This is a genomic window from Candidatus Baltobacteraceae bacterium, assembly GCA_036489885.1.
Taxonomy (GTDB): Bacteria; Vulcanimicrobiota; Vulcanimicrobiia; order Vulcanimicrobiales; family Vulcanimicrobiaceae; genus JAFAMS01.
Genome location: DASXEW010000003.1, coordinates 2,007,942 through 2,063,702 on the forward strand (window position 1 = coordinate 2,007,942; position 55,761 = coordinate 2,063,702).

General features: G+C 60.3%; 57 protein-coding genes and 6 tRNA genes (2 of these 63 running past the window's edge). 40 read left to right on the top strand and 23 right to left on the bottom strand.

Features of this window, described 5'->3' with window-relative positions; genetic code table 11:
- Positions 1-295, top strand: partial view of a DNA-directed RNA polymerase subunit beta gene (gene rpoB / locus VGG22_15875; GenBank protein ID HEY1729853.1) — the 3' end only. 3,545 nt of this gene lie to the left of the window's left edge; the window shows 295 of its 3,840 coding nt (coding positions 3,546-3,840); its start codon lies beyond the left edge, outside the window; its stop codon occupies positions 293-295.
- Here the strand turns inward: rpoB and VGG22_15880 are convergent.
- A complete protein-coding gene (locus tag VGG22_15880) occupies positions 292-1,299 on the bottom strand; it encodes an ABC transporter substrate-binding protein (GenBank protein HEY1729854.1) in 1,008 nt (335 codons plus the stop codon). The genes rpoB and VGG22_15880 overlap by 4 nt on opposite strands.
- 70 nt (positions 1,300-1,369) lie before the next feature.
- Here VGG22_15880 and VGG22_15885 point away from each other — a divergent pair, with 70 nt between their 5' ends.
- The gene (locus tag VGG22_15885) at positions 1,370-2,623 is read left to right on the top strand and encodes a Xaa-Pro peptidase family protein (protein HEY1729855.1); all 1,254 of its coding nucleotides are present in this window, start codon (positions 1,370-1,372) and stop codon (positions 2,621-2,623) included.
- A 78-nt stretch (positions 2,624-2,701) separates the two neighbouring features.
- The gene (locus VGG22_15890) at positions 2,702-3,583 is read left to right on the top strand and encodes an NAD(P)-dependent oxidoreductase (GenBank protein ID HEY1729856.1); all 882 of its coding nucleotides are present in this window, start codon (positions 2,702-2,704) and stop codon (positions 3,581-3,583) included.
- 8 nt (positions 3,584-3,591) lie between these two features.
- Here the strand turns inward: VGG22_15890 and VGG22_15895 are convergent, their stop codons facing one another.
- The 3 genes from VGG22_15895 to VGG22_15905 are packed head-to-tail and all read right to left on the bottom strand — an operon-like array spanning position 3,592 to position 6,993.
- Positions 3,592-4,596 carry a potassium channel protein gene (locus tag VGG22_15895; GenBank protein ID HEY1729857.1) on the bottom strand — a complete coding sequence of 335 codons (1,005 nt, stop codon included), beginning with the start codon at positions 4,594-4,596 and terminating at the stop codon, positions 3,592-3,594.
- 7 nt (positions 4,597-4,603) lie between these two features.
- On the bottom strand, positions 4,604-5,578 hold the full coding sequence (locus VGG22_15900; protein ID HEY1729858.1) for a CHAD domain-containing protein: 975 nt from the start codon (positions 5,576-5,578) through the stop codon (positions 4,604-4,606).
- A 47-nt stretch (positions 5,579-5,625) separates the two neighbouring features.
- The gene (locus VGG22_15905) at positions 5,626-6,993 is read right to left on the bottom strand and encodes a hypothetical protein (protein HEY1729859.1); all 1,368 of its coding nucleotides are present in this window, start codon (positions 6,991-6,993) and stop codon (positions 5,626-5,628) included.
- A 26-nt stretch (positions 6,994-7,019) separates the two neighbouring features.
- Between VGG22_15905 and otnK the strand changes: the two genes are divergently transcribed.
- The 4 genes from otnK to VGG22_15925 are packed head-to-tail and all read left to right on the top strand — an operon-like array spanning position 7,020 to position 10,847.
- Entirely contained in the window at positions 7,020-8,288 is a 1,269-nt protein-coding gene (gene otnK / locus VGG22_15910; protein ID HEY1729860.1) for a 3-oxo-tetronate kinase, read from the top strand.
- A complete protein-coding gene (gene otnC / locus VGG22_15915; GenBank protein ID HEY1729861.1) occupies positions 8,285-8,917 on the top strand; it encodes a 3-oxo-tetronate 4-phosphate decarboxylase in 633 nt (210 codons plus the stop codon). Before otnK ends, otnC begins: the two co-directional genes overlap by 4 nt.
- The gene (otnI, locus tag VGG22_15920) at positions 8,914-9,699 is read left to right on the top strand and encodes a 2-oxo-tetronate isomerase (GenBank protein ID HEY1729862.1); all 786 of its coding nucleotides are present in this window, start codon (positions 8,914-8,916) and stop codon (positions 9,697-9,699) included. Before otnC ends, otnI begins: the two co-directional genes overlap by 4 nt.
- Positions 9,696-10,847 (top strand): zinc-binding dehydrogenase, encoded by a 1,152-nt coding sequence (locus tag VGG22_15925; GenBank protein ID HEY1729863.1) that lies wholly within the window; start codon positions 9,696-9,698, stop codon positions 10,845-10,847. The genes otnI and VGG22_15925 overlap by 4 nt, the downstream gene beginning before the upstream one ends.
- Here the strand turns inward: VGG22_15925 and VGG22_15930 are convergent.
- Both VGG22_15930 and VGG22_15935 read right to left on the bottom strand, forming a co-directional pair.
- Positions 10,844-11,269 carry a VOC family protein gene (locus tag VGG22_15930; protein ID HEY1729864.1) on the bottom strand — a complete coding sequence of 142 codons (426 nt, stop codon included), beginning with the start codon at positions 11,267-11,269 and terminating at the stop codon, positions 10,844-10,846. The two genes, VGG22_15925 and VGG22_15930, sit on opposite strands and share 4 nt — an antisense overlap.
- Before the next feature lie 129 nt (positions 11,270-11,398).
- Positions 11,399-11,473: transfer RNA gene (locus VGG22_15935), tRNA-Thr, on the bottom strand.
- A 348-nt stretch (positions 11,474-11,821) separates the two neighbouring features.
- Here VGG22_15935 and VGG22_15940 point away from each other — a divergent pair.
- Positions 11,822-12,007, top strand: a complete 186-nt coding sequence (locus VGG22_15940; protein ID HEY1729865.1) for a hypothetical protein — start codon at positions 11,822-11,824, stop codon at positions 12,005-12,007.
- Here the strand turns inward: VGG22_15940 and VGG22_15945 are convergent.
- A complete protein-coding gene (locus VGG22_15945; protein HEY1729866.1) occupies positions 12,004-12,393 on the bottom strand; it encodes a hypothetical protein in 390 nt (129 codons plus the stop codon). The two genes, VGG22_15940 and VGG22_15945, sit on opposite strands and share 4 nt — an antisense overlap.
- A 108-nt stretch (positions 12,394-12,501) precedes the next feature.
- On the opposite strand from VGG22_15945, the gene VGG22_15950 reads away from it, so the two are divergent.
- The gene (locus tag VGG22_15950) at positions 12,502-12,915 is read left to right on the top strand and encodes an STAS domain-containing protein (GenBank protein ID HEY1729867.1); all 414 of its coding nucleotides are present in this window, start codon (positions 12,502-12,504) and stop codon (positions 12,913-12,915) included.
- Here the strand turns inward: VGG22_15950 and VGG22_15955 are convergent, their stop codons facing one another.
- The gene (locus VGG22_15955; protein HEY1729868.1) at positions 12,916-13,863 is read right to left on the bottom strand and encodes an HD domain-containing phosphohydrolase; all 948 of its coding nucleotides are present in this window, start codon (positions 13,861-13,863) and stop codon (positions 12,916-12,918) included.
- A gap of 95 nt (positions 13,864-13,958) precedes the next feature.
- Positions 13,959-16,343, bottom strand: coding sequence for a hypothetical protein (locus VGG22_15960; GenBank protein ID HEY1729869.1), 2,385 nt, complete (start codon positions 16,341-16,343; stop codon positions 13,959-13,961).
- Between the two features lie 59 nt (positions 16,344-16,402).
- Between VGG22_15960 and VGG22_15965 the strand changes: the two genes are divergently transcribed.
- Positions 16,403-17,827 carry a tetratricopeptide repeat protein gene (locus VGG22_15965; protein ID HEY1729870.1) on the top strand — a complete coding sequence of 475 codons (1,425 nt, stop codon included), beginning with the start codon at positions 16,403-16,405 and terminating at the stop codon, positions 17,825-17,827.
- Here the strand turns inward: VGG22_15965 and VGG22_15970 are convergent.
- From VGG22_15970 to VGG22_15990, 5 genes are all read right to left on the bottom strand, one after another.
- Positions 17,824-18,144: a DUF5985 family protein gene (locus VGG22_15970; protein ID HEY1729871.1), complete on the bottom strand. Its 321-nt coding sequence runs from the start codon at positions 18,142-18,144 to the stop codon at positions 17,824-17,826. The genes VGG22_15965 and VGG22_15970 overlap by 4 nt on opposite strands.
- 2 nt (positions 18,145-18,146) lie before the next feature.
- Positions 18,147-18,404 (bottom strand): DUF5985 family protein, encoded by a 258-nt coding sequence (locus tag VGG22_15975; GenBank protein ID HEY1729872.1) that lies wholly within the window; start codon positions 18,402-18,404, stop codon positions 18,147-18,149.
- Positions 18,397-18,783 (bottom strand): helix-turn-helix domain-containing protein, encoded by a 387-nt coding sequence (locus VGG22_15980; protein HEY1729873.1) that lies wholly within the window; start codon positions 18,781-18,783, stop codon positions 18,397-18,399. The genes VGG22_15975 and VGG22_15980 overlap by 8 nt, the downstream gene beginning before the upstream one ends.
- Positions 18,784-18,847: 64 nt before the next feature.
- Positions 18,848-20,623: a glycosyltransferase family 2 protein gene (locus tag VGG22_15985; GenBank protein ID HEY1729874.1), complete on the bottom strand. Its 1,776-nt coding sequence runs from the start codon at positions 20,621-20,623 to the stop codon at positions 18,848-18,850.
- Complete coding sequence (locus VGG22_15990; protein ID HEY1729875.1) at positions 20,620-21,537, bottom strand: hypothetical protein; 918 nt, start codon at positions 21,535-21,537, stop codon at positions 20,620-20,622. Before VGG22_15990 ends, VGG22_15985 begins: the two co-directional genes overlap by 4 nt.
- A 180-nt stretch (positions 21,538-21,717) precedes the next feature.
- Between VGG22_15990 and VGG22_15995 the strand changes: the two genes are divergently transcribed.
- The 9 genes from VGG22_15995 (at position 21,718) to VGG22_16035 (ending at position 26,896) form a co-directional block, all read left to right on the top strand.
- Positions 21,718-21,805 (top strand) — tRNA-Tyr (locus VGG22_15995).
- A 6-nt stretch (positions 21,806-21,811) separates the two neighbouring features.
- A tRNA-Gly gene (locus VGG22_16000) sits at positions 21,812-21,885 on the top strand.
- 11 nt (positions 21,886-21,896) lie between these two features.
- On the top strand, positions 21,897-22,763 hold the full coding sequence (locus VGG22_16005) for a branched-chain amino acid ABC transporter permease (GenBank protein HEY1729876.1): 867 nt from the start codon (positions 21,897-21,899) through the stop codon (positions 22,761-22,763).
- A complete protein-coding gene (locus VGG22_16010) occupies positions 22,760-23,674 on the top strand; it encodes a branched-chain amino acid ABC transporter permease (protein HEY1729877.1) in 915 nt (304 codons plus the stop codon). Before VGG22_16005 ends, VGG22_16010 begins: the two co-directional genes overlap by 4 nt.
- Positions 23,667-24,404 carry an ABC transporter ATP-binding protein gene (locus VGG22_16015; GenBank protein HEY1729878.1) on the top strand — a complete coding sequence of 246 codons (738 nt, stop codon included), beginning with the start codon at positions 23,667-23,669 and terminating at the stop codon, positions 24,402-24,404. The genes VGG22_16010 and VGG22_16015 overlap by 8 nt, the downstream gene beginning before the upstream one ends.
- On the top strand, positions 24,404-25,117 hold the full coding sequence (locus tag VGG22_16020) for an ABC transporter ATP-binding protein (GenBank protein HEY1729879.1): 714 nt from the start codon (positions 24,404-24,406) through the stop codon (positions 25,115-25,117). The genes VGG22_16015 and VGG22_16020 overlap by 1 nt, the downstream gene beginning before the upstream one ends.
- Before the next feature lie 21 nt (positions 25,118-25,138).
- Complete coding sequence (locus tag VGG22_16025) at positions 25,139-26,332, top strand: amino acid ABC transporter substrate-binding protein (protein HEY1729880.1); 1,194 nt, start codon at positions 25,139-25,141, stop codon at positions 26,330-26,332.
- Positions 26,329-26,757 (top strand): RidA family protein, encoded by a 429-nt coding sequence (locus VGG22_16030; protein HEY1729881.1) that lies wholly within the window; start codon positions 26,329-26,331, stop codon positions 26,755-26,757. The genes VGG22_16025 and VGG22_16030 overlap by 4 nt, the downstream gene beginning before the upstream one ends.
- Before the next feature lie 64 nt (positions 26,758-26,821).
- Positions 26,822-26,896, top strand: a tRNA-Thr gene (locus VGG22_16035).
- Between the two features lie 391 nt (positions 26,897-27,287).
- On the opposite strand, the gene VGG22_16040 is transcribed toward VGG22_16035, so the two are convergent.
- Positions 27,288-28,667, bottom strand: a complete 1,380-nt coding sequence (locus tag VGG22_16040) for a tetratricopeptide repeat protein (protein ID HEY1729882.1) — start codon at positions 28,665-28,667, stop codon at positions 27,288-27,290.
- A gap of 208 nt (positions 28,668-28,875) precedes the next feature.
- Here VGG22_16040 and VGG22_16045 point away from each other — a divergent pair, with 208 nt between their 5' ends.
- A complete protein-coding gene (locus tag VGG22_16045; protein ID HEY1729883.1) occupies positions 28,876-30,096 on the top strand; it encodes a divalent metal cation transporter in 1,221 nt (406 codons plus the stop codon).
- On the opposite strand, the gene VGG22_16050 is transcribed toward VGG22_16045, so the two are convergent.
- Positions 30,093-30,731 carry a phosphoribosyltransferase family protein gene (locus VGG22_16050; GenBank protein ID HEY1729884.1) on the bottom strand — a complete coding sequence of 213 codons (639 nt, stop codon included), beginning with the start codon at positions 30,729-30,731 and terminating at the stop codon, positions 30,093-30,095. The two genes, VGG22_16045 and VGG22_16050, sit on opposite strands and share 4 nt — an antisense overlap.
- A 55-nt stretch (positions 30,732-30,786) precedes the next feature.
- Between VGG22_16050 and VGG22_16055 the strand changes: the two genes are divergently transcribed.
- From VGG22_16055 to VGG22_16085, 7 genes are all read left to right on the top strand, one after another.
- Positions 30,787-30,999 (top strand): hypothetical protein, encoded by a 213-nt coding sequence (locus tag VGG22_16055; protein HEY1729885.1) that lies wholly within the window; start codon positions 30,787-30,789, stop codon positions 30,997-30,999.
- 71 nt (positions 31,000-31,070) lie between these two features.
- A complete protein-coding gene (locus VGG22_16060) occupies positions 31,071-31,826 on the top strand; it encodes a hypothetical protein (protein HEY1729886.1) in 756 nt (251 codons plus the stop codon).
- Positions 31,823-33,040: a fumarylacetoacetase gene (gene fahA / locus VGG22_16065; protein ID HEY1729887.1), complete on the top strand. Its 1,218-nt coding sequence runs from the start codon at positions 31,823-31,825 to the stop codon at positions 33,038-33,040. The genes VGG22_16060 and fahA overlap by 4 nt, the downstream gene beginning before the upstream one ends.
- 65 nt (positions 33,041-33,105) lie before the next feature.
- Complete coding sequence (locus tag VGG22_16070; GenBank protein HEY1729888.1) at positions 33,106-34,629, top strand: ABC transporter substrate-binding protein; 1,524 nt, start codon at positions 33,106-33,108, stop codon at positions 34,627-34,629.
- A 17-nt stretch (positions 34,630-34,646) separates the two neighbouring features.
- Positions 34,647-35,564 carry an ABC transporter permease gene (locus VGG22_16075; protein HEY1729889.1) on the top strand — a complete coding sequence of 306 codons (918 nt, stop codon included), beginning with the start codon at positions 34,647-34,649 and terminating at the stop codon, positions 35,562-35,564.
- The gene (locus VGG22_16080; protein HEY1729890.1) at positions 35,561-36,478 is read left to right on the top strand and encodes an ABC transporter permease; all 918 of its coding nucleotides are present in this window, start codon (positions 35,561-35,563) and stop codon (positions 36,476-36,478) included. Before VGG22_16075 ends, VGG22_16080 begins: the two co-directional genes overlap by 4 nt.
- A gap of 102 nt (positions 36,479-36,580) precedes the next feature.
- Positions 36,581-37,867: a copper amine oxidase N-terminal domain-containing protein gene (locus tag VGG22_16085; GenBank protein ID HEY1729891.1), complete on the top strand. Its 1,287-nt coding sequence runs from the start codon at positions 36,581-36,583 to the stop codon at positions 37,865-37,867.
- Position 37,868: 1 nt separating this feature from the next.
- Here the strand turns inward: VGG22_16085 and VGG22_16090 are convergent, their stop codons facing one another.
- Positions 37,869-39,383, bottom strand: coding sequence for a hypothetical protein (locus VGG22_16090; protein ID HEY1729892.1), 1,515 nt, complete (start codon positions 39,381-39,383; stop codon positions 37,869-37,871).
- Between the two features lie 22 nt (positions 39,384-39,405).
- On the opposite strand from VGG22_16090, the gene VGG22_16095 reads away from it, so the two are divergent.
- Positions 39,406-39,479: transfer RNA gene (locus VGG22_16095), tRNA-Arg, on the top strand.
- Between the two features lie 10 nt (positions 39,480-39,489).
- Here the strand turns inward: VGG22_16095 and VGG22_16100 are convergent.
- Both VGG22_16100 and VGG22_16105 read right to left on the bottom strand, forming a co-directional pair.
- A complete protein-coding gene (locus VGG22_16100) occupies positions 39,490-40,962 on the bottom strand; it encodes an NHL repeat-containing protein (GenBank protein HEY1729893.1) in 1,473 nt (490 codons plus the stop codon).
- A 71-nt stretch (positions 40,963-41,033) separates the two neighbouring features.
- Positions 41,034-42,095, bottom strand: coding sequence for an Ldh family oxidoreductase (locus VGG22_16105; GenBank protein HEY1729894.1), 1,062 nt, complete (start codon positions 42,093-42,095; stop codon positions 41,034-41,036).
- Between the two features lie 140 nt (positions 42,096-42,235).
- Here VGG22_16105 and rpmG point away from each other — a divergent pair, with 140 nt between their 5' ends.
- Together rpmG and VGG22_16115 are read left to right on the top strand one after the other, a co-directional pair.
- Positions 42,236-42,400 (top strand): 50S ribosomal protein L33, encoded by a 165-nt coding sequence (rpmG, locus tag VGG22_16110; GenBank protein ID HEY1729895.1) that lies wholly within the window; start codon positions 42,236-42,238, stop codon positions 42,398-42,400.
- Positions 42,401-42,409: 9 nt separating this feature from the next.
- A tRNA-Trp gene (locus VGG22_16115) sits at positions 42,410-42,485 on the top strand.
- 45 nt (positions 42,486-42,530) lie between these two features.
- Here VGG22_16115 and VGG22_16120 read toward each other — a convergent pair.
- Positions 42,531-42,935: an ATP-binding protein gene (locus VGG22_16120; protein HEY1729896.1), complete on the bottom strand. Its 405-nt coding sequence runs from the start codon at positions 42,933-42,935 to the stop codon at positions 42,531-42,533.
- Between the two features lie 187 nt (positions 42,936-43,122).
- Between VGG22_16120 and secE the strand changes: the two genes are divergently transcribed.
- The 3 genes from secE (at position 43,123) to VGG22_16135 (ending at position 45,842) form a co-directional block, all read left to right on the top strand.
- Positions 43,123-43,365, top strand: coding sequence for a preprotein translocase subunit SecE (gene secE / locus VGG22_16125; GenBank protein ID HEY1729897.1), 243 nt, complete (start codon positions 43,123-43,125; stop codon positions 43,363-43,365).
- 220 nt (positions 43,366-43,585) lie between these two features.
- The gene (nusG, locus tag VGG22_16130) at positions 43,586-44,101 is read left to right on the top strand and encodes a transcription termination/antitermination protein NusG (protein ID HEY1729898.1); all 516 of its coding nucleotides are present in this window, start codon (positions 43,586-43,588) and stop codon (positions 44,099-44,101) included.
- A 61-nt stretch (positions 44,102-44,162) separates the two neighbouring features.
- Entirely contained in the window at positions 44,163-45,842 is a 1,680-nt protein-coding gene (locus VGG22_16135) for a DUF885 domain-containing protein (GenBank protein HEY1729899.1), read from the top strand.
- Here VGG22_16135 and rocD read toward each other — a convergent pair.
- Positions 45,839-47,059, bottom strand: coding sequence for an ornithine--oxo-acid transaminase (rocD, locus tag VGG22_16140; GenBank protein HEY1729900.1), 1,221 nt, complete (start codon positions 47,057-47,059; stop codon positions 45,839-45,841). The genes VGG22_16135 and rocD overlap by 4 nt on opposite strands.
- Positions 47,060-47,195: 136 nt before the next feature.
- Between rocD and rplK the strand changes: the two genes are divergently transcribed.
- The 4 genes from rplK to VGG22_16160 all read left to right on the top strand — a co-directional run bounded on the left by rplK (position 47,196) and on the right by VGG22_16160 (position 50,325).
- A complete protein-coding gene (gene rplK, locus VGG22_16145; GenBank protein HEY1729901.1) occupies positions 47,196-47,621 on the top strand; it encodes a 50S ribosomal protein L11 in 426 nt (141 codons plus the stop codon).
- Positions 47,621-48,331, top strand: coding sequence for a 50S ribosomal protein L1 (gene rplA / locus VGG22_16150; GenBank protein HEY1729902.1), 711 nt, complete (start codon positions 47,621-47,623; stop codon positions 48,329-48,331). The genes rplK and rplA overlap by 1 nt, the downstream gene beginning before the upstream one ends.
- 10 nt (positions 48,332-48,341) lie before the next feature.
- Positions 48,342-49,118, top strand: a complete 777-nt coding sequence (locus VGG22_16155) for a SulP family inorganic anion transporter (protein HEY1729903.1) — start codon at positions 48,342-48,344, stop codon at positions 49,116-49,118.
- Between the two features lie 130 nt (positions 49,119-49,248).
- Positions 49,249-50,325, top strand: a complete 1,077-nt coding sequence (locus VGG22_16160; protein ID HEY1729904.1) for a cyclic nucleotide-binding domain-containing protein — start codon at positions 49,249-49,251, stop codon at positions 50,323-50,325.
- Here the strand turns inward: VGG22_16160 and VGG22_16165 are convergent.
- Both VGG22_16165 and VGG22_16170 read right to left on the bottom strand, forming a co-directional pair.
- Positions 50,316-50,843, bottom strand: coding sequence for a hypothetical protein (locus tag VGG22_16165; protein ID HEY1729905.1), 528 nt, complete (start codon positions 50,841-50,843; stop codon positions 50,316-50,318). The genes VGG22_16160 and VGG22_16165 overlap by 10 nt on opposite strands.
- Positions 50,844-50,845: 2 nt before the next feature.
- The gene (locus VGG22_16170) at positions 50,846-51,106 is read right to left on the bottom strand and encodes a hypothetical protein (GenBank protein HEY1729906.1); all 261 of its coding nucleotides are present in this window, start codon (positions 51,104-51,106) and stop codon (positions 50,846-50,848) included.
- A gap of 85 nt (positions 51,107-51,191) precedes the next feature.
- Between VGG22_16170 and VGG22_16175 the strand changes: the two genes are divergently transcribed.
- The 3 genes in view from VGG22_16175 to VGG22_16185 are tightly spaced (at most 55 nt apart) and all read left to right on the top strand, a layout consistent with a single transcriptional unit that may run on beyond the window.
- Complete coding sequence (locus VGG22_16175; protein HEY1729907.1) at positions 51,192-53,186, top strand: S9 family peptidase; 1,995 nt, start codon at positions 51,192-51,194, stop codon at positions 53,184-53,186.
- 35 nt (positions 53,187-53,221) lie between these two features.
- The gene (locus VGG22_16180; GenBank protein ID HEY1729908.1) at positions 53,222-55,546 is read left to right on the top strand and encodes an ATP-binding protein; all 2,325 of its coding nucleotides are present in this window, start codon (positions 53,222-53,224) and stop codon (positions 55,544-55,546) included.
- Positions 55,547-55,601: 55 nt separating this feature from the next.
- Positions 55,602-55,761: the 5' end (the start) of an HD domain-containing phosphohydrolase gene (locus VGG22_16185; protein ID HEY1729909.1), read on the top strand. Its footprint extends 890 nt past the window's final position; only the first 160 of its 1,050 coding nucleotides appear in the window; its start codon is at positions 55,602-55,604; its stop codon lies beyond the right edge, outside the window.

The window sequence follows — 55,761 nt, forward strand, 5'->3', positions numbered from 1 at the left end:
ACCCGACGAGGAAGAAGAGGAAGAGGAAGAGCCGGACGACACGGCTGCACTCGTTGAAGCTCCGCGTACGGCGCGTGCCTCAGAACCCGACGAGGAACTTGCCGCGAGCGCCAACGGCCGAGCGCCGGTAACCGAAGACGCGGAACTCTTGGGCGACGCCGAGGAAGAGCCGGTCGAGGTCGTAGACGAGGAACTCGAAGAAGGCTACACAGTCGAAGAAGAAGACGAAGAGGTCACCGAGGAAGAGGAAGAGGACGACTCACCGCTGGGTGCCTCGACCGACGAAGACTACTAGTGTAGCGCTCGTCGCCAATAACTCTCATCGATGTACTTCATCGGATCTTTGAGAGTCTTCTTGGGCTCCCCATATCTGCTTCGCAAATCGAGGACCGTCCGAACGCCGCGGATATCAATCGCGCCGTTCGGAACGATCCCGTTTGCGCGGTCGATGATCTCGCTGTAGACGAGCGGCGCCACCTCGGGCGGAATGTTTCCTTGCTTGGTGAGGATCCCGATCGTCTCGTTCTTGTTGCGTCCGTCATAGAGCCAACGTAGCGCCGCAAGATAACCGCGAATGTAACGGACGAGCACATCGCCGTTTTGTGCAATCCACGAACGGCGCGCGACGCCGGTGTAGGCCTGATAATGTCCGACGATGTCAAGGGCCGTTCCGAGCTTGTGACATCCCTTCGCATCGGCTTCGAGATCGAACGGCGCGGTGAGGATTGCCGCGCTATATTGCGCACCGGTCGTAAGGGCTGCGAATCGCTTCGGCGTCCCGCCGGCGGCCGCGAGCTGGTAGTCCCCTTCATTCAACCCGGCGAGCTCGAGCATCCGGCGCAAGACGAACGTGAAACCGGTTTGCACCGCATCGACCGCGAGCGTGGTGCCTTTGAGATCGGCATAGCTGCGGATGTCGGGGCGTGACCAGAGCGTGAGCAGCCCGCTGTCACCACCCATAAACGCGACGAAGTCGGCCGGATTCTTCAGATCCGTGGCTCCCTGGCCTTCATCGTAGGCGATGACGTTGTCCATCGCGGTGACCGCAATGTCGAAGTCGCCGGCGCTGAGATGCTGGAACATGTAGACAGAGCTCGGCGTGATCTCGGTCGTCACGTTAAGGTTTGCTTTGGCGAAGAACCCCTTGGCGATTCCGCACCAAACCGGCAGATTCGATGCGACGCCAAAGAAGATTACGCGCACGTTGGCCGGCGCGGTTTGCGCGAACGCGGCGCCGGGGGAGAGCGCCAGACCGCCGAGTGCGGCGGTTGATTCGATAAAGCGTCGTCGTGATGTCATGCTGCAACTTTCCGGCTTTCAAGGAGGGCGCCCTTGCGTAGCAGTAGGGGGTCGTAGGAGATAACTGATCATGACATCGCTTCGTTCCGATGCTCCGATCCCCGCGCCCGGCACGATGGCCGTCGACTTCGAGGAGCGCGTCGATTTCAATCGGCTGCGCGAATACCGGTTGGCGCGGGCCCGCGAGGCGCTGAACAAGTCTGATCTCGGCGCGCTGTTGCTGTTCGATCTCAATAACATCCGCTACGTAACCAGCACGGCGATCGGCGAGTGGACTCGGGACAAGATGACGCGTTACGCGCTCCTGACGCGGACGGGCGAGCCGATGGTTTGGGACTTTGGCTCGGCGGCTAAGCATCATCGGCTGTATTGCAACTGGTTGGAAGACGCGAACATCCGCGCCGGGCTCAACGGCCTGCGTGGCGCAATTCAACCCGAAGCCGGTCTGTTCGAGCGCTGCGCAAAAGAAATCGCCTCGCTGTTGCGAGACGCCGGCGTGGCGAACATGCCCCTTGGGATCGATATCATCGAGCCGCCGCTCTGGTTCGAGCTCGAGAAGCAAAAGATCGAGATTCGCGACGGACAGCAAGTGATGCACGACGCACGCGAGATCAAATCATACGACGAAATATTGCTGTTGAGCACGTCGGCCGCGCTCGTCGACGCAACGTACCAGGATATTGCCGAGGCGCTCAAACCCGGGATCCGCGAGAACCAGATCGTCGCGCTTGCAACGAAGAAGCTCTACGACCTTGGTGCAGACGACGTCGAATCGATCAACGCGGTATCGGGTGAGCGCTGCAATCCGCATCCGCACAATTTTACGGATCGTCTCATTCGCCCGGGCGATCAGGCCTTCTTCGATATCATGAGCGCCTTCAATGGTTATCGCACATGCTACTACCGCACGTTCAATGTCGGACGGGCGACGCAGAGCCAGCGCGACGCGTACAAGCGGGCGCGAGAGTGGATCGATGCGTCGATCGACATGATTCGGCCCGGCGTTACGACCGATCAAGTCGCCAAAGTGTGGCCGAAGGCGGAAGATTTCGGGTTCCCAAGCGAGATGGAGGCCTTCGGTTTGCAGTTCGGACACGGCGTTGGATTGGCGCTGCACGAGCGTCCCGTGATCAGTCGCTTGAATTCACTCGATTACCCGATGGAGATTCGTGAAGGTATGGTGTTTGCGCTCGAAACGTACTGCCCCGCATCCGACGGTTTTTCTGCCGCGCGAATCGAGGAAGAAATTGTCGTAACCGCAACCGGGCGCAGTGTGATAACGCGTTTTCCGGCCGAAGAGCTCTTCATCGCGAACGAGTACTAGGGTGGTGAGTATTAGGGTGATGGACCGAGCGCAGGAGCGCGTGGGGGGTGCGGAGCCCGGGGCGGAGCACCTTTCAAAATGATAGGAGTAATAGGGCTCGGTGAAATGGGCGGCGGCATGATGAAACGGCTGCTGCTCGCCGGCGCAAAACCCGCCGGCTACAACCGGACGAAATCAAAGGCCCAGGCGTTCATCGATCAAGGGATGGCGTTTGCCGATTCTCCGCATGCACTCGTCGAGATGTGCGACATCGTGGTCAGCATCGTCACAAACAACGAAGCTCTGGTATCGATCGCAAGCGGACCCAGGGGTATTCTCTCGGCGCTGGGTCCGGGGAAAATCTGGATCGAGATGAGCACCGTCGCGCCGCACATCATTCAGGCGCTCGGTGACCGGGCTTCAAAGACCGGTGGTACGTTGCTCGACGGCGCGGTGCTCGGAAGCCCACTTACGATCGAGCAGGGCAAACTCGTCATCTTGCTCGCGGGCGACAGCGCCGCGTGTGAGAGAGTCAAACCGGACCTGCTGAAGATCGGCCCAATGGTACGGCGAATCGGTGAGATCGGTCACGCCAAGGTCATGAAGGTAGCGGTCAATCTCAACTTGCCGGTTCAGATCCTTGCGCTCAGCGAAGGTCTGTTACTTGCCGAGAAGAGCGGGATTTCGCGCGAGGTTGCGCTCGAAGTGATGCTCGGCGGCGTCATCGCGTCGCCGATGCTGCATTACCGCGCGCCATTCATCCTGAACATGCCGGATAAGGCGTGGTTTGATTGCGCTATGATGCAGAAAGACGTGAACCTTGCGCTCGAGCTCGCGGAAGAAGTCGGCGTTCCTTTGCCGACTGCAGCGGTGGCAAATCAAATGCTGACGTCGGCACGCGCGCAAGGTCTGGGCGAGTATGATTTCGCCGTGCTATTTTTCGCACTGGCCCACGCCGCCGGCGTCAACGCCTCTCCCTGACCCCGCGGTTAGCGGGCTCGGCCTAAGGCATCCTCGAGCGCTCGAATCGAGCTGCTGGGGCCTGCGACGACAAGCTCGTCGCCGGCACGCAGGGCGGTATCGTGTGGCGGGCGGAATTGCATTGCGTCGTCGCGTTTGAGCGCAAGAATGATCGTTTCGCTGATTGCAAAGAGGGCTTTGATCGGCTGCCCAATTAGTCGCGAACCGTCGCGGACGACGAAGTCTTCAAGTGAAAGCGCCTTGCTTTCCGCGTCGAGAACGGTGTCCAAGAACTCGATCGCGGTTGGTCGCATGGCAAGTTGCGCCATGCGCTTACCGCCGATGCCGTAGGGCGAAATGATATTGTTCGCGCCCGCGAGTTTGAGTTTGGCGAGTGAATCCTGGGCGTTCGCGCGAGCGATGATGTAGACGTCGGGACGCAACATACGGGCCGAGAGCGCGACGTAGACATTTTCTGCATCCTGATCGGTCGCGATCACGAGCCCGCGTGCACGCTCGATACCGGCCGCTTTGAGCGTCTCGACGTCGGCCGGGTTACCGTGCACGACCGCATAGCCTTGTTTGGCGGCATTATCCAAGGATGCCGGGTTGGTATCGAGGATGACTACCGTTCGTTGCGCTGCCACGAGATCGCGCGCAATCGATTGTCCGACGCGGCCGAACCCGCACAGAATATAATGATCGTTCATTGCACGTACGCGCGCGCGGATGCGCTGCTCACCAACTGCCGCAAAAAGATGTCCTTCGAGCAAATAGCCGGCCACCGACAAGAACACGTAGCCGGTGACGCCGACGCCGAACACGATGACCCCGAGGGTCCACAAACGTCCCGCAGTCGAGAGATCGTGTGACGAGTCGCCGACGGTCGATATCGTTGCAATCGTCATATAGAGCGCGTCGAACGGTGACCATCCTTGGATGATCATGTACCCGAGCCAGCTGACGACGATGACGACGGCGAACAGTGTGACCGAGACTAAGAGCCGTCGTGCGGATGCCGAGGCGGGGTTCATCCATGCATCAGGTCGCGAACCACTCCTCGCGCAGCGCTTTCCGCCGCAGTGTTTGCCAGTCACGGCGCGCGCGTTCTCCGTCGACGGCCTCGAGTGCAAGAAGCTCGCCGATGAGGACGTTCGCGCGGTCGTGCACGACCAAGCTTCGGAGCCGCTCTTCGATCAGCGTGCCGTCGCTGATCGCGCCCAGCGCTTCCTGCAGGCGCTCCATGCGACGCGCCATGCGGCGTGCCGGCTTTCCGAGAACATAGGCGCACGCTTCGGCAACGTAGCGTCCGTTGCGAACTGCGATGCGAGCGTGGTGCAGCTCGCTCGGAGAACTTTCTTTTACGGCTCCGCACACGGCTTTGCGCACGCGTTTCGCCGCTTTGCGCAAGCTCTCCGAACCAAGTGATTCGGCGTTGGATTCCGCGTCGGATGCAAATACGGGCACCGTTGCCGCCGTCTCGAGCACGTCAAGAAGGCTTCGGTAACGTGAATCATCGAGCGTCGCGAGAAGACGCTTGCGCGCCGCCTCGCCGGCGGCTTCGAGCGGATCGAGCACGGCCTCTGCATAGGGGCGTTCAGTCGCGGGAATCGCATCGACACGCGAACGCAGCGCATGAACCGTCACGTCGATGTCGCGGACGGTGGCAAGCTCACTCGCAAACCAGCGCAGCTCTTCCCGCAAGGTATCTACCCACAAGCGATCGAGAAACGGACGGAAACCGCGAAGCATCGCCCGGAGCCTGCGAACGGTCGAGCGCGCGTGGTGTACGTCTTCTGGATCTGCGCGCAATCGAATGAGGACTTCGTAATGCAGCAGATCGAGTACGCGCCGCGCCAGCGCTGATCCAACCAGGGTGACGCCCGGTGCATCTTCGGGGACGCCCTGAGTCTCGTCGGGCGTCGTTAGCGCAAGGGCACGCTCATATCTCCCGGCAGTAACGGCGGCAGGAGAACCATTGGTGAGAAACGGTTCTGTACCCAGATGACTCGCCATCCCGCTCAGCCTTTGCCGTGGCCCGCTCGCTCGTCCTTGTGGAAAACCTATGCCGGGACCGCTTCCGAACCGAAGAGGCTGTTTTGCTCTCGCCGCAGCTTCCACACAATCGAGCTTTCGTCGAACTCGACGTCGCCTTCGCTGATCGGATGGTCGATGGGGACGTCGTGTTTCAGTTTGAGTCCAGTCGCCAGGCCCATCGGCACGAGCCGTTCCCCTTGGGCGCGACGTGCGGTCGTAAGGAGCCCGTAGGTCGCGTAACCACCCTCACCATCGATGATCTCACCGGCGCGCATTGCTTTGCGCGTCGCGCAGACCGTCTCACCGATCGGTCCGTGCACCGGAGCGCCGGTCGCTTCGCTGCGTAAAGCGACGTTTGCAATCGAGATGCCGATCTCGAGCCCGATGAGGTGATATGGACGCCAGAGCGCCGTGTACTTCCCGGTTGGGTCCGTGTACATGCCGTATTCGGTGAAGCAGCGCTGCGAGTACGTCGACTCGGACGTGAAGCACACGAAGACGCCGAAGCGGATATGATCGGGGACGATCTTGCCTTCGTCGTAAAGGTAAGTGACGACGTCGAGAATACCATCGCGTTCGAGGACGCCGCCTTCACTGATCGGGCGCATCTTCGCGGCCAGCTCGCTCGTCCCAATCGGCGCAAACGTAAGGCCGTTCTGCGGAACTCCGATCCCCGTCGCATTCGCGATCGAGTTCATCTCGATCGCCGACTTCGTCCCGTCGAGGAACGAATTGAACATCTTCGGATTAAAGCCGCCGAGCCGGATCTGCTCTTCGGTGAATCCGAAGTGCTGCAGCGCGGTGTCCGGCGTGCTGTAACGCCACTTCGGAAGATACTGCGTCCCTTTGCCGGCGGCCGTGACCGTGAAGCCGCAGGTGCGAGCCCAATCGATCATCTCGCAAATGATCGCGGGTTGATCCCCGTATGCAAGCGAGTAGATGACGCCGTGCTTTTGTGCGTGACGATAGAGCATTGGGCCGACGACAACATCGGCTTCGACGGTTACCATTACAACGTGGTGCCCGGCATCCATTGCCGCGATCGCGTGATGCGTCGCCGCTTCGACGTGCCCGGTAACCTCGAGTACGACATCGACGTCGCACTGCGCCGCGATCTCGCCGTCTGGAACGATGGCTGTTTTTCCGTTTCGCGCGACGTCGTTTGCAGCGCCGACGGAACCGGCCGCGACGAAACGATCGGCTTCCCAATTCGCACGTGCCGCAGCTGCGCGTGCGCGTTCGATATCGAGATCGGCGAGAGCACAGAGCTGAACGCCCGGCATGAGGCGCAACTGCGCGAGAATCATCGTTCCGAATTTGCCGGCGCCGATTTGCGCAACACGAATCGGGCGGCCTTGTTCCGCTCGGGCGGCAAGCATGCGTGAGAGGCTCATTCGTGGTTCTACAGAAGCGCGACGGCGTGGCCCTGCTCTTGGGTGCGATCGCTGACGATTTTACCGGCGCTACCGATCTCGCGAATACGCTCGTGCGCGGCGGCATGCGAACCATTCAAACGATCGGCGTCCCCGCGGCTAGTGCGGCGCTCGACGAGGCCGATGCAATCGTCGTCGCGCTGAAGAGCCGCTCTATTGAAGCCGAAGAGGCGGTGCGACTTTCACTCGAAGCTCTCGCAGCGCTGCAAGCGCGCGGCGCGACCAAATTTATCTTCAAGTATTGCTCGACGTTCGATTCGACGGACCACGGGAACATTGGCCCGGTGGCCGATGCACTGCTCGACCAGCTTGGATCGGATATGACGATCTTTTGTCCGGCGTTTCCGGAAAACGGCCGGCGTGTCTTTAACGGGTACTTGTTCGTTAACGACGTGCTGCTCTCGGAGTCAGGGATGGAAAAGCATCCGATCACCCCGATGACGGATCCGAACCTGTTGCGTGTGCTGGGGCGTCAGACGAAGCATAAGGTCGGCAAGATCGATCTGGCGCGCGTGCGCCGCGGCGAGGCTGCTATTCGCACCGCGATAATGGAAGCGCGCGCACACGGCGTCCGTCATCTCGTCGTCGACGCCGCCGGTGACGAAGATTTGCACGCGATCGGCCTCGGTACGGAGGAGTTGCGGCTCATCACGGGTGGTTCAGGGATCGCGCTCGGTCTGCCATCGTTGTTCGTTCGGCTCGGAATGCTGGAACGCGGTCCCGGCGTCGATGCATTGCCGCACGTCGACGGACCCGCGGTCGTGCTCTCCGGCTCGTGCTCGCGCGCGACGCTCGCACAGGTTGAGTACATGCGCGCGCGGCGGCCAACATTCTCGATCGATACGACGGCATTGGATCGGGCCGACGGGCTGGTTGAGAGCGCGCTCACCTGGGCAGGCGACCATTTACATGAAGCGCCGATTCTCATCAGCGCCAGCGCGCCGCCCGACCAGGTTGCGCAGACGCAGGCACGTTTCGGGAAAGAGAAGGCGGGCGAGCGGATCGAGCACGTCTTCGGGACGATTGCACACGAATTGCGTGCGCGCGGAGTTCGGCGATTCGTCGTGGCGGGGGGCGAGACGTCGGGCGCAGTCGTGCGCGAACTTGGTGTGAGCGCCCTTCGTATCGGCCGCCAAATCGATCCCGGCGTGCCGTGGACCGAGACTGTCGGTTCGCCGGCTATCGCCCTGGCGCTGAAGTCCGGGAACTTCGGGAGCGAGGATTTCTTCTTGCGCGCAATCGAGCTAGCACCGTGACGCACAACTCGGAGCGCGAAGCACTTTGCAAAGCCGGCGCGCATCTTTCGGCGCGTGGTCTTTCACCCGGAACTTCGGGCAATATAAGCCTGCGCGTCGATGACGGCTGGATCGTGAGTCCGACGAACGCCGCGCTCGGGAGTCTCGAGCCCGAATCTCTCGCGCTCATCGATGCGACCGGTGCGCATACGGGCGGCGCTGCACCGACCAAAGAGAAGTTTCTGCATGCTGCCGTCTATGCGGCCCGCAGCGACTTCGGTGCGATCGTCCATCTGCACTCGACGCACGCGGTCGCATACGCGTGTCTGCGAGATCTCGATGCAAGTGACGCGTTTCCGCCGATTACGCCGTATACGGTCACGCGACTCGGACGAGTGGCGGTCGTCCCCTATGCGCGTCCGGGAGATCCGCGGCTTGGTGAGCTCGTGGGCGGAGCCGCGCATCGGCACCATGCAATCTTGCTGGCCAATCACGGACCTGTCGTTGCTGCAACGTCGCTTGAGGCGGCAGTTGCGGCCATCGAGGAGCTCGAGGAGAGTGCGAAGTTGTATTTCTTGCTGCACGGACATAAGACGCAGTTCTTGACGGACGAACAGGTCGACGAGCTACGGAGCGTATTTGCGTCGTGATCAAGCTCGCCGCAAATCTCTCCATGATGTTCAACGAGGTTCCGTTTCTCGAACGATTCTCGGCTGCGGGCGCCTGCGGTTTCAAAGGTGTGGAGTTCCTGTTTCCGTACGAGCATCCGCCGCGCGACCTAGCGGAGGCGCTCGATGACGCGAAGCTCACGCAGGCGTTATTCAATCTTCCGCCGGGTGATTGGGCGTCGGGCGAACGGGGCATGGCTGCGATCCCTGGTCGCGAGCGCGAGTTTGCGGAATCAATCGACGTAGCTATCGAATATGCCGCTGCGCTGCGCTGCCAGCGAGTGCACGTCATGGCCGGACTGCTGCCCGCGGATGCATCGATCGAAGACTGCGAGCGTGTCTATGAATCGAATCTTCGTTTGGCTGCTTCACGGCTTGCACAACGACGCCTCGAAGGTGTTATCGAACCGATCAATCATCGCGATATCCCGAATTATTTCCTGAACACCACGCGGCAAGCGATCGCCGTGATCGAACGCGTTGGAGCGCCAAACCTCAAACTGCAGCTGGACCTGTATCACGCTCAAATTACCGAGGGCGATCTCGTGCATCACGTGCGCGATCTGGCCGGACGTTACACGCACGTTCAAATCGCGGGAAATCCGGACCGTAACGAACCCGACGTGGGTGAGGTCAACTACCTGTACGTGCTCGAGCAGCTCGACGCATCGGGCTATGCGGGCTGGGTCGGCTGTGAGTATCGCCCGAAGAACGGGACGCGCGAAGGGCTTGGGTGGGCCCGGCCGTATGGAATTACGGTATGAAGACACGTGTTGCGATCCTCAGCGACTTTCAACGGCCGCGGCCCTATGCTACGAGCCGTCCGCTTTCGATCGAAGAGATCGAGCTCGAGGATCCGTCGTACGGAGAAGCACTCGTTCGTATCGAGAGCGCGGGCGTTTGTCACTCGGATCTCTCGACGATCGACGGAATTCTCACGAAGCCGCTTCCGATCGTGCTGGGTCACGAAGCCGCGGGCGTGGTGGAGAAAATCGGACCGGGGGTCACGACCGTACAACCCGGCGACAAAGTTGTGTTCTCGTTCGTTCCGACGTGCGGGAAATGCACGCCATGCGCGATCGGACGACCGGCGCTGTGCGAGCCGGGCAACAAGGCGAACGCGGCTGCCGATCTGCTTCGCGGGACGCGTCGATATAAGCGTAACGGTGAGATGATCGGTCACCATCTGGGCGTGAGCGGGTTCGCAGAATATACGGTCGCGGCGGAAGAGTCACTGGTGAAGATTCCAAGCGATGTGCCGGGTGAGATCGCCGCGGTATTTGGCTGCGCTGCATTGACTGGGCTTGGCGCCGTGATTTACACTGCGCACGTCGTGCCGGGTAGCAGCGTCGCCATCTTCGGCGGCGGCGGCGTCGGCCTGATGACGCTGCTCGGTGCGGTGCTCGTGAGCGCACATCCCGTCATTGTTGTGGATCCGGTCGAGAAGAAGCGCAAGAAGGCACTCGAGCTCGGCGCTGATTCAGTCGTCGATCCGGCGGACGGCGACGTGGCAAAACAGATTCAGAAGATTACCGGAAGCGACGGCGCGCAGTTCGTTTTCGAAGTCTCCGGGACGACGAAGGGCTTCGAGCAGGCCGTGCAGTCGACGTCGCGCGGCGGAACGATGGTCGCAATCGGCATTCCCCGCGGGTCGGAACAAGCCGGAATTTCACCGGCGCAGCTCGTTTACGGCGACCGCACGTTGCGCGGTGCGTTCATGAGCTCGGCGGTCCCGCGTCGCGATATTCCGCGCTACGTTGCGCTTTGGAAAGCCGGAAAATTACCGGTCGACAAGCTCATCACCGGCACGATCGGCCTCGACGGTCTCAACGAAGCAATGGACGCACTCGCCAGCGGCGAGGCACTGCGCACGATGGTGTGCCCGCACGTGATGGCGGGCGTGAAGGCCTAGTCTTTCGCGCCGGTTCCGTTGAACACGATGCCGGCTTTTTGAACTTCCTCGTAAGGTAACAACCAAACAATCGATTCATCGTGTAAATCGACGACTTGCACGCGGTTTCCGAACGGGTCGATGAAATCGCAGCGGAAGGGCGGGATCAGCTTGATCCCGTATTTTCCAACCAGCTTCTGACGGATTTCCCCAAGCTGCTCCTCATCGCGAACCATGAGTCCGAAGTGACGACTACGCGAGGGCGTGACTTTGTCGACTTCAAACATCGCCAAGAACTGGTGTTCACCGAGCTTGAAGAACGCGTCGCCTTCGCCGCCGTCGAGCTTTTCGAGATTGAAGACGTCTTGATAAAAATCGACGCCCTTCTTGATGTTATCGACCTCGATCGCGATGTGGTTGCAACCGTAAACTTTGACAGCCATATTCGCCCAGACACCTACCCATCTCGGCGGGATGCGGTTGGCTGGAATTCGTCGCCGTCAAGGTCTTCGTCTCGTACGTCGTCGTTGTTTTCCATTGCGATCTCATATGATGGTGTATTCACAAAATGCTGGAGCCGATGCCCGGAATCGAACCGAGGTGACACGATTACAAATCGTGCGCTCTACCAACTGAGCTACATCGGCAAGGTTAGGGAGAGTTGAGTTTCTGACTCGACCAACGGGGTCGGAGCCTTCTGGGGTTTCTTTCGGTGCCCTGCCGTCGAAAGCAGCGATTTTCTCAATGGGTTCGCTCGGCCTCAGAGTCTTTCGGCGCGTCCGCGGCCTTTATTAAGACCCCGATATGTTGACGTTAACGAGTGGCAGTTCAAGTGCGACCACGGATATTGGGGTGCCCAACTCGTCGAGCCGTATGTCGACGAAGAGATCAGCTGGGCGATCAAGGCGCACCAGGCGCTGCGTTTCTTTCCCGACTACGAGCCCGACGAATATATCAAGCACGAATACGACACCGCGCGAAATCACAAATGGCACATGACTGCGCGAATGATAACCGTCCACGATATCTATTCATTCGATCCCAACGCGAAAGTCAGTTGGGAGCCGTTCGTCGACATTCTCGGCCGAAATGTTCGCCAGCCTGAAGAAGGTCTCGACAACGACAGCAGTCCGTCCGCGCACATGTGGCGCACGATCCGTCGCCCGACAAAGTATATCTAGGCGGAAGACTCCGTAGCCTTACGCATCACCGGCAGAACGGCGGTGACGCAATCGCCTTTGCCGTCCGGATCGGGTGCGACGTCGAGTGCGCCGTTGAGCGCGCTTGCGAGCATAAGCCGCCAGCCCTCGCTCGGTGCGACGCCGACCGGTTCTATCGTCGGAACCATGTCCAGGACTTCAATTAAGGCTGCGCCATCCGCGCGCCACGTGATCTCGAGGGTCGCTTTGCTCGGGGCACATCGCGAGATGTTGCCGAGCAGCTCGTCGAGATAGGCCTCGACGAGAATCATATCGGCTGCCTCGCTCTCGCTCTCCAAATACTCGAGAATCTTGTGCTTCACCGCGCTTGCGCCGAAGCTGAGGCCTTCCCATTCGACAACCAGCATTGCGGCTTCTTACCCTGCCTGGGGAGCAAGTAAACGCAATCATGTGACAATCGTCATATTCGAAACCAGTTCACGAAAAAAAATCAAGCGAGGAAGCGTCGGCGTGCAGTGATTGGAGGCGCTGGTGTCCAACCGGAGTATGTTTTGTCGGAAACGTACGCGACGCTGACCTTCACCGGCGGCCTCGACATATCGAGATATCCCGAAATAGTCGAGACCTTTAGAAGCTCCCGCGACGAAGGCTCGTGCGTCATCGTCGATTTGAGTAGCGCTACGTGGATCGACTCGGTCTTCATGACGGAATTGCTGGTATTCTATCGCAAGGCCGTGAAAAATGACCGCACGATGGTTATCGTGGCGACGGGCAACGTCGAGAAAATGCTTGCGATTGCCGGCATCAATCGCCGGATTCGCGTCGTCGCGAATCTGGACGATGCACGAAAATCGCCCGCGCGCGCGGCGTGGGAAAAGCAGCATCCAAATGCGCGTCTCGTTCGAGACGGCGACGGCGCGGAGTGCTAGCTAGCTCGCGATAAGGTCGATCAGTGCGCGGACGACGTCGGGATCGAATTGCGTCCCGGCGTGCCGTTGCAATTCTGTGGCCGCGTGCGCCGGCGAAAACGGCGTACGATACGGACGGCGGCCGATCATGGCGTTGAACGAGTCGGCAACGCTGACGATGCGTACGCTGACCGGAATGTTCGTGCGCTCGAGTCCATCCGGGTAGCCCGTGCCGTCATAACGCTCGTGGTGCAAGCGCACCATTCCGCCGAAATCGGCGAGCTTCGGTTGGCCCTTGATGATCTCGTGCCCGGTGATGACGTGCTGGCGTACAACCGACGTCTCCGCATCGGTCAGCGGGCGCGGCGCGCGCAACAACTCGGTCGGGCACTGCGACTTGCCGATGTCGTGAATCAAGCCACCGCGCGCCACGAACGTGCCTTCGGAACGTGTGAACGACATACGGTTGGCGATCCGCGCGCACCAAGCCGATACGGCGCGGCAATGTTCGGCAGTTTTTTCGTCGGCGTTTTGAATGCGGCCGAGCATGTCGGCGAGCAATACGTCGAGCTCATCGACCGTATCGTGGCGGAAGCCCGCATCAACTTGGCGCGGTTTGTTCGCGACTTGGGCGAGCGCGGCTTCAAGTTCGTCGAATTCGCTCAACCCAAGCGACGTACGAATCGCCGGTACCGCGGATGTAATGAGGCGCCGAATCGCCGGGGCTTGGGGCCGCTCGGAACAAGCAACGTCCGCCCACGATAGCAATGGCGTCCACGTGGCGTCGGTCAGCGCTTCGGCGACCCGATCGACGAACATATCGGCGATAACGTCAAGCGCGACCGTCTGTTCTTCGGTGGGCGCCGCGCGCAGCAGGATTGCCTCGCGCAGGCAATTTCTCTCCCGAAGGACCCGCTGGGCGAGACCCTTGTTGGACGCAAAATTGGGCCGCGATTGTAAGGCTTGCATGACAATCACTAGGGTCGACCGGGCTCCCAAGCTAGCATAGGCATATCACCTCGGCAAGGGACCTTGCATCACTTTCCGTGCCCAGCCTCGGGCACCTACATGGCCAGAGGCGGAACCCGCGCCGGCGGCTGGGCCGGCAGGGCCTCGAGCATGGCCGCAACGCCGCCCATCTCGTGCCGGCGGAGATCCTCGAGCGCGGCCAATACCCCGGCGTGGTCCCGCTTCTGGGCCCAGTGGACGTGGAGCAGCTCGGCACAGTGCACGAGCGCCCGGATTGCCAGGCCGAGGCCTCCCAAGCGAGGGTCACGTCGTACTTCTTCCCAGGCAACGTCGTCTCCGAACATCGAGAGCACGACTAAGATGTACGCCAGGGCCTGAGCGGCATATTTGCCCGGCGCGGCCCCGGCACTCTCGCGGCGCGCCTCGGCGAGCGCCGTGCGGGCTTCCTCGATCATTCCGGCCGCGGCGCTGTACAGGCCGATCTCGGCCCATCGCAAGGCTCGGCGATCCGGCGAATCCTGATCGGGCGCCGTATTCGCGAGCAATCGTCCGGCGTGCGCGAAGTCGCCGGTCCAGGTCGAGCGCAGCGCTTGGCCCGGCAAAAGCGCCTTCGTTGCCTCGTCGGTCATTTGCAAGACGTCGGCGGTATTCAAGGAGCGTTCGATCGTCGACATCATCGCGCCGGCGCCGCGCTCGGCTTCGATGTAGTACGCCGCGATCAGCGCCCACTCACGGATATGCGTGTCGCCGCACTTGAGCGCGAACGACGCGACATTCTCGACATACTCGAGGGCTTTGCGTGGATTCGCCTCGTGTACGTGGGCGATCTCGTACAAGATGCTGTAGGCGCGCGCGGCAACGTCATATAGTCCTGCGGGTCCTGCGATCTCGACAACCGCGGACGCAAAGGTGTGCGCATCTTTGATGTCGCCGATGCGCAAGGCGACGAATGCGGCCTGATGGTACGCACGCGCTCGCTGCGAATCGGTGAGCGAGGGCGCGAGTTTCGGCAGTGCCGAGATAACGAGCGTGCGCGCTTCGTCGTTCCGGCCGACTTGCACGTAGGCCGTCGCGAGCGTGCAACACAGAAGCGGATGAACATCATGCCCGCTCGCAAGCGCCGAGACGATCGCAGGTTCGAGCAAGTCTATGCTGTCCATGCGGCCGCGTCGCAATAAGTCGAGGCTGTAGCGGTAAATGAGCCGCAAGCGCAAGCGTTCGTCGTCGAGCTCGTGCAGAGCTAGGCGATACCACGCCTCGGCCGTATCGTAACGAGCAGCTTGGGAATCGATGACGGCGCGCAATCCGAGAATCGCCGGGCTTGCATGTTGCTCGTCTTCGGGCAGCATACGGATTACCGACTCGACCGCATCCGTTTCGCCCGTTTCGATTAGGCCGAGGCCGTATTTTGAAAGCAAACGCGTGAGCGCACTGGTTGTTGCCGCGCGTCCATGATATTCCATCGCTTCAGGGATGCGATCGAGCCGCTCGTAAGCGACTGCCGCGCGAATGAGCGCATCACGCTCGACGCTCTCGCCTTGTTCGGACAGCACGCGTAAGAGAAAATCACGAAAAAGACTATCGTAGCGGTAGACGCCTTCGCCAAGCTCCTCGATGTAGGGGCCATCCCAACCGGGCGCGTCCGCGAGTCCTTGAAAGTGCCAATCGGATGCGCGCAGCACGTTACGTTCGAGGATCCTGAAGACCGAGGTTTCGAGCAGGAATCGCTGCGCTGGCTGGCTTTGGGATTCGAAAACGAGACGCGCGAGCGCGTCATAGATTTCGGCTTTGCTTGCGGAGATCTCGAGAGCCGGGAGCGTCTCGGCTTGCATGAGCGCAAGCGCCGCCGCTGACGGCCATCCGTCCGACGTGCGCAAAGCCGCGTCGAAACCGCGGGGCGACAACGTTAGACCAACCGATTGCGCAAGCTGAGCGACTTCGCCCGAGGTGAATCGCAGTTCGGATTCGTCGATCGGCCAATCCATTTCGCGCTGCGCAAGCCACGACGACGGCGAAAAGGCCTTGGACGAACGGGTTGCGATGATCCACTTGACTGCGCGTGGTGACGCGTCGATCGCGTGTGAGAGAAAATCGCCGACGTCATCCGAGCCTGCGTGGTGCAGGTCGTCGATTGCAATGCGCACGTTCGTGTTGCGCAAATGCTCTCCAAGCCACGTAGCGAGCTCGCCGAATGGAGCTTGTGATTGCATCGAACGTTCGTAAGCCATCGTGAACGAGAGATGCGCACCCGGAACGAACGGCTCGAGCGCCGAGCTGAGTCCGCGCAGAAAGCCCAGGAGCGACGTTGTGTCGGGATCGACGCGATAGAAGGCGCACGGTTCTTGCTCGCCGTCGAGAAACTGCTTAAGGGCGACGCTCTTCCCAAATCCGGCGTCGGCGAGCAACAGCAAAACACGATTCGTCTTAGAACGGCGAATACGCTCGACGACGCGCTCGCGATGGATGCGCCAGCGGTGCATGATCTCAGAATTCGCAGCTTGGCAGCGTCTTACCCGGCAGGGTCCGAAGAAGGGCTGAAATGACGGAAAGTGCCGGAATGACGGCTCGCCAAGCGGCGTACGTCGATATCGAGCGGTTTCTGGAAGCGCCTCGCGAGCTCTTTGCTCCGAAGCACCAGCGCGCGTGTCTTCTCAGCATGCTCGGGCGGCGTGAAGAAGCGCAGACGGCGTTCATGGAACTGCTCGCCGAGGACCCAACGAACTTTGGCGTCCTCAACGACTTCGGTATGTTTTTGTTTTCGGGAGGCTTGCGAAGGCCGGCGCTCACCGCGCTCGCCGAAGCGGTCAAGTGGCATCCCGAGGATGCCGTCGGTCACACGAACCTTGCAAGTCTCTATTTAACCGAAGGCGACCTGGCACAGGCACGCGCGCACTTCGAACAAGCTCTCGCGATCGATCCGAATCCAAAAGCGTACGAAGGCCTTAGCCTTGTACTCGAGCGTCTCGGCGATATCGCGGGCGCGCGCGCACACCGGCCGACAGTCGTGCGAGAGCCGAGTGCAATCCAAGCATTTTTACATAACGGCGACCCGGTCAAAGTCTTACTGGTCGAATCGGTGATCGGCGGAAATCTCTACGCGCACGATTTGCTGCGGACGCCGGCGTTCGATGTCCGCCAAGTCTTCCTCGAATATCTTGAACCAAATGTCCCGTATCCCGAGCACGACGTCGTCTGGAACGCGATCGGCGATGCTGAACGGTGCGCTGCGCTGCTGGACTTGGCGCCTGCCGTCTTTGGGCGAACCGATCGTCCGGTGTTGAACCGTCCCCAAGCGGTTCGGACGACGAGCCGCACGCACAATGCCGAGCGGCTCTCATCGATCGCGGACGTCATCACGCCACACGTTCTCAAAGTACCTCGGGAACGTCTTGCACATATCGATGGACTACGTTATCCGATTTTATTGCGGTCACCGGGATTTCACACCGGTGAGTATTTCGTGCGAGTTGAGTCGGCCGGCGAACTTGCGGCTGCAGCGGCGAGCTTGCCGGGACGCGAGCTGTTGTTGATCGAGTTTCTCGACGTCCGGAATTCCGACGGCAAGGTGCGCAAGTATCGTGTCGTTATCGTGGATGGAAAACTCTATCCGCTCCATGCTGCGGTCGCGGAACAGTGGAAGGTGCATTACTTCACCGCCGACATGGCCGAGAATGCCGGACATCGTGCCGAGGATGCAGCCTTCGTCGAAAGCCTCGAAGCTACGATTGGAACTCGCGCGCTTCGCGCTTTGGAGAAGATTCGCGAGGCGCTCGATCTCGACTACGGCGGGATCGACTTTGCGATTGACTCTAACGGTCGCGTCGTCGTGTTCGAGGCGAACGCAACCATGATCGTCCCGGAGCCTGAAGATGACGAACGCTGGCGTTATCGCCTACCGCCGGTCCAGCGCATCTATGACGCGGTTCGTTCGATGCTGGTCAAGCGAGCGCGCTTTACGGCTTAGAGCGCGGCTCGACGCCGCTGATAAGTCTCGAGATCGGCCGGTGCCTCCAACGGAGGACGCGCGCGGCTGCTTCGGTTTTTATCCCAAATCGCCGCAAGAATTAAGAGCGACGTCACCAAGCGTGGGACATAAATAGCCGGATGGTTGACCTCGGGCGAGTTCGTGATTCCCAACGCGACCTGCGTGATCCCAAAGATGATGAACGCGGCCGCGAAGTATAGGAAGAAACGATCCCGTGTGCGGACGAAAGAGCGCAAAAACGCGATTGCGGCGACGAACGTAAGCGCAGCGACCACGCCCGACAGCAACGCATACATCGTCAGCCTGCCTCCCAGATCAGTCCATAGCAGAGCACACCGAGACTGACCACGACAGGTACGAGACGCCACGAAGAGAGATCGGTCTGCGGTAGTAGCAAGAGATCGACGTAGAGCAGAACGTTGTTGAACGTCAATCCGGCAAATGCGAGTCCGCTCCAAAGCAGTAACCGCACGCGCGAGCGAACGTATCCACGTAAGAGGAGGACGGTGCACGCGGTGCTCGTCAGGATGCCGATGATGTAGACGGTCTCAGCCATCCGTCGAATCCTCACGGAGCCGAAACGCATCGGCGAAATGTTGCAAGGGATCGCGCTTCGCAGAGAAGATTCGATCGATGACGGCAGAGCGTCGCTCTTCGTACACGGTGCCGAGCCGCTTTACCAAAGCATCGTCATCGCTGCTTGCCGCGTAGCGAAAGGACACGCCGTCGCGTGCAACCAGGCCATGTGCGACGAGTGAAACGAGGCGGAGACCGACCGAGCGTCTCGAGCTGCGCAGGTGTTCGCTCAATTCAGCGATCGTCCAGCTTCGCTCGGCGTGCGCCAAAAGCAACAGGACCTCGACCTGCTCGACTGAGTCGATGCAGTACGCGATGAAAGACTCGATCTCGCTAGGGAAAGCCTGCGACTCGGGCACGAGGTCCCCATACCCAGCGTTCGGGCGCTCGTAAACTTTTTCGGACGTCAGACGAGGGAACGGACTATATCTCGCGGCGAGGACGAAGCGCGGCCTCCTCGGGAGTAAACTGAAAGGTCGGTATTCCGAAGATCTCGTCGGGTGAACGGTGCAAGAACACGTCGAGCATTTTTTCGCGCTCGGCCTGTATAAGGGGGCGATCGCGAAGGGGAACGGTCCTGTATACGAATGCGAGGCAATCGCGAGCAAATTCGCCGTTCAGGAGTCTTGATGAAATCCCCGCACCGTCGAGCCGGGGTCTGTATTCGTTAGTAAAATGATCAACATGCAGAAGATCCGCGTACACCGAGGATCGCATGACTTGCGCAAGGTCGGTTTCCATGTAGTACTCAGCGCTACTCCTCGCGGCTTCCGGGGCATCGTCAAAGAGGCCGATTTGTTTGAAGAACCGAGTGCGCGCCATCATGCTCATTGACGTTATGGCGACATTGATCAATACCCACGTCGGATCGTTCGGCACATTAGGGGGTATGCGATAGCCGCATTCGTAGACGGCGCCGTCGGCCTCCAACACGGCGTAGGAGTACACCGTATTGCCATGCGCGACGTCTCCTCCGCAACGCTCCAGAGCCTGAGCCAGCCGCTCGACGTGGTCGGGGAAAAGACGATCGTCATCTGCGATCGCTGTGACATATTCGCCGTCGGCAGCACGCCAGCCGGCCTTCAGTGCGTTCATGCCGCCGACATTGCTCTCGAGCTCGACGAGTTTGATACGAAGGAACGGGAATTCATCGCATAACTCCCGGAGCGACGGGCCGCCATCATTCACGAGCACGATTTGAAGATTTGGATAGCTTTGCTTCGAAAGTGAGATCAGCTGCAATCGAACTTCATCCGGCCGGTTGTACGTCGGACATACGACGGAGACGAGCGTTGCTTCGGCCGTCGGCTGGATTCCCGCTTGGAGCGGCGGCGGTAAAGCGGCCGAAAACTTTCGAATTGACGAGGGCCTGCCGGCCGCATCTTGCACCGCTCGACAGACGCTTGCGGGTTCCCAAGCCGTAAAGAATGTCGCGCGAGAGATGAATTCTTCGACGCCCGTCGTGCTGCTCGCGACGACGGGAAAACCGCGTTGGGCGAAGGCGATCGCGGCGCCCGGATCCGCAAGCGAGGCATCCACGATGCAGGAAGCATTTCGGAGCAGATCGGCGACACTGTCGTCGTCTGCCGGCAAATACTTTGCACGAACGCTCGGGAGCTCGCCCTCCGAGCAGACGATCCACGTCTCGGTCTGCAACTCCTCGAGAGAAAGGGCGAGAAAGGCCGTCTCGGTTGCGTTGAGTTCCGGCGCCCACACCACGACACGTGTCTGTCTTGTGGGAGCCCAGATCACATTGGGAAGCTCGTGGGGAACGACAAGAAGCTCGTATTCGCGCCAAAACCCTCCGGTAATCTCGTGATAGCGTAAGGCCTCGAAATGCGAGTGAAAGAGCTGCGCGGAGCCGAGGGCTACAAATTCGCGTACGAGAGCCTCAGGCCACATAAAGTCATTTTGCGGGTTGCTGTCGATCGAGGTGTCGGCAAGAGCGGTGAAAGCGGTACGACGGTTCTCAGAAGACAAGTCTCGCATGGCGATGTCGGTGGCGAGTTTCCAGACCATCGCGGCACGCGGTTCGTTCCAAAGCACGAAGTGGTAGGTGCGCTCACCGCGTTGCCTGCACTGGATCGCTGCCGGAAAGGCTTGACGTAACGCAGCGATGTCGGTAAAGACCGCGTCAAATGCTACCGTTCCGAGCCGGGCCGCAAGCGTGTCGGCCTGCCGCCCGAAGGAGTGAATCATCTGCTCATTGCCGCGTTTGTGAGGCGCGGTGGCATGACCGGGAAGGCGTGTCGCGCGCTTGCGGGCCGGCCGAGACTTTGGAGCACGCCCCAGTACACGGTGCGGTGTGCCCATGGGATGAACAGGCCCACCGGCGAGACGAATTCGGCGGCACCGGTCGTCCAGCTCGACACGACCGGAAAGCCACGCTCTGCAAAAGCGATCGCGGCAGCAGGATCGGAAAGCGAGGAATCGACGATACAAGAGGCGCGTCCCAAAAGGTCCCGGACGCGAGGATCGTCGCGATGGATGTAATTCGCGCGGACGTCCGGCGCGTCGCCGTCGGAACACACCACCCACGTCTCGGCGTGCAATTCCTCAAGTGCGAACGCGAGAAAGCTCGTTTCGGGGGCGCTTAGATAAGGCGCCCAAATCACCACGAGCGGTTCTCTTGTCGGACGCCAACTCACGTCGGGCAATTCCGCGGGAACGACGAGTAGCTCCCATTCACGAAATGGCGTGTTAAAGTTTTCTCTGAATCGCTTCACTTCGCAACGCGACCGAAAGAGCTGGACAGCGGTCATCTCTGCGAATTTGCGTACCTCTTCGCTAGGCAGCGCCAAGAGAAGACTTGCAGGCTGCCCGTTCACCAGCACATTTTGGAGATAATCAAGCCGTTGCAATGAATTGATCGATGAGTTTCGGTGATCAAGGCTCGAGGGCGCAGCGAGAAGCTTGCTCGCAATGAACCAGGTTACGGCGATTCGAGGTTCGACCCAAAGCAGCATTCCATAGAGCTGCTCTCCTCGGGCCCGGCGTTCGCGCGTTTGAACGGACGCCTCTTGAAGATGCGATATATCTGAGAGAACGGCATCAAACGGATCGCCGAGTCGCGCGCTCAGTGCGGCGCTCTCGGGGCCGAACGCGTAAATCATCTGCGCGGTTTAATTGGAAAAGTATACGGCCGTACCTGTGACCACGCTGCCTGGCTGGTCACCCTAAGGAGTCGGCCGTCGATGAGACCACAACTCGGACGCGGCCGGCCCTCACTCGAGACGGGTACGCGAGGGGTCTCGGGGAGAGAACTCAAAAGAAGGCGGCCGCCGCGTTTACGTGGGTAGGTGGTCGAGTGGTTAAAGGCACCAGACTGTAAATCTGGCACGCGAAAGCGTTACGCTGGTTCAAATCCAGCCCTGCCCACCAGTTTTCGCGGGTGTTGCATAGTGGTAATGCCCTTGCCTTCCAAGCAAGAGATGCGAGTTCGATTCTCGCCACCCGCTCCAAGGATTCGCGAATGCACGTCGTCCAGCTGCTAGTCAACGGAATTTTGCTGGGCGGCGTGTTCGCACTTTCGGCGCTGGGCTTCAACATTATTTTTGGCGTCATGCGCGTCGTGAATCTCGCGCACGGCGATTTCGTCGTGTTGGCCGCGATGCTGTGTGCGTTCATCTTTGGCGCAATCGGAATCAATCCGTTAATCGTGCTTCCAGCGGTGATCGTGATCGGATTTCTCGCGGGCGCTGCGATCCACCGGTTTCTGCTGCGCAAGCTTCCGGGCGAGATAGCATCCGCGGAAGCCTCATCGCTCACATTGACGTTCGGGCTCTCGTTCTTTCTTGCCGGCGGTGGGCTGGCCGTGTTCGGCGGCTCGTTTCGTTCCGTTCCGTATCTGACCGGCGCGTTCCAGATCGACGGGATCTCGGTTCCGCAGGCTAAGCTGCTCGCATTCGTTGCAGCGCTCGTGCTTGCAGTGCTGCTCGGCGCGTTCTTGCGTTTCACGCGTCTCGGTTGCGCAATACGCGCGACGAGCCAACACGTCGAGGGCGCACTCGCGTGCGGCGTCGACATCGATCGCGTCCGTACGCTCAGCTTCGCACTCGGCACGGCGGTCGCGGCTGCGGCCGGGACGCTGATGAGCATGATCTACAACTTGAACCCGCAGATGGGCGTCGAGTTCACGGTCAACGCGTTTGCGGTCGTCGTGATCGGCGGGCTCGGCAACTACGCGGGGTGTATTCTCGGGGCAGTCATTCTCGGACTCGCGAATGAGTTCACAAGCTACTACGTCGGCGCGAGTTTGGCGGAAGCGGCGCCGTACGTACTGTTCATTCTCGTATCGCTATTGCGGCCTTCCGGACTGCTCGGGCGGCGAACGGCGTGAAGCGGCTCGGCTGGCCGCTTGCGATCCTGGCGGTGATTGCGCTTATCATCGCGCCGCTTCGCTTAAACGGCTACTTCGTGAACCTCATCTATATAACGATGGTTTACGTCGGCCTTGCGTACGGTTGGAACATCATCTCCGGCTACGCGGGGTACTTCTCGTTCGGACAGATCACGTTCTTCGGTTTGGGCGCGTACGCGACCGGATTCCTGATCAACTACCTCCACTGGTATTGGATGCTCGCTGCCCTCGGCGGTGGTCTCGTCGCGCTTGCCTTTGCCTTTCCGCTCGGGTACGTGATGCTGCGTTTGCGTGGCCCGTTCTTCGCGATGGGAATGTTCGGCATGGCGCAAACGGTGCGCGTGCTCATTACAGCTTTCCCGGCGACGGGCGCGGGCGCAGGCCTTTTCCTGCCACCCGGAAGCGACATTACCGCCGTCTATTACTGGACGCTGGCCGTTACGCTCGGCGCGCTCGCGCTGACGATCTGGATCGATCGCAGCGCATTCGGCCTACGCTTGCAAGCGCTGCGTGAAGACGAACAAGTCGCGGGCACCCTCGCCGTCAACGTCACGCGCGAGAAGATTTACGCGTTTGCGATGAGCGCCGTGATTCCAGGGTTGCTCGGCGGCGGGTTCGTCTATTTCTTGACGTACATCGAGCCGGATGCCGCGTTTTCATCGCGGCTCGATTTACAATCGATCGTCATGACGATTCTGGGCGGCGTCGGGACGGTGTGGGGACCGCTTGTCGGCGGCGTCGTCATGACGCAAATCGCCGAGCAGCTGTGGGCCAAGTTCCCACAAGCATATCTGATGATTTTCGGCGGACTGTTGGTCGCTTTGCTCTTGCTCTTGCCGCGCGGCATCGTCCCAGCGCTGCGCGCGCGCTTCGGCACCGCCGATGGGTGAAGCGCTGCTGGTCGTCGACAGCGTCTCGGTCGCTTTCGGCGGCGTCGAAGCCTTGAGTGGTGTTTCGCTCGAGGTCCGCGCGGGAGAAGTGTTCTGCTTGATCGGCCCAAACGGCGCCGGAAAGACGACGCTCTTCAACGTGATCAGCGGAATCGTGCGCCCTTCTTCGGGCGACGTACGTTTTCTCGGCGCGTCGATCTTGGGTTGGCCTTCGCATCGAATCGCCTCGGCCGGCGTCGCACGCACCTATCAAATCGTTCGCCCGTTCGGTGCGCTTAGCGTGCTCGACAACGTCGCGGTCGGCGCGCTCGCGCATGCGCGTTCTAAGAAGCTGGCGCGCGCCGCCGCTCGCGAAATCGTCGAGTTCGTCGGCCTTGGACATCTTGCGCGCCGTCGCGCATCGACGTTGACGCTCACGCAGCGCAAACGCCTTGAAGTCGCGCGGGCGCTCGCGCTGCAGCCCAAGCTGTTGCTGCTCGACGAAGTAATGGCCGGTTTGACGCCGACCGAAATGGACGCCATGGCCGAGTTCATCGCGGAGCTCGGCAAACGCGGGATCGGGACGGTCTGCGGTATCGAGCACGTCATGCGGCTCGTGATGCGCATCTCGCAGCGGATCGTGGTGCTCGACGCTGGGAAGAACATCGCCGAAGGCAATCCTCGAGCAATCGTTTCGGATCCGCGCGTCATCGAAGCGTATCTCGGCGCGCCGATCACCGAGGCTCCCTAGTGGCACTGCTTGAAGCATCGGGTCTCGAAGCGGCGTACGGCGACTTTAAGGCCTTGCACGGCGTTTCGTTCACGATCGAGCGCGGCGAGATCGTCAGCATCGTCGGTGCGAACGGGGCCGGCAAAACGACGACGCTCAAATCGCTGCTCGGGATCATGCGCCCGTCGGCCGGCACGATTATCTTCGACGGCGCTCGTATCGATGGGTGCAGGCCGGCCGATATCGTCGAGCGCGGGCTCGCGCTCGTTCCGGAAGGGCGTAATCTCTTTCGCGAGATGTCGGTCGAGGAAAATATTGCAATGGGCGCGCACGTGCCGCGCGCGCACAATGGGATGCGCGAGCGAATGCAGCAGATGTTCGAGCAGTTTCCGATGCTAGCGCAACGCCGCCGTCAAGCCGCCGGAACGCTCTCCGGCGGACAGCAGCAGATTGTCGCCATCGCCCGTGCGCTGATGTCGGAGCCGAGCGTCTTACTGATGGATGAGCCGTCGCTCGGACTCGCTCCGAAAGTGACGCTCGAAGTCTTTGGGCTCATTCGCCTGATCAATGCGCGCGGAATCGCCGTCGTGCTCGTGGAGCAAAACGTCGTCCAGGCGCTTGATCTCGCGTCGCGCGCGTACGTTATAAGCGAAGGACGGACGGTAATGGAAGGCGCGGCGGCCGAGATTCGCGCGAATGAAGACGTGAAGCGCCGCTTCCTAGGAGAGGTTTGAGGACTGCGCCAATCGGAGCGCATGAAGAGAGAAGGCTTTCTTGGGGGAATTGCTGCCGGAACCGCGGCGGCAGGTTTGGGAATTTGGCCGGCGTCCGCGCAGAGCAATCCGATTACGTTGGGCGCTGCAGTCTCGCTGAGCGGTATCTTTTCGGACGGCGGGCACTACTCGCTCGAGGGCTACCAGCTCGGTATCTCGCACGTCAACGCGCAAGGAGGGGTGCTTGGGCGTCAGCTCGCGCTCAAGTATTACGACGATCAGAGCGCGCCGGCGACCGGCGTGCGCTTGTACGAGCGTCTTATCAACGAAGACAAAGTCGACATTGTAACCGGCCCGTATGGGACCGCGATCTCGGCACCGGCTGCGAACGTCGCGGCGCGCTATAAGATGCCAATGCTCATGCCGGAGACCGCCGACGTCGTGATGTTCAGCCGCGGCAACCGGTATATTTTTCAGGGTCTTGGTCCGGTCCAGACCTATTTGTATGGACTACTCTCGATTGCACACGATCACGGTTTCAAGAAACTCGCGGTAATCGGCGGCGACACGGCATTTCCGCACTCGCTTGCAAACGCAACGCCGGAAGTGATGCGCGGTTTCGGACAAGGGATCGTCTATCAAGAGTATTATCCCGGCAACGCAAGCGATTTCTCGTCGGTCGTCGAGAAAGTGCGCTCCTCAGGCGCGGAAGTCGTGCTGGCGATGGCGTTCCCAACAGATTCGCTTGGCTTGATTCGTCAGCTCAAGCAGTCCAACTTCGCGCCGAAGATGTTCTATGAAGCGATTGGCGCATCGGATCCGCTCTTTGTGAAGAGCGTCGGGCGCGACTGCGACGGAACGTTCTCGGCCGTGGCGTGGAACTTCGCGGCAAAAACGCCGGAGAACGAGCGCTTCGTCAAAGATTATCGCGAGATGCATCATCGCGATCCGGATTATCACGCTGCGTCGAACTACTCGGCGATCATGCTTTATGCCGAAGCGATCAAGCGTGCCGGCTCACTCGATCAAGAGAAGATCCGCGATGCGTTTTCGAAGATGCGCGTGCACACGCTGCTCGGCAACTATCGCGTCAACGAGCAAGGTATCCAGCTTGGGTATACGTCGTTCATCGTGCAGTGGCAAAAGGGTCAGCAAGTGATCGTGTATCCGGGTAACGCTCCGGGCGCCGGCAAACCGGTCGTGCCCTTCCCCTTGTGGTCTGATCCGAATCGTTGAGCCTGGAAGTCATCCATCACGAGGGTTACGATCCGGCGATCAACTCGCTGTTCGTTCCCGCGATCAAGGTGGCTAGCGGAAAGCTCGTGTTTATATCCGGCGTCCACGCGGCGCCGGTGTATCACGATCATCCGCACATTCCCGAACAGTTCGATAAGATTCCGACCGATGCGGGCGAGCAAGCGAAGCTGGCGTTCTCGCACTTGTCGCTCGCGCTGAAAGCCGCGGGGTGCACGCCGCAAAACGTCGTCATGCTCACGCGATTCTTGACGAACATCGGTGAGGATCAGGATGCCGTGAACCGCGTCCAGGGCGAGTTCTTCAAGGGGCACTTGCCCACGAGTACGACCGTGGAAGTGAAGCGGATGGCGACGGATCCGCGCCTCAAGCTTGAAATTACCGTTATTGCCGTAGCGCCCGAGTAAATTAACGGATAGAATTGCAGGGCGAGCCGGTCGAAGGCAGTAGACTACGCGGCCCGCACAGAGTGCCGCCGTAGCTTAGCGGTAAAGCACCTCGTTGGTAACGAGGAGACCATGGGTTCAATCCCCATCGGCGGCTCCAGACTCCGAAACAGCCTTGACATGAAAAATGTCAGGGTTGTTTTCGTCAAAGCGATAGTCTTTTGCCCAGTTGATCGTCTTGCGCATATTGTTTGCCGGAGCGGCGACGCGCAGCGAAGCGGCACCTAGCGTGACTTGTCTGGGCAATAGACGGCAAAGGCGTCGATCCTACCGCGGTAATGAGCCGGTAATGCGCCGCGATGAGAGTGGCTCGAATAACAATTGAAAAAGATAACGCCCCGTCGCAAGCGGCCGGTCTTTACCTGAATACGGTAAGTAGTCCCAGTTCCATTATCGAGGATGATATCGTACGGAGCACAGTCCAACTGCGTGGCCTTACCAATTTGTTGCGAAATTGTTGCTGTTTAACGAACCGGTAGGCTGAGCTCGGGTTAAACGCCGGTCGCGAGTGTAAGCATCGATTCAACCGCATCAAGTGCGCGGTGAACGGCGCTGCGGCGGTATTCCCACATCTTTGCGACCGGCTCCGGCGGAATCGTCATCGTCGCATTGGCTTCGAAGAGCAACAGATTTCCATTGCGGTCGAGTCCAAAATCGACGCCGGCATAATCAAGGTCGAGCGCTGCGCCGATCGCGTCGAGGGCGGCCGTTGCCACGGGTCCGATCGCTTCGGGCATATATTCAAGGAAGGCAGCTTCCTCAAAACGGGATGTCGCTTCGCGCGCATTGTCGGCGGTGAAATAGTGGACCATCCACGTGGACGTGATAGCGAGGTGCAACGGATAGACTTGCCCGCCGACGATCATCGCGCGGTACTTCCGAACCTTCCCGTCGACTTTGCGTGCGTCGAGAAACTCGATCGCAAGCACTTCCGCACCCGGCAGACGAGACAGTGCGGCGCGAACGCCGCCGGAATCTTCGATCCGGACGAAGTGGTCGCCCGAATGATGCCCGGGCGCGCGCAACAGGAACGGAAACGCAAATCCAGCTTGCGCAAATACTTCGGCCGGATCTCCATCGAGCGCCCCGCGTGAAAAAAGCTGGATGCGCGGCGCAACGACGCCGGGCAGCGCACCCAGCCGGTAAGCGTTCTCAATCCGTGTCGTTCGCAAAACGGATGCCGGTTTATTCAGAACGTGCTTTGATGTCCTACGCGTAAGCTCGGCCGCTGCGTCGAGTGCAGCTGCGCAACGATCGGCGTCGCCGATCGCATTAAAAACGAGATCGTGTTCGGGAAGCTGCATCGCGGTATCGCTTACGTCGACAAACAGCTTAGTGATCGCGTACCGGTGATCGTCGAGAATGTGGCGCAGATCGACGTTGCCGCCTGCCGACGACAAGAGCAGAAGAACGTCGGCAACGGGTTTGCCGTCCCCCCGATATGGAACGCGGTCGATGCTGCGATCGCGGAAGCCGAGTTTGCGATGACGATCGGCGTTCGCATCATCGCCTAGTCGGACGAAGACCGCATTGAGACCCTGGTGTGCTTCGGCACAATCAGCGTCGAGTGCGAGCGCCGCTTCGAATGCATTGCGAGCGGCAGTGAGATTGCTGCCTTCCAGAAGCGCGACGCCGAGATTGACGTGCGCGGCCGGATTGTCCGGATGCCGCATAAGCGCTTCGCGATATGTTGCGAGAGCCGCGGCCGTGTGGCCGCTTCGGGCAAAGAGATTGCCGAGATTGTTGAGGGCGCCGAAATGGTGCGGGTCCACGTCCAGGACTGCAAAGTACGCGTTGCGGGCGTCCTCATCGCGACCCGATGCCTCGAGGTCTTTGGCTTCCTGGAAGAACGCTTCGGCGTCGTTGGGCACGGGTGGCCTTACCATCCAACACGGCCACTGTCCCTCGACCGGTGACGGTCGAGACGCTCGGAATGACACAGAGGTCGTTGCGCGGAAGTGGGCTGTTAGGGTAACCTAAAGACCCGCGTCGCCGTACCTACGAGGTCCTGTGGCTACCACGACCAGCTCCCCCGGCCTTAGCCCCCAGCTAGCCTCTCCGAACCGGAAAGTGCTCGGCATGGTGTTGCGCTACTTGGCTGCTTGCGGACCGGGGTTAGTAGTCGCGTTCGCGGACACGGAAGCCGGCAGCATCACGACCGCTGCGACGTCGGGCGCGCAATTCGGAATGAAGCTGATTCTGTTGCAGCTTCTTTTGATCGTGCCGCTTTTCGTCGTGCAAGAGATGACCGTCCGTCTCGGGATCGTCAGCGGTCGCGGGCATGCCGCCTTGATTCGCGAGCGATACGGAATGGGCTGGGCCTCACTCTCGCTCGTAACGATGCTCGTTACGAATGTCGCCGGTCTCGTGACCGAATTCATCGGCATCGCCGGCGTTGCGCTGATCTTCGGACTCCCCGTCGCGCCGCTCGTCATAACGGCCGCGGTGTTGTTGCTCGGCGTCGTACTTACCGGAAGCTACAAGCGTGCCGAATACGTCGCGCTCGCGCTGTGTTTCCTCGAGCTATTGTTCATCCCGGCCGCGTTCGCAGCGCATCCGCAGCTCAGCTCCATCATCCACGACGGTATTTTCGGGTCGCAGCCACTCGGGAATCGCGACTATCTCTTGCTGATCGCCGGCAATATCGGCGCAGTCATCATGCCGTGGATGATCTTCTATCAACAAAGCGCGACAGTTGATAAGAAGCTGCGTCTCCCCGATCTCAATTTCTCGCGCTTTGACACCGCGCTCGGCGCTGTTGCCACACAAGCTATCATGATCGCGATCGTCGTGACGACCGCAGCGACGCTCTTCGTGGCGCATACGCAAGTCAGCGACGCCGCGCACGCAGCGCTCGCGCTCGTCCCCCTGATCGGTCACTACGCGGGAGTTATCTTCGGCGCCGGATTGCTCGGCGCATCACTCCTTGGTGCGTTCGTCATCTCGCTGGCAACGGCGTGGGCGTTCGGCGAAGCATTTCGCTGGCCGTGCTCGCTCAACATGAATTGCATGCAAGCAAAGCGTTTCTACGGTCTCTATACCTTTTGCGTGTTGCTGGCTGCCGGAGTGGTTCTGATTCCGAATTTGCCGCTCGTCTCGATCACGGTCGACGTCGAGGCGTTCAATGCGTTCGTGCTCCCGATCGTTCTCGGATTCTTGTTGATCATGGCGAACGACCGAAAGATTCTCGGCGATCGCGTGAACTCGCTACTTGGGAATGTGCTCGCAATCGGCGTAACGGTTGTATGCGTGTGTCTGGGTGGTTGGATGGCGATCCTCACGCTTTTCCCGAATATCTAACGCATTCGCGCGAGCAGGTCGCGCACTTCCTCATCGGTCGTTTGAGAAAAATCCTGATACCACACGCTCACGGCGCGTAGGTTTTCGGGCAGGCGCGCGACGACGATACTATCGGCAACGTCGCGAAGTGCATCAGCAACGCCCGGCGCCGCGACGGGAACAGCGATGACGACGCGCGCGGGATGGCTCTCCCGTACTGCCGCAACCGCGACGCGCATGCTGGCGCCCGTCGCGAGGCCGTCGTCGACGCAGATGACGGTCATCCCGCGAACGTCCGGTGCCGGGCGATCACCCCGATATTCGCGTTCGCGCCGCAAGAGCTCGGCGCGTTCGCGTTCGATGACGTCCTCGACTTGTTCGCGTGAGATCGACAGTCGATCGACCATCCACTGGTCGATGAAAAATACCCCGGAGGTCGCGACCGCACCCATCGCGAGTTCCTCGCGACCCGGCACACCGAGCTTACGGACGAGAACGACGTCCATGGGAATCTTAAGCTCGCGTGCGATTTCATAACCTACGGGTACACCTCCACGTGGGAGTGCAAGCACGATGGCCTCGCGATTGCGCGCGTCCTCGACAAGCCGGGAGGCAAGCGCGCGCCCTGCGTCAGCGCGATTGCGGAAAGGCGTCATCCGGGCTCTGCCGTAGTCGTGGGGCATTCACACAGCAGTGTAGAGGAAAGGCGACATGACGGAAACCGAAATCCGGCCCTGGCTGCAGCGCTACGTGCGCGTGACCCTCGCCGACGGCCGCATCTTCGCGGGCCGGCTCACCGAGGCGAACAAGCACTATAAGGTGACGACGCCGGCTCCGGACAAGCGCGAGCACGACACTGTTGAGACGATCAATTCCGGCGATCAGGTCGCCACGATCGAAGAAGCGCTGGAGTTCGGACGATAGAGACGCTGATCGATCGCGCCATCGATAACGCAGCGCTGCTTTCGCCGGCGCAGCCGTCGATCGACGACGTATTGCGACTCGACGCCGAAGTGCGAAGCAGTCCCGACGGCAGGACGCTCGGCCATTTCGTCGTCCCGTCATCACGTCTCAACGAGCTCACAATGAGCGATGCCGAGCTGCCTCCTACGATTAGCGTGCTGCTCGACCGTCATCTCGGAAGAGCGCTCGAAGCCGTCGACGACTTCGGCCTCGTTACGATTGCATCGGTGGATTCACCCATTGGCGTGAATGTCGAACGTGGCGACATTCTCGAGACCCTGCTCGGCTGGTCGACGGGTTACGGCGACAACTGCGATGTCTATTGCGAAGTCTTCGGACCGCAGACGCGTCCGGATCAAATCGACGAGACCGTGCACCATCTGGCCTCGATCCGCCGCACGCAGAAGAATTTCGGCGCGAAAATTCCGATCCACAACGCATCCGCGTCAATGGTCGCGCATGCGCTGGCGGAATGTTCGCGGCTTCGCGTCCCGCTCAAGCTCGGCGCCGACAATACTCGCGCCGTCGGTGTGCACGGCATCCTCAACGTGATCACGGCTGCGGCAATTGCGTTCCGTGACTCCGATGCGCGCGACGCCATCGTGGCGGCGCTCGAAGACGAGGACGCAAGCGCGTTCACGGTCGATGACGATGTGCTCGTGTGGCGGGAGAGACGCTTCGGAGTGGCAACGATCGCGTCGGTTCGACGCGAGCTCCTCATCGCGTTTGCGGCCTTCGATCCGGCACAACCGGCTGCCCAGCTGCGCCAAGCCGGCGTCTTGGCGTGAACGGCGACTTCCCGCTCGAAAATCTACCCTTTGGAATATTCTCACGGGACGGCAAGCGCCGCAGCGTAGGCGTGGCATACGGTGACGATATCGTCGACATGGCGAAGGTCGCGCGTGCGCGGTTGCTCGACGGCGTCGTAAGAAATGCCGTCGAGATATTTGAGTCACCGACGCTGAACCCGTTCCTCGAGACCGGTCACGGAGCGTGGTACGACACGCGCGAGCGTCTGCAGACGATCCTCGAGGACAAGACGAAATCGAAAGAGTTTTTGGTCGCGCGGGCCTTGACGCGCATGCACATGCCGATCGCTATCGGCGACTACGTCGATTTTTATTCGTCGATCGAGCACGCGACGAACGTCGGCAGACTATTCCGTCCGGGCGGCGATCCGCTCTTACCAAATTATCGCCACATTCCGATCGGGTATCACGGCCGGACCAGCACGATTTCAACCGAGGAAAAGGTCCGGCGGCCAAGCGGGCAGACGAAAGCGGCGGACGCTTCGGCGCCTGCCTTTGGTCCTTCTCGCCAGCTCGACTTCGAGCTGGAACTTGGATTCATCGTCGGCCTTTCGAACGGCGAAGGACGACCGATTCCAACCGACGATGCCGCCGACTATCTCTTCGGCGTCGTGCTGCTCAGCGATTGGAGCGCGCGCGATCTGCAGTCGTGGGAAGGACAACCGCTAGGACCCTTTCTTTCGAAATCGTTCGCGACGACGATCTCGCCGTGGATCGTGACGCTCGACGCACTGCTGCCTTACCGCGTTTCGAACCGGACGCAAGAGCCCGAACCGCTCGAATATCTGCGCGTCGATGCGCCGTGGGGGTTCGATATCGACCTCTCGGTGAGCTTGCAATCACGCGCCATGCAGAAGATGCGCGAGAATCCGAAGGAAATCGTCCGCGTTAATTTCCGCGACATGTATTGGAACGTGGCGCAACAGCTTGCACATCTGACCAGCAACGGAAGCATTGTGCGGCCGGGAGATTTGCTCGGATCGGGAACGATCTCGGGGACCGAAGACGGCTCGTACGGCAGCTTGCTCGAAGCGACGTTGCGGGGAGCCCGGCCGCTCGCGCTAACGAACGGTGAGGTGAGGTCGTTCTTGGAAGACGGAGACATCGTGTTAATGCACGGCGTCGCCGCAGGATCGGGGTTGCCGAGGATCGGTTTCGGCGAGCTCCGTGCGACCATAGCACCATTTGCTTAAAGGAAGACCGGGGTCCGCACCAAACGGGCCTACAAAATTTGCCCGGTTCATGAATCGGAGGGTCTATGCGACGTCGGGTTCTGACGTTTTTACTCGCAATTATATTTCTCGGAGGAGTTTCGCTTGGTGCCGTGCGGCTAGCAACGGCACAATCAAACGATGTTCTAACGATTTCACAGGGTGCTGACACGGATACATTGAGTCCGATCACGACAGCGGTCACGCCGTCGTCGAACGTCTTCAATCAAATCTTCGACGGGTTGGCGGCTCACGACCCGAACGGGAAGCTCGTTCCGGCGCTGGCGACGTCGTGGAAGCAGATCTCGCCCTTGAAGTGGCAATTCAACCTGCGCCACGGCGTGAAGTTCTCAAACGGCGATCCGTTCACGAGCGCTGACGTCAAGTTCACGGTCGAGAAAGTTCAAGACCCCGCGTTTAAGTCGCAGAAGGCCGACCGCGTCAGCATGATCGCATCGGTCGAGACGCCCGATCCCTACACGGCCGTTTATGTCACGAAGAAGCCTTCAGCGCTCATGCCGGGCCGTCCGTACGATTTGCGCATGGTCGATGCCAAGTATTGGAAGGAACACGGCGACGCCTATGAAGTCGACCATCCGATGGGCACCGGTCCATACATGCTCAAGGAATGGAAGAAAGACGACCACCTCACTATGGTGGCCAATCCGGGCTACTGGGGCGGCAAGGTCGCGATCCAGACAATTGTTTGGAAGCCGATTCCAGAATCGGCGTCGCGCGTTGCGGCGCTGCAAACCGGTGAGACCGACATCATCACGAACGTGCCACCTCAGAACGCCGATCAAATCGCTAACGGAAAGCTGACGAAACTTGGCACGGCAAAGAGCGATCGCGTGCTCTTCATTGCGTTCAACACGCAAAAGCCGGGACTTCAGGATAATGTTGCGTTTCGCCAAGCGCTCAACTACGCGGTCAACGTGCCGGCGATTGTCAAGACCGTCCTTGGCGGCCACGCATTTCCGTTACGCAACGGCGCGCTACCGCCCAACTTCGTCGGCTACGATCCCAAGCTGCCCTCGTATCATTACGATCCCGAGAAAGCCAAGGATCTTCTGAAGCAGGCCGGCGTCAACGGTCCTATCAACCTCGTGCTGAACTCACCGTCGGGGCGCTACAACATGGACAAGCAGGTTGCGGAAGCCGTGGCGGGACAGCTGCAAGTCGTCGGCATCAACGCGTCGGTACAGACACAAGAGTGGACCAACTACGTCGGTCAGGTCAGTCACAAAGCGCTCGTGCCGATGTACGAGCTCGGTTGGGGCAACGATACCTTCGATGCGGACGGCACGCTAACGCCGTTGTTCACGACGGACTATCCCATCTCGACGTGGGGCACGCCGGAGACCGACAAAGAGATCGCGGATGCGCGATACGAGCTCGATCCAAAAAAACGCAACGCCGACTACGCGAAGATTCAGGAAACGATCTTCCAGCAGGCGCCGTGGCTGTTTCTCTTCGAGTATGAGGATCTCTACGGCATCACCAAGCGCGTCGCATGGCAGCCGCGTTCGGACGAGTTGATCGTCTGCAAAGACATCAGCTGGGCCAAGTAGTGCAATAGGAAACGGCGATGGTCGCGTATTTGGTGAGAAGGCTCTTCGGAGCGGTACTGGTTCTCGCCGGCGTGACCGTCGCCGTTTTCCTTATCCTCCATTTGAGCGGGGATCCGGCGCTGATCATGCTTCCGCCGGAAGCTTCGAAGCAAGACGTTATCAACTTCGATCACGAGTACGGTTTCGATCGGCCGGTGCTCATCCAGTTCGGCGATTTCGCAGCGCACGCGCTCCGCGGTGACTTTGGAACCTCGATTCGTCACGGCGATCCCGCCATGGGTCTGGCGCTCGAGCGCCTTCCGGCGACGGCCGAGCTTGCGTTTTCGGCGCTCTTGCTCGCAATGATCGTCGCCATACCGGCCGGCGTCATCGCGGCGACGAAACGCGAAACGGCGATCGACTACATCGTTCGCGGAGTTTCCCTGGTCGGTCAGGCAGCGCCGGTCTACTGGATCGGCATCATGTTCATCTTGATCTTCGGCGTCGCGCTCGGGTGGTTGCCGATCTCCGGGATGGGCGGCATAAAACACCTTCTCTTGCCGATGATAACGCTCGGCGCGTTTACGACCGCGAAGTTAATGCGCATAACGCGTTCGGGAATGCTCGACGTCATGCGCTCCGACTACGTACGTACGGCGCTTGCAAAAGGGCTCTCGTCGCTGACCGTCACCGTTCGGCACACGCTGCGCAATGCGATTCTCCCGATCGTCACGGTGATCGGTCTCGAGCTCGGAACGCTGTTATCCGGTGCGGTCATCACCGAGACGATCTTTTCGTGGCCCGGCATCGGCCGTCTCGCGGTTCAAGCAATCTACGATCGTGATTATCCCGTGGTGGAAGCGGTTGTCGTTCTGACCGCCGCGATTTTCGTCGGTCTCAATTTGCTCGTCGATCTCACCTACGCCGTCTTCGATCCGCGGATCACCTACAAATGACGACGCTCGATGTGACCGCTAAAGGGATCGAGCCGGAAGAAGAACTGGCATTCGTTCCGCGCCGTTATCAAGCGTTTCGATATTTCGTGCGCAGCCGCGCCGCGATGTTCGGAGGCGCGATCGTGGCACTACTCCTGATTTGTGCGGTCTTCGCGCCGTGGCTCGCCCCGCACGATCCGACCGTGCAGAACCTCAACATGACGTCGTTGCCACCGTTTTGGCTGCACGGAGCGCAGCCGGGTTACTGGCTCGGCACGGATGAGCTCGGGCGCGACATCCTCGCGCGCATCATTTATGGCGCTCGGCTATCATCGATAGTCGCTTTCAGCGTCGTCGTGATCGGAAGCGTCATCGGCGTGTCGCTGGGTTTGGTTGCCGGCTACGTCGGCGGATTCGTCGACGACGTCATCATGCGCATCGCCGACATTCAGCTCGCGTTTCCGTACGTGTTGCTCGCGATCGCGGTCATCGGCGTGGTCGGCGCAAGCCTCTGGACGATTATTGCGGTCATCGGCATCACTTCGTGGGTGCAATATGTGCGAATCGTGCGCGCGGAAGTGATCTCGCTGCGGGAGCGGGAGTTCGTCCAGGCTGCCCGCGCCGTCGGCGACTCGGTTACGCGAATCATCTTTCGGCACATTCTGCCGAATGTAATGTCCTCGGTGACGGTCATCGGAACGTTCGAGCTGGCGCGCGCCATCATTTTCGAAGCAGCGCTCTCGTTTCTTGGCCTCGGCGTTCCGCCCTCGATTCCGTCGTGGGGAAACATGCTCGCTGAAGGCCGTCAGTATCTGGACACATCCTGGTGGATGGGGACGTTCCCCGGCCTCGCAATAATGATTACGGTCATGGGCGTCAACGTTTTAGGTGACGGCCTGCGTGACGCGTTCGACCCCGGCCTGAGAAGTCAATAAACGGTCAATAGGCGGCAGTTCCAGGGCCTCGCGCAAGGCGGCCCTCCTCTATATCTTGAATGAGGCGAGCGGGCGACCAGGGGTCAGCCCGAACGGGTTCAGATGGAGGATGTTTTGGGACGAGCGGCTTGCGTCGTTTATGCACTGTTCCTAGCGGTTGGGTTGGGTGTTACGGCCGGCGCGGTAAGCGCACAACCGGCGCCCGATTTCGGGTCACCACCGTCGGGGCAATATCCGATTCTTTTCAACGACCATCACGTTTACGCTAAGCCTGACGTCGACAAGCAAAACCGCGTCCTGGCGGCGCTTGTCCGCGGCAAGACAATTCTTGTTCCGCTACGTTCGATGTTCGAACAAATGGGCGCGACGGTTGAATACGATCCGGCGACGCGAACGGCAATCGTTGCAAAGCCGGGCTCAGAGGTCCGCGTGACGGTTGGAAAAGCGGAAGTCGTCATCAACGGCGAGAGCCGTCCGCTCGACGTCCCGCCTGAGATTCACGACGGTGCGATCCTCGTTCCGCTGCGCGTCATTTCCGAAGGCATGGGCGCCTATGTAATGTGGGTCCCCGAGAAGCGTGCGGTCGTCGTGCGCTACATCCCGGCTCCCCCGCCGACTCCGGCACCGCCGCCGCCTCCGCGACCGACAGCGGCGCCTACGCAGGCACCGATTGCGCCCGCGACCTTTGCAACGCCCGCGCCGATCGTCACCCCGTACTACGAGCATTATCTCGCCGGCGATTTCATCGCTTACCCGAGGGTCTTCAACGAGTTTACTTCCAACAGCTCAAACACGTACGGTGGCGACGCCCGCGCGGTTGCAGAGCTCCCGCTCGCAGGCATGCACTTCATGCTCGAGGGTGAGTACACGATTTGGCGATGGCCGCACCTCGCCGGTCCCGTGACGACGCTTGGTGGCGCCGGCGCGGTCGCAGCGTTCGCCCCGACGTTCAACGGCAACGACCAGAACCTCACCGGAAACTTCGGGATCCGCGTCATGGGTGGGTTTCTCCCACGCGTGTACTTTATCGAAGGCTACATGACCGATTACAACAACTACGGCTACCCACGCTTGGGCGGCATCGGTTACGGTCTCGAGAAGCTTCCCGATCTCAATCGGGCCTTCACCTACTACGGAAAGTGGTGGTATAGCCAGTCGATCAAAGGCCGCTACGACGCGTTTCCTGTAGGGTCAACGATCTACCCGGGCGGAACGCTGAGCTATAAAGTGCAGAAGTACGATGCCGGGATCAATTGGAATCTTGCTGGTGGCAAGAGTCCGTGGTTCCTCGACGTCGGCTACGCAGGTGAAGGCTGGCACGCTTCGATCAATGCGCCGGCGAGCCGTCTCATGAACGGCCCGTACGTCGGTCTCGGAGTCAAGTTCTAACCTAAATCGGGTCGACGAAATTCCGTGTGATCATGTCCTCGGCTTGGACGCGGGCTTCTTTGAAGACGCTCGCGTCGGCCGGGTTCTCGTTCAGCAATTTTCCAAGCTCTTCATCGAAGAAGCGCGTTACGTCCGCGGCCGTGTGCATGCCATGTTGCACGCGCTGCGCGATCATCAGACGGTAGATGCGGTCGGTCGCGAGATCTTCCATATAACCGTCGAGTAAGCTCGCGCCGAGACCCGTGAGATATCCGTGCCGGTAGCGAATGACGGTGCGCACGCCGGCCCGCGTCCCGGTTTCGCTACGCGTCCCGATCCCTGTGGGCGCCGGTCGTAAATCCGGATGCGTGTTCGCGCTGGGGTCCCAGCGCGCAACCTGATTCGGAAACGGAAATTGCGCAACCGCTATCTCGTTTTGATCGGGATGACCTGTCCAGGCGCCGTCCATGCCGGCCGAGGCTTCGTTCTTCTTGTCTTCGGCAAGCGCTTTGAGCGCGCGTGCGTTGAGCTCCGGGTTCGAACGATCGGGGAAGAGTGCGGTCATGCCGCCGATTGCAAGAAGGTCGTGACGGTGGCAGATCTCGGGGATCAAGCATCGCAAATTTTGGAAGAACGGCACGTCGTGCGGGATCGTGTTGCGGTCCGGCAAGATCCAGTCCGGATCGTTGAAGACAAAGTCGATCAAGCTCGCCATGTAGTCCCATCGCCCGAGGTTGAGCCCAACGATGTTGTCGCGCAGGTTGTAGGCGAATTCTTCCATCTGGTACGCCATCGGATGCGCCTCGACGAGTGCCATGCACTTGATGTAGTCACGCCGCGCGCCTTTTGCGTCCGCAAGCGCCGCGAAAACGTCGCGCCACCAAGAGGCTTCTTCGGCCGATTCGGATTTCGGAATATATATCGTGAGCGGATGGCGCAGGCGTGCGAAATCGAGCCGATAGACGAGCATCGCCAGGTCGAACAGCGACGCTGACGTCAGCGCATCCGGGATTACGCCGGCTTGCGAGAGGTGCAATCCGCGAGGCCGGATCGAAACGACGGTCGAGCTCGGCTCGATGCCCACACGGCGACCGCGCTTTGCATCGTCGTAGGAAAGTTCGCCGTAGAGCGCTGCGATGCAATTGTCGATGCCTGCCATCGTCGCGTTCCAAACGTTGGCCATCGAGTCTTCGAGATCGAGCATCACGCCCGGAGAGCCTGAGTTCATCAACTTCACGGAAAGCTCGGCGTCGTCGGCCGGACCCGTCATTTGATTGCGTTGATCCGCGATCCACGCGGGAAGATCGATGCGCCAATCGCTCGTCGTTGCTTGAGATGGCGGAAGATATGTGGGTGGCGTTCCGGCACGCGAAGCGTCGTGCGCGATTCGGCGCTTCGCCGCGAGTGCTTGTTGTCGCGCGGTAAAGCCGTCGTGTAGCGCGCGATAAAACGCTGCGAAGCCCGGCGGCGCGTCTTTTCCGATCGTCCAACCCCTCGGGGCCGCATTCATGGGCGGGATGTGAACGCCAATTTGCATAATGCGCACCATAGCACGGCGGGCGGCCGTAGCTCAATTGGATAGAGCGAGGGACTCCTAAGCCCTAGGTTGGCGGTTCGATTCCGCCCGGCCGCGCGACTACTCTCTAGGGGACGACGCTGACGGCTTGTACGTTCGTGAGCGTCGACGATGTAATCGTCGCTGTCGGCGTCGCCGCCGACGACATCACCGGGTTGAGAATGAGCACGTCCGGATCGGTCTCGCCCGCAATGTAGAAGTTGTTCGATGCGTCGACGGCAAGCGTTGATTCGCAAATGCAGCCAAACTGCAGCGTTCCACCGGAACCGCCGGTCAGCGTCGCGAGTGGGCTTTGGAAGCCATTTCCGTAGCTAAAGACGCTGATCGTCGTATTTGCCGAGTTTCCAACGTAAATGCGGCCCGTCGAATCGACTGCAAACGCGACGGGATGATCGATCGCCGAAGGCGTGCTGGTGATAACCGCAATGGGTGCGACGTTGAGCGTCCCGCTCCCCGCAAGCGCGCTCGCCGCGTACACGGTAATGCTCGAATTGCCGGCATTGAGAACGTAGAGGTTTCCGCTGCCGTCGAATCCGGCCTGATAGGGTGTGCTCAGCTGCGTGCTGTTTCCGGAGACGGATTTGAGCGCGGATGCGGCGCCGTTTGCACCAGGGCTGAAGAAGTCGACGGCGTTGTTCGAGGAGTCGGTCGCGACCAGATCGCCCGAGGCATCGATGACGAGTCCCCATGGTCCTGTGACGGTCGTTAGCGTCGTCGTAGGCGTGACGGTAGTTTGCCCGTCGTACGACGCGTACGTGTAAGAGTAGATGTTCGGCGACTGCGCAACGTAGACACGACCGGTGGCATCGACGGCCATCCCGCTCGGATGTGCGAGCACACTCGATGTGAACGTCGTCAGCGCGGTAGCTCCGCTACTTGATCCGGCGGCAAATGCTTCGACCTGACTGCCGGCGTTGACGACGTAGATCGTCCCCGCTGCGGCTTGAGTGCTGCTCGTTTCGTAGAGCTCGAACAAGTAGGTCGTGTTCGCGTTAAGAGTCGTCGGTTGCGCCGGACCGGTGAACGTCAATGTCGATCCGCTGACCGACGCCGGTCCGAGCGTCGCAAGTTCGCTCGCCGATGAGGTCGGGCCATCGAAGACTGCGATGTAAAATGTTTGACCACTCGTCGAGACCGAGCTGGGCAGCGATAGCACGAATGAAGGCAGCGCGGTGAATGTGACGGTGTTGTTCAGAGAAAGCTCAACGGAAAACGAGATATTGGGGGCTGCACCGGACTTGATTCTCCGCAACGTCTGTGGTTGCGGACCACCCGCCGGCTGCCCAAGGATCGAGGTCAACGTCGCTTGCGTGTCGGCCGGCGCATTGCTCTGCGAGAACGTAATCAGACCGCTATACCCGCCGAGCGGGGCGAGTTTGAGAGAGTCCCCGCCCGGGAGCACGGGTCCGGTTACGTTGTTCGTCGCGGTAGTGAGAGCGCGATACGGCAAACTGGAGCCACCGCCGCAGCTGCACAGAGCAGTGACCGCGAAAACGGCAAACGCAAAAGTAACGAGCAAACGTGTGGGCAGCAGTGCCATCGCTCTCTCCCATGGCGAAGAACCTGACGCTTAGCGTTTACCCTATATTTAAGAAAACGGTCGCTTGAATATTAGCTAGGCGCCGCTAGACCAAGACGCTGCGCGTCCTTGAGCAACTCGTTCCAGGTCTCGGTCGCGATGCTCACGCCGTCGCGTGCGGCGGCGCGTTCTTTGTCCGCTTCGATCTTGCCGGGGACCAGAATGCGATCGACGCCGATTGCGTGGGCTGACCCTTCGATGCGATCGAGCAGGGACGCGACCTTGGCTTGAAAGTCGTCCAGCTCAATGAAGCGCTCGATTTGCAACGCAAGGAAAAAATGTCCGACCAGGCCGGGAGAGTCCAAGCTTTCCTGATGCGCGAGATCTCCTGACGCTTTTGATCCGACCAGGAGTCCGGCAAGCAAATCCATCGCAATCGAAAGACCGGTGCCCTTGTACATACCGATCGGGACGAGCAATCCGCGCATTGCTTCCGCGGAATCCGTCGTAGGGCGGCCCTGCGCGTCCATGGCCCAGCCGCTTGGAATGGCGCGTTTGGCGGCATACGCGAGACGGACCCATCCTTTTGCAACTTGCGAAAGCGCGAAGTCGAGCACGAAGGGATTGCCGTTCGCGCGCGGCGCGGCAAATGCGATCGGATTGTTACCGAGCATCTGCGTGATGCCTCCCCACGGCGCCATGCACGCGGGTGCATTGGTGGTGGCGATTCCGATCATGCCACGCTCGGCGGCTTGCAGCACGTACGCGCCGGCAGCACCGAAATGATTCGAATTACGCACCCCTACGGCGCCGATTCCGAACTGTTCCGCGAGCGCGAGCGCCTTGTCCATCGCAAAGCGGCTCGCGACGTAACCGGAGGCGTGGCGGGCGTCGACGACGGCGGTTGCAGAGGATTCGCGGATGACTTCCGGCCGGGCTTTTGGGTCGATGCCGCCCGCCGCCATCCGGCGCAAGTAGCTCGGCAGCCGGTAGAGGCCGTGCGAGCTGATCCCGCGCGCGTCGCAGCGGACCATGATTTCCACGAGGGTGTGGGCATCGGCGCCGTTCATCCCTTGCGCCTCGGCCAGGGCGACACCAAAAGCGAGCAGAGTCTCTTGGGACCGGCGGACGGTATCGGCGGCGGTCATGCTCATTGCGGCTGTTCCTTCGACGGGTGGGGTCTGCTTGCTTTGGCCCTAAAATGCGGTGGACGGTCTTTGCAACGCATGGTATTATGGGGCCCGAACGGACTGCGTGTCCGTTTCTTTCATGTCCGCGCTTGAGGTTTTAGTCGGTGGCAAAAAAAGAGAACCGTGTGATGGTCACGCTGGCGTGCACGGAGTGCAAGCGGCGCAACTATAACACTTTCAAGAATAAGGTGAAGACCACCGAACGGTTGGAACTCAGCAAGTATTGCCGCTGGTGCCGGTGTCAGCGCGCGCATCGCGAACAACGATAACGCCCCCTTAGGGCGGTGGCGCAATTGGTAGCGTAGCGGTCTCCAAAACCGTCGGTTGCAGGTTCGAGTCCTGTCCGCCCTGCCATTAACGAAGACTCCAAACTTGGGTTTGGAGTCTTTACTTTGTGGCCTAGCTGCAGCTACGATCTTGCACGCGCGGGGAGAGCTCATCGAGACGCCGCTCGAGGCGAATGAGCCGTCCGCGCTTGAGGAACGTAATGCGACCTACCAGCATGCGCATGACCGTAATGCCAAAACCTCGCACGCTGCGCGGGTCACTCATATTTTGCGGCTCGAAACCCGGGCCGTCGTCCTCGACTTCAATGCGCAAAATACCCTCTTGGACTGCTGCACGAATCTCGAAGTACGAACCCTCGCGGAAGCCATGCTCGACAGCGTTGGCGATTGCTTCACCGGCGGCTTGTTCGAGGTCGACGAGATCGCTTTCAGCGACACCGAGGCTGGTGAGATACGCGACGACTGCTCGCCGGGCTTTGGTCGCGTACCGAGGAGTCGACGGAAAAATAACGCGCAATTTGCGCCGGCGTGTAGCGATCTCCGGACATCCTCCCAGGGGTTCTTTCCCAGACCAGGCCCTGGGCTAAACCAAGTAAGCCAAGCGGCTCAGCCGTATCCGTAGGGGGGATTTCAGGGTAGTATGAGGAACGCGGGGCTCTTGAAAACCCCCGTTGTGTGGGTTTTTTATTATGGCTGAACGTACGATGAATCGGCCCCCGGGCCGTACGACCGCAAACACGCCGCGTGCAGAACGCATGGCGCGTAGTCGTGAATATATGCAAGGGCTCATTTCGGAGATGCGCCGGGTCACGTGGCCCACGCGTCAGGAATGGGTGAGCGCGACGGCGTTGACCGTAACGCTCGTCATCGTCGTCGGATTGTTTACGTCCGGTTGCGATTGGCTTTTCACCCAGCTCTTCGCGCTACTGCACGGAGGGTCGACCTAAGGTTATGCACGACACCCACGAAGAAACAGAGCTCGCCCCTCCGCAGAACGGCGAAACGACTCCGGAAACGGCGATCGCGGATGCAATTGTCGAGACCGTGACGACCGAAGAAATGTCGAATGCGGAAGTCGTCGAGGCTGCGCAAGACGTCGATGAGGCAGAAGAGGAAGCACCTCGTCCGGCTGCGTCCTCGCAAAAGAGCGAGCGCAAAAAGTGGTACGTGATTCACACGTACTCGGGTTACGAGAACAAGGTCAAGGCCAATCTCGAGCGCCGCATTCACTCGATGAACATGCAAGACAAGATCTTTCGCGTGCTCGTCCCGATGGAAGACGAAGTCGAGTTCAAAGACGGCAAGCGCAAGATCACGCCCAAGAAAGTGTTCCCGGGTTATGTCTTGGTCGAGATGGACATGGACGATTCGTCCTGGTACGTCGTGCGTAACACCTCGGGCGTGACGGGATTCGTCGGCTCGCCGGGCTCCGGTGAGAAACCGGTCCCGCTGCAAGATAAAGAAGTCAAGACGATTCTCAAGCAGATGGGCATCGAGACGCCCAAGCTCAAGATCGACTTCGCAAAGGGCGACCGCGTCAAGGTCACGTCCGGACCGTTCTTCGATTTCACTGGAATCGTGGACGAGATCCAACCCGAAAAAGAGAAAGTGCGTGCGCTTATCTCGATCTTCGGACGCGAAACGCCCGTCGAGCTCGAGTTCTATCAGATCGAAAAGGTCTAAGCCAAGCCTGACCAGGTCAGTGCCTCTTTTGGCTGGTCTGCTGATTGCGGCGCTACTGACCGTGTCTGCGGCCCCGGCGCAGGGGAGCGCCGACGACGCTTATTCGGCATTCGCGCAGCAGTATTTTGCCCGGAGCTTCGCGCGCGACCCGATTGACGCGACGTCGACGGGCGTGCATTCCTACGACCGTCTGACGAACGATCTCTCGGCGGCCGCGTTCGCGCGCTATAACGCCGAGGATCATGCAAATCTGCGGACGCTGCTGGGCATCGAGCAGCAGAATCTCTCACCTCGGACACGAATGGACGCGAAAGCCCTCGAGCTGCAGATTCGAGACAATCTTTTGCAGAACGAGACGATGGCGCTCTGGCGACATCGCCCCGACAACTACGTGGGCGAAGCGAGCTACGGCGTCTTCGCCCTCATCAACCGCGATTTTGCACCGTTGACGACGCGGATGCGCGACGTCATCGCACGGGAAAATGCGGTTCCACTCCTCTTCGCACGCGCACGCGCCAACCTTACGACGGTCGACGCGGCCAGCGCACTAATCGGGCGCGACGATGCGCTCGGGCTCGCATCGTTTTTCGGGAGCGACGTGCCGAAGGCGTTCGCGAGTGTGAAGGATGCGCGTCTCCAGCGTGATTTCCAGGCGTCGACCCGGCGTGCAAGTGCGGCAGCCACACATTATGCAGCGTGGCTAGGAACAAAGATCACGCACCCCACGGGCAGCTATGCGATCGGCGCGACCAATTACGTCGCAATGCTGCGTTACGAAGACGGCATCGATCTCTCGCTTTCCGAGTATCTGTCCCTCGGTGAACGCGCGCTGGAGGTGAATCACGCGCGTATCGTCGCGGTCGCGCACCTCATCGATCCGCACAAGACCGTTCCGCAAGTGATCGCGGACGTTGCACGCCGGCATCCGTCCGGTGCCCAGCTCCTTGCGGCGTCCGCGCGTGATCTCGTGCGTCTGCGCCGATTCATCACCAAACACGACATCATCGCGTTGCCGCCCGAGGCGAACGTTGCGGTCCGCGAAACGCCGCCCTTCGCGCGTTCGACCGTGACAGCACAAGAAGACTCACCGGGCCCACTTGAAACCGTAGCGACGCGCGGCTACTACTTCGTCACGCCCCCCGATCCGCATGACCCGCCACGTATTCAAGAGGCATATCTGGAGACGTTCAATGATTTCGAACGCCCGATCGTCGGCGCGCACGAAGTCTACCCCGGGCATTTCACCAACTTCATGCTCGATCGGCATCTGTCGCTTACGCTCACGGAGAAGCTCGTCTCGAGCAACTCCTTTTCGGAAGGCTGGGCGCACTACTGCGAACAGATGATCGTTGACGAGGGTTGGGGGAACGGCGATCCGCGCGTGCGCTTGATGCAACTGCGCGAAGCACTGCTCCGCAACGTGCGTTACGTCGCCGGCGTGAAGCTCCACACCCAAGGGATGACGGTCGCGCAAGCGCAGCGTTTATTCGAAGACGAAGGCTTCCAAGATCCGGCCGATGCGCGCGCCGAAGCCAAGCGCGGAACGCAAGATCCCATTTATGGGTACTACACGCTCGGAAAGATGGAGATTCTGAAGCTGCGCGGCGACTACAAGAAGAAGATGGGCGAGCAGTTTACACTCGCCGGCTTCCATGCTGCCCTCTTGCAGTACGGTGATTTCCCGATATCGCTCGTCCGGCCGCTGATACTGGGCGCCAACGACGACGGTAAGCTGCTTTAGGCTTTTTCGACGGCCTCAAAACCCTCGGCGATGCGCTCGGCCAGCTCCTCGACGTCTTCTTCGCTGATGATGAGAGGGGGGCAAATGCGGATGACGTGCGAGTGCGTTTCTTTCGTCAGCACGCCGGCCTTCGCAAGCGCTTCACAGTACTTGCGGGCGGGAACCTTCAGCTCGATGCCCAGCAGAAGCCCTTGACCGCGAATCTCAACCATGTTGCGCGAGCGCATGTCGGCCAGCTCGTACGTGAGCTGATCGCCGCGTTCCGTCGCCGCTTGCGCGAGATTCTCATCGTTCATGACGCGGATCGCTTCGCGTGCAACCGCGCACGCCAGCGGATTCCCGCCCCAGGTGCTGCCGTGACTTCCCGGATCAAAGACATCCATTACTTCGCGACGGCCGACGACCGCGGAGACGGGATACACGCCGCCGCCCAGCGCTTTGCCGAGAATGAGGAGATCCGGCTTGACCTCATCGTAGTCGAGTGCGAAAAGTTTGCCCGTACGTGCGAGTCCGGTTTGAATCTCATCGGCAACGAACAGCACACCGCGCTGTTTGCAGAGCTCCGCGGCCTCTCGCATGTAACCGGTCTTTGGAACGATGATGCCGGCTTCGGCTTGAATCGGTTCGACGAGAAACGCGCAAACGTCATCGGTCAGCGCTTTCTCCAGCGCGGCGATGTCGTCGTACGGAACGCTAACGAACCCCGGAGTGAAGGGACCAAAATCGCGCCGGTACGATTCGTCGCTGGAAAAGCCGATGATCGTGGTCGAGCGTCCGTGAAAGTTATTCTCACAGACGACGATCTTGGGCTCCTTGATCTTCTTGGCGCGCACGCCCCAGCGCCGCGCCGCCTTGATTGCCGTTTCGACGGCTTCGGTTCCGGTGTTCATCGGGAGCACGACGTCCAGACCGCATAACTCCGCCAGCTCCTCGCAGAAAAGCGGCAGCTGGTCGTTCCTAAACGCGCGCGAAGTGATCGTCAAGCGCTCGGCTTGTGCCTGGAGTGCAGCAATGATCCGCGGGTGTCGGTGGCCCAGGTTCAGCGACGAGTAGGCGCTGAGCGCGTCGATATAAGTCGCACCACCGACGTCGGTGACCCAGATACCCTCGCCCGAAGTGAGGACGATGTCGAGCGGGTCGTAGTTGTGTGCGCCGAACTCATCCTCGATCTTAACGAGGCCGTCGGCAGCGGGTTGGTCAGAAGCTTGGTTTGCCATGCCGGTACTGACAATTTACGGAGCCTTTGGTACAATGCCTGGGTTGCGCCCTCCGGGCGCAGGTGCGGATCCGGCCGACTCCACCCCCGCACTCGAACAATGGGGCAGACCGCAATCGGTCGTTAGGAAGAAAAGAATGGCAAAGAAAGTTGCCGGCAAGATCAACCTTGCGTTGGAAGCCGGAAAAGCGACGCCTGCGCCGCCCGTCGGACCTGCGCTCGGGCCGTATTCGCTCAACATCATGGACTTCTGCAAGCAGTACAACGAACGTACGCAGAGTCAAGCTGGAATGATCATTCCGGTCGAAATTACCGTTTATGAAGATCGCACGTTTTCGTTCATCACAAAGACGCCGCCGGCGTCGTTCCTGATCAAGCGCGCACTCGGCATCGAGTCGGGTTCGAAAGAACCAAACCGGCAAAAAGTCGGCAAGCTCACGCAAGCGCAGCTGCGCGAGATCGCGCAAACGAAGATGCCCGATCTGAACGCTAACGACATCGACGCAGCGATGAAGATCATCGCCGGAACCGCGCGCAATATGGGCGTTGAGGTGAGCAGCTAATGGCAGTACATCACGGCAAGAAATATCGCAACATGGCCGAGAGCTATGATGCGACGAAGCTGTACGATATGTCCGAGGCCGCGGCGATCGTCAAGCGCAACGCGGCGAACCGAAAGTTCAACGAAACGGTCGAGCTGCACATTCGTCTCGGCGTTGATCCGAAGAAGTCCGATCAAAATGTGCGCGGCACGGTCAGTCTCCCCCATGGAACCGGTCAGACGGTTCGCGTCATCGCATTCGCAAAGGGCGACAAGGCCAAGGAAGCGGAAGCGGCCGGCGCCGACGTGGTCGGCGAGCAAGACCTGATCGATCGCGTCAAGGGCGGCTTTGCCGACTTTGACGTTGCGGTTGCAACGCCCGATATGATGGGCGCCGTCGGCTCGAACCTCGGCCGTATTCTTGCGCAGAAGATGCCGAATCCCAAGAGCGGCACCGTCACACCGAACATCGGCGCAGCGATTCGTGATATTAAAGCCGGCAAAGTCGAATATCGTCTCGATAAAGCCGCTATCATCCACACGATCGTCGGTAAGGCAAACTTCGGTGAGCAACAGCTCGCGGAAAACGTCGGCGCGATTCTCGACGCGGTTGTTCGCGCCAAACCGTCGGCGTCCAAGGGAACCTATCTCAAATCGATCACGATGACGAGCACGATGGGGCCCGGCGTTAAGATCGACCCGCTCAAAGTCAAGACCGCAACGACAACGTAGAACCTAGGGTGTGACCGCGAGCCTTCGGGCCGGCCTCGTCGGGGGAGCGCTGGCCACGATCCTCACCGTCACGTTCGCGTTGTCGTACGCCGTGCTGATCTTCAACGGCGATTTAGCGGCAGGGCTTAGCTTCGGTATTACGTCGTCACTGATTGCAGCAGCCGTCGTGTCGGTTGCCCTCGCCTTATTCGGGACGATGCGCTTTCAAATCGGAACGCCGACCGGCAATACCGTAGCGGTCGTCGCGGTCGGGGCGGCTGCAATCTCGCGCACGCTGGCAGGCCCGGAGCATCATTCGGCGATTCCGACGGTCTTGGTTGCGATTGCAATCTCGACGATCGCGGTGGGCATCGTCGTATTTGCGCTCGGCGTAATGCGGGCCGGACGATGGATGCGCTTCATCCCCTACCCCGTCATCGGCGTCGTCCTCGGCGCAGCCGGCTGGTTGTTTCTCACCGGCTCGTTCCGCGTCATGGGTTCCAATGAACGCGCAGAGCTGATCGTCGGATTGGTGTTCTCGTCGATCGTGATCGTCGCGACGATGCGCGTGAAGCATGCGCTCTTGTTGCCGGGATTACTGCTCGGCGGCGTCGCCGCGTTCTACGTCGTGGTCGTCACACGTGGGTTATCTCTTGACGACTTGCGCAATGCCGGCTGGTTTCTGCACGTGCCGGGGTCGAACTCGGCTCGAATGAGGAAGCCGACCTCGATCACGAGATGCGCGTGCAGGGCATTGCCAATGTCGCAAGTGGCTTGCTGGGCGGGCTCGTCGGTCTCGGAGCCCTGACGAACACGCTCGTGAGTTACCGCGTTGCCGGGACAAGCCGCGTCCCGCCCATTTGCGTTGCCGTGGCTTCGATCGGAATTTTATTCGGCGGCTCGGTGATCGTCGAGGCGATTCCTTCATCTTCGGCGCCTTGATCTTCACGACAGGCTTTAATTTGCTCTACGAGTGGTGCGTGCGTTCGGCACGGCGTTTGCCGTTGCCGGACTATCTCAGCATCCTTGCAATCGTCGCCGTCGTCGTTCGATTCGGCTACGTGGCCGGCGTTCTGACCGGGATTCTGATCGGATGCATCATCTTCGTCGTGAGCTATAGCCGCGTCCGCGTGGTCAAGCACGACCTTTCCGCCGACGTCTTCCGGAGCAGCGTCTTGCGCTCACTCGAAGAACGCGACGCGTTGCAAGCCCACGGGAAAGCCATTCGCATCCTGGTTTTACAAGGATTCATCTTTTTCGGGATGGCCGACCGGCTGTACCGTACGATCAAGGAGCTTTTGGAAGAACCCGGCCAGCATCCGGATTTTCTTATTCTCGATTTTCACGGAGTACACGGTCTGGATTCGTCGGCAGCGACCAGCTTCTCGAAGATTCAGCAACTTGCGACGCGCGATCAGTCAAAGCTCATCATCAGCGCGATTGCGCCGGATCTCGAGAAACAGTGGAGGTTCGGCGGCGACGGTCAACACGGCGTGCTCGAATTTCGCGATCTGGACGCGGCACTCGAGTATTGCGAAGGCGAGCTGCTTCGAAAGCGTGTCGAACACTTGAACGCGGATACGAGCTTGGAGCAGTGGTTGGGGATCGAGCTGGGGGAGATTCGTCTGGCGCACCGCTTGGGAGGCTTTCTCGAGAAGCGCGAGCTGTCCGAAGGCGACATATTGTGTGAAGAGGGTACACCGGCGCAGGAGATGTTCTTCATCGAACAGGGTCGCGTCGGCGTCATTTTCGGTTCCGGCGAAGAGAGTGTCAGGCTACGCAGTCTGGGCGAACGGACGATCCTCGGCGAGATGGGCTTGTATCGCTCGCGCGTGCGCAGCGCGTCGGTGATTGCGGAACAATCATCGACGGTCTACGTGCTGAGCCGCGAGGCTTTTAACCGGATGGAGAAGACGGACCCGGTGCTCGCGGCGGCGTTCAACGCTGCGATCGTTCGAACGCTCGCCGATCGCCTCGAATTCGAGAGCGCGATGGTTGCGTCGCTTCAGCGCTGAGCTCCGAGATACGCGTTGATCGCTCGTTCCCAATCGGGGGCAGCGCGGTCATCCTGCTGCGCCATTTCTTGCACGATCGATGATGCATCGGGGCTGAGCGCGGTACGCTCGTAGCGCACCCTTACGATCGTATGCGCTTCGCGCGGCGACAGCGTCAGCGTGAGCAGCGTTGCCATGACGTCCGGCACGACGTACACATATTGAAAGCGTCCGTGCTCGGGATCGTATTGGGTGTTGATCCAGACCGAGGTTTTGTGTCCATGGGCGACGGTGAAGACCATGCCTTCCCGATCCGCAGGTGAGTCTGGCCACGCGAAGACCGGATTCCAGCCGGGTGACCAATCACGTTCGCGCTCAGCGCCGAACAGCGGCGCTACGCGCGCCATCGGCACGAAGGCGATGAATTCAAACGTGCGATCCGTGTGCGCGAGGACGGTGTTTGATTGTGCGCTCGACGGACGAGCGGCGATGAGGATGCCGACAAGCACGCCGAGTCCGAGGCCGACGATGAGTCGCATGTTCATTTCTCCCGCAATGCGTGACTGTCGTTCGAACGCAATGTAAGACCGTACAGCGCTTTGAGCGCAACGATTTGTTTGATCGTCTCTTTCGAGAAAGGTGCTTTGCCCTCGAAGGCATGGAGCACGATGCCTTCCAGCAGCTCGCCGACGCCCATGTCCTTGAGCTCTGCGAGACCTTTGAGCACCTTGAGCAGACGCTTTTCCATTCGCAGTCCGGTCTGCACGCGCTCGATCTCAACCGTATTTCGTTCTGGTACCATAGTACCGAAGTACCAATATGACCCCTGAAGTCCCTTCTACGCATGGAAGGCATCCGTGCCGCTCTGAGAAACACCGGACGGCAACATGCTGACACCATCGGATTTTCTCGGGCTCATCGGTGTGGAGGACCCGCAGATATCACCGGACGGGCGAAACATCGTCTACGTCAGGAGCCGTCACAATCTGGACGAGAACCGCACGGAGCGCTCGTTGTGGCGGCTGCGAAAGTCGGGAGCACAGTCGTTCACGCAAGGTATCGCCGACCGCTCTCCGCGCTGGTCGACGGACGGGACGAAGATCGCATTCCTGCGGACGAACGATGAGAAAGAAACGCACCTCTGCGTGATGCACGCCGACGGCGGCGAAGCCCACGCAGTCGCAGGACCTTTTAAGCGCATCGGTACAGCCGCGTGGTCTCCGGATTGTTCGCGTTTGGCGTTCGCGGCGGCGATCGAGATGGAGCCGGCGCAAACATCGGTTGCGTTCGACGAGGTGAGCGGCGCGCGGCACATCGTCGCATTGCCCTACAAGCACGATTCAATTGGGCTTTTCGACGGCAAACGCATGCAGATTCACGTCGCAACACTTGACGGAGATGTAGAGGTCGTTGCACGCGGAGCATTCGATGCCGGAACGCCGGCATGGTCTCCGGACGGTAAGCGTATTGCTTTTGTCGCGAACCTCGGGAACGGCGAACGCATCTACGCCAACGATCTGTACGATGTCCCGGCCGCCGGTGGCGAAGTTCGGCGGCTGACGTCGATGAACGGCATCTTCGATTCGCCGTCATTTTCGCGCGACGGCGACGAGCTCGCATTCGTCGGCTACGAAGACGACAAGATCATATCGGGAGCGCGCAATCGTCAATTGTGGTGCGTCCCGGCAAACGGTGGAAGGCCGCGCTCTCTGACGCCGGACCGTAAGGAGTATTTAGGCGACGCGATTATCAGCGACATGCGTGCGCACGAGAACGACACACCGGTCTGGAGCCCGGACGATCAAGAGATCATCATTCAACGCTCACTCGAAGGCCGCTGCGATATCGTAGCCTACAAACGCGATGGCAGCTCGAGCCGCGAGCTCGCCGGCGGCGAGATGGAGATCTACGCGTTTTCCGGAGCCCGCAACGGTGCAATCGCGTTTGCGTCGACCGATATCGCAGACCCGGGCAGCATCGTGCTCATCGAACCGGGCGAAACGTCGGCGATGCGATTTCCGAGCGAAAATGCAGCTTGGCTCGAAGCGCATCCGCCGCTCGTTCCGGAACGAATTCGCCCGATAGCCGACGACGGAACCGAGCTCGATGCGTGGTTTATTCGCGCGGCGAAAGATGGGCCGGCGCCGCTGGTGCACGCGGTGCACGGCGGTCCGCACGGCGCCTACGGATTGTCGTACTTCTTCGAGTTTCAGCTCTTGGCGCAACTCGGCATGCACGTCGTGTACGGTAACCCGCGCGGCAGCCAGTCGTACGGCGAAGCTTACGCCGATGCGATTACCGGACACTGGGGCGACCTCGACGCAGCCGACGTGCTCGCGATCTTGCACGCGGCCAAACAGCGCCTTCCAATCGAGGGTAACAAGATCGGATTACAGGGCGGCTCGTACGGCGGCTTCATGACGACCTGGCTGATGGGACACTGCAAAGAGTACGTCTGCGGTGTTTCGATGCGCGCCGTCAACGAATACGTAACGGAGGGCACGGTAAACGACATTCCGGGCTTCCTCGAGTACGAGCTCAGCCTGGATTGGAGCGACGGTGGGCGCAAGCTGTTCGAGGCCTCACCGATGCGCGCCGTCGAGAACATCGACGCGCCGTTACTCGTCATGCACTCCGAGCGCGATCTGCGCTGCCCCATCGATCAAGGTGAACAGCTGTTCGGCAGGCTGCGCGCACTTGGCAAGACTGCGGAATTCGTGCGCTTCGCAAACGATGGCCACGACCTCTCGCGCAACGGGACGCCGCGTAACAGACTCCTGCGCTATCGTGCGCTCTGTCATTGGATGCGGCGATATCTCGGGCTCGAGCAAGCCCACGGCGGAGCGGGCTGGTTGTTTGCACCAATTGCTGACGAGTCGTGAACCAAACCCTCACGATTGCTTGCTAGATATGGGCCATGTCCATCAGAGCCCGCTCTCTCGTCGCGTTTCTCGGCCCTGTTTGCCTGCTGCTTGCGCTTATCTTCGGTGACCTCTGGTTTGACGGACACCTAGATCAGTCGGAAGCAGCCGCGGCGCGTATCAACGCCGGGCTTTCGAACGCGCAAGTGCTGCTCGGTCAGATCCTCGACGCAGAGACGAGTGTGCACGGCTACGTCGCGACGAACAATGCGTCATTTCTCAAGTCGTATTACCGTGTCGTCAGCAAGATTCCCGATCATGCTCGGCAATTTTCGGAGGTCGCGTCGAATCCGCACGCCGCCGAGGCAATCGCAACCGAAATGCGGATGCTTCACAATGAAGTTCTCCTCACGCAAATCGGTCACCGCGATGACGTCGTTTCGCGACTCTCATCGGCCGAGCCGCGGGCGAGCCTTAATGCCGTACGCGATTTGATCGAGCAGCAAATCGATGATTGGGGTGCCAGGGCGAACCACCAGCTCGAAGCATCGCGCCGGACGAACGACGCCTGGACGGCCGTCACGCACGCGCTTGCCGCAGTCACGATCGTCGGCCTGCTCGGCGCTATATGGTTTTTCGCGTTCCGGCTGACGGGCCGAATCGAGCAGCTCAGCCGCAATTCGCTCAAGATCGGAGAAGATGAACCGCTCGGGCCGCCCTTGCCGGGAAACGACGAGGTAGCGATGCTCGATCGCACGCTGCGCCACATGGCCGGGCTCATCGCGGAACGGCAAGCAGCACTCGCCCGGCATCGTTTGATCGTTGAGATCGCGCGCGACGCGATCTTCTTCGTCGATTTCGATACGATGCGTGTCCTCGAGGCCAACCCCGCCGCGTGCGATCTCTACGGATACGCACACGAGGAGCTGCTTGGCCTGCCGGCCGTGCTATTGCGTTCTCCGTCGAGTCGCGGCGACATGAACGCGTTTTTCGAGGGAGCGATGGAATGCGGCATGAGCGGCGAGGTTATCGCGCTGCGCAAAGACGGTTCGACGTTCCCAATAGAGGTCACGGCGCGAGGCGCGACGCTCGAGGGCCGTCGCGTCGTCATAACCGTTGGGCGCGACGCTACGTTAAGCCGGCAAGCGCGTCAAGAGCTTACTTCAGCCCTGGATCAAGCCGTACGCGTCTCGCGCCTCAAATCGGATTTTGTGGCTACAATCAGTCACGAGATTCGTACGCCGATGAACGGCGTGATCGGGATGACTGATTTGCTGCTGCAAACGAAACTCGATACCGAACAGCGCGAGTTCGCCGAAACCGTTCGCGAATCTGGCGCCGCGCTGTTGCGGATCATCGACGAGATCCTCGATTTCTCAAAGATCGAGGCCGGAAAATTCGAGATCGAGACCGCGCCGTTCGACATACGGAGAACCGTTGAGGCAGTGGCCTCAATCGTCGGACCAAACGCAGCGCGCAAAGGCATCGGTCTCATGACATTCATCGATTACCGTTTGCCGGCGCTCGTCCGTGGAGACGCCGGACGGATACGTCAGGTGCTCATCAATCTCGTCGGTAACGCCGTCAAGTTCACGAGCCACGGCAGCGTGACGTTGACTGTTGAAGCACAAGACGGCCAACGCGTGCAGTTTTCGGTCGTCGATACCGGCATCGGAATGACCCCCGAGGTGTTGTCCCGGTTGTTTACACCCTTTACGCAGGGTGACGCCTCGACGACTCGTCGCTTCGGCGGCACGGGGCTCGGGTTATCGATATCGCATCGCCTTGTCGAGCTCATGGGCGGAAAGCTCGACGTTGAGTCGCGCGAGGGCATCGGGTCACGGTTCTGGTTTTCAGTCGGCTTACCGGTCGTCACCGAAATCGACGCCAACGTTAGTAGCATGTCGCGTTCGCAGCTCAGCGTTCATCAAGCTCCGGGTGAAGTGCGAGGCCAGAGCGACATGCCGGTGCACATGCACGTCTTGCTAGCGGAAGACAACGCCGTCAATCAGCGTGTGGCGCGGAAGCAGCTCGAGCATATAGGCTGTAAGGTTACCGTCGTTCCGAATGGACGTGAGGCAGTCGCACGCGCATCCGAACAGCGCTTCGACGCTGTCTTCATGGACTGTCACATGCCGGAGATGGACGGCTTTACCGCGGCGCGCGCCATACGCGAGGTCGAATCGCGCAACGACACGCGAACGCCGATCATCGCTCTAACCGCGGGGGCGATGGAACAAGACCGCCTGGCCTGTCTTGCGGCCGGGATGGACGATTATCTCTCCAAGCCGATCGATGCCGGGGCGCTGCGCGCCACGCTGCTGCGGTGGGTTTCGAAGGAGGTAGAGTTACGGGACAACCACGTCGAAGGAAGAGCTTAGCGCCTGGGGATTGTCGCGTTTCTCGGACGCAGTTGGGCTCTTAAGGAGAGACCTTATGCATGTCTTTGCCGTTGATGACGCGACCGTCAACCTCCGGGTCTACGAGAAGATCCTGCGGTCGATAGCCGGAGTCGAAGTCATGACCTTTTCGAAGGCCACCGAGGCTCTCGAATACGCGTCAAATCACGAGCCCGATCTCCTCATCACCGATTTCC

What these genes read in the sequence shown, in the direction of transcription:
- VGG22_15880 (HEY1729854.1), bottom strand. Translation starts at nt 1,299, where the DNA reads ATGACATCACGACGACGCTTTATCGAATCAACCGCCGCACTCGGCGGT.
- VGG22_15885 (HEY1729855.1), top strand. Translation starts at nt 1,370, where the DNA reads ATGACATCGCTTCGTTCCGATGCTCCGATCCCCGCGCCCGGCACGATG.
- VGG22_15890 (HEY1729856.1), top strand. Translation starts at nt 2,702, where the DNA reads ATGATAGGAGTAATAGGGCTCGGTGAAATGGGCGGCGGCATGATGAAA.
- VGG22_15895 (HEY1729857.1), bottom strand. Translation starts at nt 4,596, where the DNA reads ATGAACCCCGCCTCGGCATCCGCACGACGGCTCTTAGTCTCGGTCACA.
- VGG22_15900 (HEY1729858.1), bottom strand. Translation starts at nt 5,578, where the DNA reads ATGGCGAGTCATCTGGGTACAGAACCGTTTCTCACCAATGGTTCTCCT.
- VGG22_15905 (HEY1729859.1), bottom strand. Translation starts at nt 6,993, where the DNA reads ATGAGCCTCTCACGCATGCTTGCCGCCCGAGCGGAACAAGGCCGCCCG.
- VGG22_15925 (HEY1729863.1), top strand. Translation starts at nt 9,696, where the DNA reads ATGAAGACACGTGTTGCGATCCTCAGCGACTTTCAACGGCCGCGGCCC.
- VGG22_15930 (HEY1729864.1), bottom strand. Translation starts at nt 11,269, where the DNA reads ATGGCTGTCAAAGTTTACGGTTGCAACCACATCGCGATCGAGGTCGAT.
- VGG22_15940 (HEY1729865.1), top strand. Translation starts at nt 11,822, where the DNA reads ATGACTGCGCGAATGATAACCGTCCACGATATCTATTCATTCGATCCC.
- VGG22_15945 (HEY1729866.1), bottom strand. Translation starts at nt 12,393, where the DNA reads ATGCTGGTTGTCGAATGGGAAGGCCTCAGCTTCGGCGCAAGCGCGGTG.
- VGG22_15955 (HEY1729868.1), bottom strand. Translation starts at nt 13,863, where the DNA reads ATGCAAGCCTTACAATCGCGGCCCAATTTTGCGTCCAACAAGGGTCTC.
- VGG22_15960 (HEY1729869.1), bottom strand. Translation starts at nt 16,343, where the DNA reads ATGCACCGCTGGCGCATCCATCGCGAGCGCGTCGTCGAGCGTATTCGC.
- VGG22_15965 (HEY1729870.1), top strand. Translation starts at nt 16,403, where the DNA reads ATGACGGAAAGTGCCGGAATGACGGCTCGCCAAGCGGCGTACGTCGAT.
- VGG22_15970 (HEY1729871.1), bottom strand. Translation starts at nt 18,144, where the DNA reads ATGTATGCGTTGCTGTCGGGCGTGGTCGCTGCGCTTACGTTCGTCGCC.
- VGG22_15975 (HEY1729872.1), bottom strand. Translation starts at nt 18,404, where the DNA reads ATGGCTGAGACCGTCTACATCATCGGCATCCTGACGAGCACCGCGTGC.
- VGG22_15985 (HEY1729874.1), bottom strand. Translation starts at nt 20,623, where the DNA reads ATGATTCACTCCTTCGGGCGGCAGGCCGACACGCTTGCGGCCCGGCTC.
- VGG22_15990 (HEY1729875.1), bottom strand. Translation starts at nt 21,537, where the DNA reads ATGATTTACGCGTTCGGCCCCGAGAGCGCCGCACTGAGCGCGCGACTC.
- VGG22_16005 (HEY1729876.1), top strand. Translation starts at nt 21,897, where the DNA reads ATGCACGTCGTCCAGCTGCTAGTCAACGGAATTTTGCTGGGCGGCGTG.
- VGG22_16015 (HEY1729878.1), top strand. Translation starts at nt 23,667, where the DNA reads ATGGGTGAAGCGCTGCTGGTCGTCGACAGCGTCTCGGTCGCTTTCGGC.
- VGG22_16025 (HEY1729880.1), top strand. Translation starts at nt 25,139, where the DNA reads ATGAAGAGAGAAGGCTTTCTTGGGGGAATTGCTGCCGGAACCGCGGCG.
- VGG22_16045 (HEY1729883.1), top strand. Translation starts at nt 28,876, where the DNA reads ATGGTGTTGCGCTACTTGGCTGCTTGCGGACCGGGGTTAGTAGTCGCG.
- VGG22_16050 (HEY1729884.1), bottom strand. Translation starts at nt 30,731, where the DNA reads ATGACGCCTTTCCGCAATCGCGCTGACGCAGGGCGCGCGCTTGCCTCC.
- VGG22_16055 (HEY1729885.1), top strand. Translation starts at nt 30,787, where the DNA reads ATGACGGAAACCGAAATCCGGCCCTGGCTGCAGCGCTACGTGCGCGTG.
- VGG22_16070 (HEY1729888.1), top strand. Translation starts at nt 33,106, where the DNA reads ATGCGACGTCGGGTTCTGACGTTTTTACTCGCAATTATATTTCTCGGA.
- VGG22_16075 (HEY1729889.1), top strand. Translation starts at nt 34,647, where the DNA reads ATGGTCGCGTATTTGGTGAGAAGGCTCTTCGGAGCGGTACTGGTTCTC.
- VGG22_16080 (HEY1729890.1), top strand. Translation starts at nt 35,561, where the DNA reads ATGACGACGCTCGATGTGACCGCTAAAGGGATCGAGCCGGAAGAAGAA.
- VGG22_16085 (HEY1729891.1), top strand. Translation starts at nt 36,581, where the DNA reads ATGGAGGATGTTTTGGGACGAGCGGCTTGCGTCGTTTATGCACTGTTC.
- VGG22_16090 (HEY1729892.1), bottom strand. Translation starts at nt 39,383, where the DNA reads ATGCAAATTGGCGTTCACATCCCGCCCATGAATGCGGCCCCGAGGGGT.
- VGG22_16100 (HEY1729893.1), bottom strand. Translation starts at nt 40,962, where the DNA reads ATGGCACTGCTGCCCACACGTTTGCTCGTTACTTTTGCGTTTGCCGTT.
- VGG22_16105 (HEY1729894.1), bottom strand. Translation starts at nt 42,095, where the DNA reads ATGAGCATGACCGCCGCCGATACCGTCCGCCGGTCCCAAGAGACTCTG.
- secE (HEY1729897.1), top strand. Translation starts at nt 43,123, where the DNA reads ATGAATCGGCCCCCGGGCCGTACGACCGCAAACACGCCGCGTGCAGAA.
- rocD (HEY1729900.1), bottom strand. Translation starts at nt 47,059, where the DNA reads ATGGCAAACCAAGCTTCTGACCAACCCGCTGCCGACGGCCTCGTTAAG.
- rplK (HEY1729901.1), top strand. Translation starts at nt 47,196, where the DNA reads ATGGCAAAGAAAGTTGCCGGCAAGATCAACCTTGCGTTGGAAGCCGGA.
- rplA (HEY1729902.1), top strand. Translation starts at nt 47,621, where the DNA reads ATGGCAGTACATCACGGCAAGAAATATCGCAACATGGCCGAGAGCTAT.
- VGG22_16165 (HEY1729905.1), bottom strand. Translation starts at nt 50,843, where the DNA reads ATGCGACTCATCGTCGGCCTCGGACTCGGCGTGCTTGTCGGCATCCTC.
- VGG22_16170 (HEY1729906.1), bottom strand. Translation starts at nt 51,106, where the DNA reads ATGGTACCAGAACGAAATACGGTTGAGATCGAGCGCGTGCAGACCGGA.
- VGG22_16175 (HEY1729907.1), top strand. Translation starts at nt 51,192, where the DNA reads ATGCTGACACCATCGGATTTTCTCGGGCTCATCGGTGTGGAGGACCCG.
- VGG22_16180 (HEY1729908.1), top strand. Translation starts at nt 53,222, where the DNA reads ATGTCCATCAGAGCCCGCTCTCTCGTCGCGTTTCTCGGCCCTGTTTGC.